The organism is Arthrobacter liuii, from assembly GCF_014639275.1.
Classification (GTDB): Bacteria; Actinomycetota; Actinomycetes; order Actinomycetales; family Micrococcaceae; genus Arthrobacter; species Arthrobacter liuii.
Genome location: NZ_BMFW01000001.1, coordinates 226,786 through 284,456, shown reverse-complemented (window position 1 = coordinate 284,456; position 57,671 = coordinate 226,786). Strand labels below are relative to the sequence as shown.

Sequence of the window (57,671 nt, the reverse complement as noted above, 5' to 3'; positions counted from 1 at the left end):
AAGCGCTGCGCCGCAGCCGGAACCTTTCCTGGATACGTCCGGGGATTCCGACGAGCCCGCGTTCTCCTGGCTGACGCCCACTGGCGGGGATAGGGTCGGCGGGGCAGACCCGAACAGGGAAGAACCCGGCCGGGAAGAACCTGGCCGGAACAAACCCGCGGAAGAGGGCAAGGCCCGGCAGCCCGAAACCAGGGCCGACCGCAAGGCGGCCGAAGCCGCCGTCGGGTCCTCCACGGCGCGAAATCCCGCTGCCGCGTTCTCCACGGCGGGACGTCCCGCCGTCGGGTCGTCCACTGCCGGCGCTTCCGTGGACGAGCCCGGCGCGGCCGGCGCTTCCGTGGACGAGCCCGGCGGCAGCAACGTTTCGCCGGTATTCAACGAACCGCTTCCCACCTCAGCGCTGCACGTCCGTCCCCCTGAAGAGGAAGTGGAGCGCCGCAACGCCCAGCGCGAAAGCGCCGCGAATGCCAAGCCGGTGGCGCCGCGCGTCATGCAGGTCCTCCTGGCCATCGTCTTTCCGGCGACCCTCCTGATCCTGGCCGTGCGTGCCGTGACCAGTCCGATCTTCCTCTGGGTGGAGTACAACCGTCCCGGCTTCCCCGGCGATGGATACGGCTTCAGCACCGACGACAGGATGACGTACGGCTCCTACGCCGTGGACTACCTCAGCAACTGGGCCGGCCCCAGGTATCTGGGCGACCTGGTGCAGCGCGGCGGCGAAAAGCTTTTCAAGGACGGTGAAGTCAGCCACATGGCGGACGTCAAGGTGGTCATCCTGTCCACCTTTGGTGCCGGCGTGCTGCTGCTCCTCCTGGCGCTGATCGCCATCCTGTACCTGCGCAGGCGCAGCACCGGCGGAATCCGGCGCGGCCTCTTCGCCGGGTCCATCATCACGCTGGTCCTGATCCTGGGTCTCGGCACGCTGGCGGCACTGGGCTGGCAGCGGTTCTTCACCGAATTCCACCGGATCTTCTTTGCCGACGGATCCTGGACCTTCAGCTTGGACGACACCCTGATCCGGCTGTTCCCCAGCCAGTTCTGGATGGACGCCGGCATCGTCATCGCCGGCCTGGTGCTCCTGGCATCCATCGTGACGCTGGTGCTTACCTGGCCCACGCGCCGCCGCCGGGGTGTACCGAAGCAGGAGAAGCCGGCTGATGCGGACCAGGAAATGGTCGGTCAGCCGTAGATTTTGGCGATCTCCGCCTCGAATTCCTGAACGACGGCGGACCGCTTAAGTTTCAGGGACGGCGTCAGTTGCCCTGATTCCACGCTGAACTGGACGTCCAGCAGCGTGAACGTGCGCACCGACTCGGCCTTGGAGACCATCTGGTTGGCCACGTCTACGGCCTCCTGGATGGCAGCGCGGACTTGCGGGTCGCCGGCGGCCTCGGCGAGGGGGAGCGGAGGCAGGCCACGTTCGGCCCGCCAGTTGGCGACGCCGTCCGGGTCCAGGGTCAGCAGGGCGGACACGAAGGGCTTGCCGTCGCCCACCACCACGGCGTGGCCCACCAGTTGGTGGATGCGGATCTTCTCCTCCAGCGGCCCGGGGGCAACATTCTTTCCGCCGGCCGTAACCAGCAGGTCCTTCTTCCGGCCCGTGACTGTGAGGAAGCCGTCCTTGTCCAGTTCGCCTAGGTCTCCGGTGCGGAAGAAGCCGTCCACGAACGCTTCGGCGTCCGCTGCCGGGTCGGAGTGGTAGCCCCTGAAAACGCCGATTCCCTTGACCAGGATTTCTCCGTCTTCGGCCACCCGGATGGTGGTGCCCGGAATAGGTATCCCCACCGTTCCTACCTTGGTGCGGGACGGAGTGTTGGCGGTGCACGGCGCGGTGGTCTCCGTCAGCCCGTACCCCTCAAGGACGGGAATGCCCACGCCACGGAAGAAGTGGGCATCCTCGGAAGCCAAGGGACTGGCTCCGGAGACCGTGTATCCCACCTCGCCGCCCAGCGCCTGGCGCAGCCGCGGATAGACCAACCGGTCATATACCGCATGCCGGGCCCGGCTGAGCAGCCCGGGGCCCGGTCCCTCGCCGCGGTTTTGCCGGTCCTGTTCGCGCGAGTACTCGATGGCCGCGGCGGACGCGGCGTCGAAGAGCCTGCCCTTGCCTGCCAGGGCCGCCTTGTGCGCGGCCGCCGCCCGGACCTTTTCGAAGATGCGCGGCACCACCAGCAGGAATGTGGGCCGGAACGTCCCGAGGTCATCGAGCAGCTGTGCCGCGCCGGGGGTGTGTCCCAAAGTTGCCCCGGCGGCGAGGCATACCACCTGGACAGCCCGGGCAAGTACGTGGGCCAGCGGCAGGAACATCAAGGTGCGGGATTGGTCCTTCTGCAGAACTTCGGGCAGGAACGCCACGATGTTCTTGGCCACCAGGGCGAAGTTCCCGTGGGTGATTTCGCACCCCTTGGGCTTTCCCGTGGTGCCTGAGGTGTAAACCAGGGAGGCGATGTCCGCCAGGCCCGCGCGGGTGCGCTGCCGTTCCAGCTCCGTGTCACTGACTCCAGTGCCTGCAGCGGCGAGGCTGGCAAGATCCGGGGCCTCGCCGTCGTAATCCATCCGCACCACGTTGACCAGGCGGTCGCTGAGCGCGGCAGAACCGGCCACTACGCCGCTGACCAGCTGCACCAGGGCACGGTCACCAGCAAACACCCGGCGGACTCCTGCGTCCTGGATGATCCACTCCACCTGGCTTGCGGAGGACGTTTCATAGATGGGCACCGTGACCCCGCCGGCGAACCAGATGGCAAAGTCCACCAGCGTCCACTCGTAGGAGGTTGGCGACATCACGGCCACGGTGTCGCCCGGTTCCAGGCCGCCCGCAATCAGGCCCTTGGCCAGCGCGCTGATGTCCTGGAGGAACTTCTGCACGGGAACGTCCACCCAGCCATTGGGGCCCTTGCGCCGGTACAGGGCGTGGGCCGGGTTGGCGGCGTGCTGCTCCAGCAGCAGGTCAGTCACGTTGCTGTTGGCGTCAAGCTCAACCAGCAGTTCCGTGCTCGCTTCTCTCACAGCAGGTCTCCGTTTCCGCTGCCACGCCGCGGCAGCGGCTCCTTCGGGTCTCTGTTGCCATCCTGCCCTAGATCCAGGATGGCATCCACATTCGGACCTTCCAGTCGACGTACGGGATTACTTCGGCGGCCCAGATCGGGTAGAAAAACGCCGACAGCAGCACGGCCGCCGCAAGGAAGAGGACCACCAGGTACAGCCCGGAGCGGCGGCGCCATGGCGGGTCCGTTGCCCTGCCGAGGACCAGCCCGAGACAGTACACCAGCGCCAGGACCAGGAACGGTTCGAAAGACACCGCGTAGAAGTAGAACATGGTCCGCTCGGGGTACATGAACCATGGCAGGTATCCTGCGCCCACGCCGGCGAGCACGGCACCGGCCCGCCAGTCCCGGCGTCCCACCCACCAGAACAGCAGGACAACCAGCGAGATGCCGGCGCCCCACCAGATCAGCGGGTTTCCGACCGAGAGGATGGCGGAGGTGCACTTTTCCACGTCACAGCCGGGGGTGCCCTGGGGCGGGGATTCATAGAAGAACGACGTCGGCCGCCCCATCACCAGCCAGCTCCAGGCGCTGGCCTGGTAGGGGTGCTCGGAGCTCAGGCCCTGATGGAACTTGTACGCCTCCAGGTGGTAGTGGACAAGGGAACGGACGGAATCGGGGAGCCATCCCCACTCCGCCGACGGGTTGCTTTCGGCCCAATGGCGGAAATACGCGTTGTCCGACAGGAACCACCCTGTCCAGGTGGCGGAATAGATAATCCCCGCCACCGGGACCATGCCGAGGAACGCGGGGATCCCGTCCCTGATCAGGCCGCCGCTGATCCAGCCGCGGATACCGGCCACCCGCCGGGCGTTGAGGTCCCACAGCACCGTGAGGAGGCCAAACCCGGCCAGGAAGAACAGGCCGGACCACTTTGTTCCTACCGCCAGGCCCATGCAGACCCCGGCGGCGACCCGCCACCAGCGCACGCCCAGCCAAGGCCCGGACAGCAGCGCGCCTGCCGGGGGCTGTCCGCCGTTCGCGGCAGCGGCCCGTGCCAGCCGTGCCGCGAGGCGGCGGCGCCCGTCATCGCGGTCCATCAGCAGGGCGCCGAAGGCAGCAAGGATCCAGAATGTGAGGAAGATGTCCAGCAGCGACGTCCGGGACATCACCAGATGGTGGCCGTCGACGGCGAGGAGCAGCCCCGCGGCGCCCGCCAGCGGAAGCGAGCGGAACAGTTTCAGGGCGACCAGGGAGACCAGCAGCACGGTGAGGGTGCCGGTGAGGGCTGCGGCGAAGCGCCAGCCAAACGGATTCTCCGGCCCGAACAGCCACATGCCGGCCGCGATCATCCATTTGCCCACCGGCGGGTGGACCACATATTCGGGTGTGTTCAGCAGGACGTCCGGATTGCCGGCATTGAAGGAATCATTGGCTTTGTCCGGCCAGCTGCGTTCGTAGCCGCTGATCAGGTACGAGTAGGCATCCTTGACGTAGTACGTCTCGTCGAAGACCAGCTTGTGCGGCACCTCGAGGCGGATAAAGCGGAGGAGGCCTGCCGCCACCGCCGTCAGGACCGGGACCAGGACGAACCATAGCCGAAGCGACGGCGGATAGTCCCGCCAGGATATTCCGGTGCCGATGAGCCTGGCCCGCAGTGCCTCGAAGGTGAAAGCGTCATCCGGCCGGCTGATCCAGGGCCGGGCAGCCTTTCTGCCGGGCTCCATGGCAGTGTCGCCGGCACCGGTGGATGCCGCCGGGCTGGGTTTCCCGGCTCCGGCGGGCCGCGTCGAGGTCTGCGTCACGAGCCCCATGCTACCTTTTGCGGCTGGAAGACCCGGCAGCAGTAGTCTTGGTGGGTGGATCCGAACCCCAGCCCCCTTCCCGAGCCCGGCCCTTCGACGGCGGGGCGGATCATCCTTGCCGCCACTCCCATCGGGAACACCGGCGACGCCTCCGCCCGGCTCGTGGAACTGCTGGGCTCGGCGGACATCGTGGCCGCCGAGGACACCCGGCGCCTCCACCGCCTGGTCCAAAGCCTGGGCGTTGCAGTGACCGGACGCATCATCAGCTACCACGAGCACAATGAAGCTACCAGGACGGCTGAGCTCCTTGACCAGGTGCGCGCAGGCAGCACGCTCCTCATGGTGACTGACGCCGGAATGCCGGCGGTATCGGACCCAGGCTTCCGGCTGGTGGAAGGGGCCATCGCGGCGGGGCTTCCCGTCACCGCTGTCCCCGGGCCATCAGCGGTCCTCACGGCACTGGCGCTTTCCGGCCTGCCCACTGACCGTTTCTGCTTCGAAGGATTCCTGCCCCGCAAAGCCGGCGAAAGGGCCTCCCGCCTCGCGGACCTTGCCGGGGAGCGGCGCACCATGGTGTTCTTCGAGGCGCCGCACCGGCTGGAGGCCATGCTGCGCGCGCTGCGCGAGAGGTTCGGCCCCGACCGTCCCATTGCAGTGTGCAGGGAATTGACCAAGACATACGAGGAAGTCATCCGCGGCACCGTCGGCGAACTCCTCCAGTGGGCTGAGGACAATGAGGTCCGCGGCGAAATCGCTGTGGTGCTCGGCGGCGCCCCGGAGCAGGCAGCTGGAACCCCGGAGGACCACGTAGCGGCAGTCAACGAACTGGTGGCCCAGGGCATCAGGCTGAAGGAGGCCGTGGCCGCCGTCGCGGAAGACGTCCGGGTCAGCAAGCGGGAACTGTACTCGGCGGTCCTCGCCGCCCGGTAGCGGCCGCGGCCTGCTTCCGGCTCCTGTGCAGCTGCACAGGGAAGCAGTAATTCCGCAGTGCGAAACGGCGTAGACCGTGGGAGTGCCCCGCAGTAGTCTGGCAGTTAATCAGCCCCATGATCCCGGTCACACCGGCCGCGGCCACGGGCTGCCACAACCCTACTGACGAGGGAGTCATCGTGACTGTCACCGCACAGCCGGCCGTTACCGCCGAGCGCGAAACCCGGCTTTTGGCCTCCGTTCCCACCGGGCTGCTCATCAATGGTGAGTGGCGCGACGCCGCCTCAGGCAAGACGTTCGACGTCGAGGATCCCGCCACCGGGAAGGTGCTGCTGAGCATTGCCGACGCCGGCCCCGAGGATGGCGCCGCCGCGCTGGACGCCGCCGCGGCAGCGCAGGAGTCCTGGGCAAAGGTGCCGCCCCGCGAACGCGGGGAAATCCTCCGCCGGGCCTTCGACCTGGTGACCGAACGGGCTGAAGACTTTGCCCTCCTGATGACCCTGGAGATGGGCAAGCCGTTGGCCGAAGCCCGCGGCGAGGTGACTTACGGCGCCGAGTTCCTGCGCTGGTTCTCAGAGGAGGCCGTACGTGCCTTCGGGCGCTACTCAGTCTCGCCGGACGGCAAGTCCCGCCTCCTGGTGACCAAGAAACCGGTGGGTCCCTGCCTGCTGATCACCCCGTGGAATTTCCCGCTGGCCATGGCCACCCGCAAGATTGCCCCGGCCGTTGCCGCAGGCTGCACCATGGTGCTGAAGTCGGCAAACCTGACGCCCCTGACGTCCCAGCTGTTCGCTGCCGTCATGCAGGAGGCCGGCCTGCCCGCCGGTGTCCTCAACGTCATCCCCACCTCCACGGCCGGAGCCACCACCGGGCCCCTGATCAAGGACTCCCGCCTCCGCAAGCTGTCCTTCACCGGCTCCACCGAAGTTGGACGCCGCCTGCTGGCCGATGCCTCCGAAAACGTGCTCCGGACGTCGATGGAACTGGGCGGCAATGCCCCGTTCCTGGTCTTCGAGGACGCTGACCTCGATGCCGCCGTCACCGGCGCCATGGCAGCCAAGCTGCGGAACATGGGCGAGGCCTGCACCGCTGCCAACCGCTTTATCGTCCACGAGTCCGTCGCCGGGGAATTCGCGGAAAAGTTTGCCGCGAAGATGAAGGGGATGACCACCGCCCGGGGCACCGAACCTGAGTCCAAGGTTGGTCCGCTGATCGACGCCAAGAGCCGGGACAAGGTCCATGAACTGGTTTCCGACGCCGTAGCCGGCGGGGCCAAGGCAGTCCTGGGCGGCGGACCGGTGGAGGGACCAGGTTACTTCTACCAGCCCACCATCCTTTCCGGAGTCGCGGAAGGGACCCGGATCCTGTCCGAGGAAATCTTCGGTCCCGTTGCCCCGATCATCACCTTCAGCAGTGAGGACGAGGCTGTTCGGCTGGCCAACAACACCGAATATGGACTGGTGGCCTATGTCTTCACCAAGGACATCAACCGCGGCATCCGCATGGGCGAACGCCTGGAAACCGGCATGCTGGGCCTGAACGCCGGTGTCATCTCCAACGCCGCGGCCCCGTTTGGTGGCGTGAAGCAGTCGGGCCTGGGACGCGAAGGCGGCCTGGAAGGCATCGAGGAATACCTTTACACGCAGTACATCGGCATCGCCGACCCCTACGCCGGTTAGTCCCGGCGGCTCGCAGCCGCAAGCAACGCACGCGTGCCGGCCGGGACTTCCCCGGCCGGCACGCGTGCGTTCAGCCCCCGCCAGGCGTATGGGCGCCGTCGGCCGCCCCTGAGCTTGAGCGCCCTCCTGCGGCTGGCTGCACCTCTCCCGCAGAGGCCCGCGCCGTTTTCCCGATGGCCCTGCCGGCCGCACTGAGCGGCGTCCTGAGCACCTGGCCCAGCCGGCGGGTGACTGATGGCGGGAGCCAGGCCGCCGTCCAACGCCTGGACAGGGTGGCGTTTGACCGGAGGGCCATTTCCACGGCAGCAACCCCGGCAGCAATGCCTTGCCCCCCGTTGTCCTGCCCGCCCGTGCCGTGGCTGGAAGTGTCGTGGGTCAGGCCGATGCCGGGGGAACCCTTGCCGCCCGGGCGGCCGTACCTATGGCGTTCGAAGGCCGAGGTGAGGAACGCAACTGCCTCATGGGCGTCTTGGTCCATGCCGCCGGGCTCGCCCAGCAGCGACGTCCGGAACCTGGCTGCATATGCCCGCGGCGTCTCGCTGTCTTCGGCGGGGACGCCGTAATCGGTGCCAAGGTCCCTGATTTCGCTCCAGGCCAGCGGGACGGCCTGGTCCGGGCGCTTTGGCCGCAGCCGCCGTGACCTGGTGCCCGCGCGGACCAGGTGCGGCGTAGCTGCCAGGAGCGCCAGCCCCACCACTCCGGCCGTCCCCAGGAGCCAGGGCATCAGCTGCACGCCGTTGCCGGAGCTGTTGCTGTCCGCGCCAGGGACAGCCGGGGCAGTTGCGCCGGGGGAGGGGGCGGGAACCGGGGCGCTGTCGGGAATGAGTCCGTCGTTGTTGCCCAGGGAATCCGTGACGGACGGGGCTGCCGACTCCGCGGCGTAATCAGGGACCACGCCCCGGGACGGCGTCGGTTCGAAGGGCACCCAGCCAAGGCCCTGGAAGTACAGTTCAGGCCAGGCGTGGGCATCACGCGCATCTGCCTCGTATTCCGGGAGGGCGCCCTGGCCGGCCACCGTGACGGTGGCACCGGTCAGCCTGCCGGGAGCGTAACCCACGGCGATCCTGCTTGGAATTCCTTCCAGCCTGGCCATCACCGCCATGGCTGAGGCGTAATGGATGCAGTAGCCGCTCTTCTTCTCCAAAAAGTCAGCCAGGACGGAGAGTCCGTTGCCGTCGTAGCCGCCCTGCACCGGAGACTGCAGCGAGTAGGTGAACTCGGACGAACGCAGGTACTTCTGGATGGCCATGGCCTTCAGGTACGGTGTCCCCGCGGCTCCAGCCACCGTCTGGGCAGTGGTTTTGACGATGTCCGGGACGTTGCCTGGAATCCGGGCGAAGACGTCGGGGATGCCCCGCACGGGCCCTGACGACTGGGCCAGGAGCGCGGCGGAAAGCTTGGGCACCGCCGAGGTCACCAGGTACTCCTGCCGGCGCGTGGTGGTTTCCGTGCCCTTGATGCTCAGCGTGGCCGGATCCCAGGTCCACTGGCCGCCCAGGCCGCGGATGGTTTCCGGCGCGTAGGGGACCGGCAGGTAGGGGCTGGTGAAGGACCCAGCGTCAATGGCGGTGACCAGCCGCACCTGCTCGTCCGCGAGGACGGGATAGCCGGGGTCGATCCGGCCATCCAATGGCACCCGCGAGCCGGTGCGGTCGTCAGGTCCCCAGGAATCGCCGTCGAAATTGTCCACCGTCACTGAGCGCAGGTAGAGGGGGGCGGCCGAATTGGTGGCGTAGGTGATCCTGCCGCTCCCGTCAGGCGTGCGCAGGCTGTTCCCCAAGGTGATCATGGGGTTCAGGCCGGTGGAGGCACTCCACGGGTTAAGCCGTGAACCCTGGGGGAAAGTGCCGTGGTCGAAGCCGGGAATGGCCAGGGGCAGCACCAGGGTGGCCACCAGGGCCACGGCCCCGGTCAGCGCGGCGCGGCGCACCATGCCCGGGCTGCGGGCAGTGCCGCCCTGCAACCTGCCGTCAGGGGCAAACCACTGGCTGCAGGCGAGGATCAGGAGGTATCCCGCTACAGTGACAACGAAACTCCACACCCCCGCACTTTGCGGTTTGATCATGGCCGGAACCATCAGCAGGGCCAGCAACCCCGTGCCGGAGGGGGCCGGCATGGCCAGCGGCACTGCCAGGGCGTCGACAAGTATCACCGCCAGGCCAAGCACGGCGCAGACCACCATGACGATCCCGGCGTTTGGCGCAACGGGCGCCGTCTCCGCCAGGACGGTCTCGCTTGCCCGCCGGACCAGCCGGTCCAGGTCAGGCAGGGTGGCACCGGTGGGGACCACCCAGAGGACGCTGGAACTGCGGAAGAAGGTCAGTGTCAGGACCCCGACCAGTGCCACGAATCCTCCTGCGGTGACCAGCAGGGGCTGGGCGCGGACGGAACGGAGTGCGGCCAGCGTGAACCCCACCACCAGCACGGTGGTCATGGCCGGCCAGTACCAGTTCCAGCCGCGGAGGACGCCGTTCAGCGACAGGGCAGCTCCGCAGACCGCCACCGTGATGGCTGCCGCCATGGCCCACGGGTAGGCGCCGGCACCCGCGCGGCCGGCCGGCTTTTCCGGTCGGGCCGCCTCGTGCCCCTCACCCGTGCGCCGGACCGGGGCCATCGTCACTTGGCCACCCCCGCTCCCCGGCGGAACTCCAATGCCGGGGCCGACGGCAGGGCGGGGTCCTGGTCGAATTGGCTCCAGGCAGTTGCAACCTGTGCCGTCGGTGCCACGGCCACCGCCCGCCAGCCGCCCTGCCGCAGCACGTCCAGGACATCCTGGTACTCCGTCGGCCGTTCCACCGCCACTACGGCGAATGCATTGGTGGCGAACGCGGCAGCCGGTGCCAGGGCCGCGGCCTCCTCGGCCGTGATGCGGCCCAGCATGGCGATCAAGGGACCCCGCATCCGGTGCGCGGACAGCTTGTCCATCAGGTGGTCATTGAACGCCGGAGGCCCCTGGTCGCTGCCTGCCGGCGTCAGCGATGCCGCAACGCCCCGGGGCGCGCCGTTCCCGCCGGCAGTGTCCCGAAGGGAAGCGTTCCGACGCGCGGCGTCCCGAGCCATGCCGTCCCGCCGCGGGTGCGCGGGCCCGGACAGATGGATGGCGGCCAGGCTTTCGCCAATGGACTGCAGGCCCAATGTCCCGCTGTACACCTCGGCCGCCGGTTCCGGGGACGAGGGAGAGTGAAGGAATGCCGGGGCGCCTCCGGTATCCAGCAACCGAAGGCTGTAATTGCGTTCAGCAAGGTGTGCGCTGACGGACACCACTGCAACAACAGACCACTCGAAGGTGTCGCTGGTAGCCAGCGAGTGCCCGTCCTGGCCGGTCAGCCCCGCCGTGGCTGTTCCAGGGCCGCCAGCGAACGCGCCGGAACGGTGGTCCAGGATGATGGTCGCTTCCGGCGTCGTGACGGATTCCTCCTGCCGGACCATCAGGGCCCCGTGCCTGGCCGTAGCGGCCCAGTGGACCCTTCGCATCGGGTCTCCGTGGCGGTATTCACGGGTCATGACATCGTCATCGCTCGGGTTCGCCCGGACGCGGGTGGCAGTGACGCCGTCATTGCCCCGCGCCCCGGCCAGCCCGGTGGCAGGCAGGACGACGGCGGCAGGCGTCACGGTGAGGAGGTCGCCGTCGTCAATTGCCTGGCGGTGCAGCGAGAGACCGAAGGGGTCGGTGAACTCGGCCGTGACAGGCCCGATCCTGAACTGCCCACGATGCCTGGACGTGAGGTGGTATTCGTAGCGGCTTGTGCCGCCGGCTGTGGAACGGGATGGAAACCGGAAAGCCGGTGCCTGGCCGAACCGCGCGGGCAGCCGCTCCTCCATGACCACCCGGCCGCTGCCCGGGCCCGTCCTTGCCACCGCAAGGTGCACCACGGCCGGGGCCGAGGTTTCCACGGGCGACGGGTTGAATTCGCGGTACACCCGGAACCTGGGCTTGACCAAACGGATACCCGCAAGGGATACAAGCGGCAGCACCACCAGCAGCAGGGCCAGCGTCAGAAGGTCCCGGCGCCCCATGACCTGGGCCGCGGCCAGCGCAAAGGCGCCAGCCGCGAGCATGCCCCATCCGCGCCTGGTGAACAGGTGCCGCGGAAGCTTGTCCATCAGGGCCATGGCCCGCCGCCTAGCGGTTCCTGCTGCCGGTGGCGGCCGCGGCCCGGCTGGGCTGCCCGGGGGGCGCCTGCGGCACAGGCAACCGGGACAGGATGCCACGCAGGACGCTGTTCGGGGTCTCACCGGCGCCGACGGCCTTCCGGTCAAGGATGATGCGGTGGGCCAGGACGGCTTCGGCCAAGTCTCCCACGTCGTCTGGCAGGACAAAATCGCGCCCGTCCAGCGCCGCCGTGGCCTTGGCCGCCCGCAACAGCTGCAGCATGGAGCGGGGGCTCGCACCCAGCCGGAGCAGCGCGCTCTCCCTGGTGGCCCTGCCCACTGACACCGTGTATTCCTTCACTGACTGGGAGACGTAGACCTGTTGGACAGTGGTGGTCATCGCCGCAACTTCGGACGCGGTGACCACAGGGGAGACGTTGGCCAGCGGCGAGACCGCCTGGTGGGTCTCGAGCATTTCAATCTCCGACTCCTTGTCCGGGTAGCCCATGGAGATCCGGGCCATGAAGCGGTCCCGCTGGGCCTCCGGCAGGGGATACGTTCCCTCCATTTCGATGGGGTTCTGGGTGGCGACCACCATGAACGGCTCATCGAGCTTGTAGGAGGTGCCGTCCACCGTGACCTGGTGCTCCTCCATGCATTCCAGGAGGGCGGATTGGGTCTTGGCGGATGCGCGGTTGATTTCATCGCCGATGACGATGTTTGCGAACACTGCGCCGGGCCGGAATTCGAACAGCCTTGAGGCCTGGTTGTAGATGGACACGCCGGTCACGTCGGAGGGCAGCAGGTCGGGCGTGAACTGTATGCGGTTCACGGTGCAGTCAATGGTCCGCGCGAGGGTCTTTGCCAGCAGGGTTTTTCCGACGCCGGGCACGTCCTCCACCAGCAGGTGGCCCTGGGCGAGGAGGACGGTGAGAGCCAGCTTGGCGGCGTCCGACTTGCCGTCGATGACGGTATTAACGGTAGTCAGGATGCGCTGGGCCGCGGCGTGGAAGGGCCCGGAATCCATAGCCGCCGGACGGTGCCCGTTCAGGTGGCTGACGGAATCGGCGACGCCGGCCAGGTTGAGGTTCGGTGCGCTTCCATTGTTGGCAGTGCGTCGGTGGGGTTCCATCGGCAACCTTTCAGCCCGGGTTCACCTGGACGGGACAGCAACCCTGCCTTCGCCCGTCGGTGGGCGTGCGCGTGTATTCGTTCCAGATTACTAACACAACTGCCGTGCCTGACAGAGAGTTCCGGCAAATATGGGGGCGCCTTGGGCCGTTAGGCTGAGTGGATGTGCAATTCGTCGATTCCCGCCGCCTACCGGGTGCCTGCCGCGGACGGGACCCCGGATCCGGAGGCTGCCCGCAGGAGGGATTTCCCGCCCGCACCGGAGCCCCTGCCCGTACCCGTCATGGACAACCACACGCACCTGGACTTCCCGGAAGGAAATGGGCCCGTGGGGATCAAGGCTGCGCTCGACGCGGCAGCGGCCGTGGGCGTCCAGGGTGCCGTGCAGGTGGGTTGCGACCTGGAGTCCTCACGGTTCACTGTGGAAGCGGTTGACCACGACGAACGCCTCCTTGGAGCCGTGGCGCTGCATCCCAACGATGCTCCACACTATGCCGCCCGCGGCGAACTGGAGGCTGCCCTCACCGAGATCCAACGCCTGGCCGCCCATCCCCGGATCCGGGCCATCGGCGAAACCGGCCTGGACTTCTACCGCACGGAAGGTGAGGGGCTGCGCCACCAGGAGTACTCGTTCCGGCGCCACATCGACATCGCCAAGCGCCTGGACCTGACCCTGCAGATCCATGACCGGGACGCGCACAGCGACGTGGTGCGGGTGCTCCGGGAAGAAGGCGCCCCGGAAAGGGTGGTGTTCCACTGCTTCTCGGGTGGCGAGGACCTGGCCAGGACCTGCAACGAACAGGGCTGGTGGATGTCTTTCGCCGGCACCTTGACGTTCAAGAACGCCGCCAACCTCCGCGCCGCGCTCGCCGTGGCGGACCCGCAGCTCATCATGGTGGAAACGGACGCCCCGTTCCTGACGCCCCACCCGCACAGGGGGCGTCCGAATGCGAGCTACATGGTCCCGTATACCGTGCGGGCCATGGCGGAATTGACAGGCTCCGACCTGGCCGGGCTGTGCACGACGATCAGCGAAAATACGGTGCGGGCGTACGGATCCTGGGACTGATTTAGCAACGCTGCACCATCGACGTCAGCATACTTGGTATGCAAAAATGTTGGCTGCTTTATAACGCTACGGTTACAGTGGGAACCTATTAGCCGGGGTCGGGGAAGGCCAACGGGTAATTTCACTCCATCTGCAGCCGGCCCGGCCCGTCCAAGATCCGGCCTTGCCGCTGCGCGGAGTGTGGCGGCGCATCGATGCCCGGACTCTCTTTCTTGAAGTTGCTCCGGGCATTTTATTGCGCGTTCCCCGTGCCCGGAGAGACCGAGAGTTACGGGCAATCGTGATCAAGTTCTTCACATCGGACGGCAAGTTCAGCTTTATTAAGGTTGGCGCGCAGCTGCTGGTGCTTTGCGGCCTGGTCGCGGGCCTCGTAGCCTTCGTCGGCAATAACAAAACAATTACGCTCAACGTGGATGGCAAAGCGTCGTCCGTGCAGTCCTTTGGTGGAACAGTGGCACAGGTGGTCAAGAGCGCCAACCTGGAACTGCAGCCCGGCGACCGCGTTTCGCCCTCCCTCGATGCGACCGTGCAGAACGGGACCGTCATCAACATCAACCAGGCCAAAGAAGTCAAGGTCAGCCTGGACGGGGCCGAAAAGACGGTGAACACCACCGCCCAGGATGTCGAGGACCTGGTGACCGAACTCGGTGTGGCCAGTGCGTCGTCCGTTTCGGCTCCCAAGGATGCCACCCTCGCGCTGGCCGGTTCCTACGTCTCCATCTCCACACCCAAAACCGTCAGCATCGTGGCTGACGGCAAGGTGAACACCACCACCACCACGGCCCCCACTGTCGGCAAGGTCCTCGAGGATTCCGGCGTCGCCATCGGCGCAAATGACCGCACCTCACAGCCGGCCAATGCGAATGTGGTGAGCAACATGGTCATTAAGGTTTCCAGGGTGGATACCAGCCAGACCGCAGTCACCAGCGAGGATGTGCCCTTCGAGACAGTCACTGCGGAAAGCGCTGACATGCTCAAAGGCGAGAAGCAAGTGACCCAGGCCGGAACCGCCGGAAAGCTTGAGCGCACCTTCAAGCTGGTACTCGTGGACGGACGGGAAGCCTCCCGCACGCTGGTGTCCGAGAACGTGGCTGTCCAGCCAGTCACCGAGAAGGTCACTGTGGGCACCAAGGCCAAGCCGGCAGCCCAGGCTGCGCCGGCCGCACCCGCCGCGGCGGGCGCGAATACCGGCGCGGCAGCACCGGCCATGATGAACGAAGCCATGTGGGACAAGATTGCCCAGTGCGAGTCCACCGGAAACTGGAGCATCAACAGCGGCAACGGCTACTACGGCGGACTTCAGTTCGACATCCGTACGTGGATCGGGGCCGGCGGCGGCGCCTATGCTCCGAACGCCAGCCTGGCCACCAAAGCGCAGCAGATCGACATCGCAAACCGCGTTTACGCCCAGCGCGGCCTGTCGCCCTGGGGCTGCGGCTGGGCTGCAAGCAGCTGATCCACCAGACATAAACGCGCGGCAAACAGCGTGGCCGGGCCCGGGTACATCGGGCCCGGCCACAGCCGTTAACGCGGCAGGGTGAAAGTGCTGCGCGGGATAGGATACCTAGGTGACTGAACCGATCCCCGCCGTGCCCGCACCGTTGTTCGGCGCCTCCGACATACGCCGGATGGCAGCGGAAATCGGGGTCAGGCCCACCAAGACCTTGGGCCAGAACTTTGTTATCGATGGCAACACCATCCGCCGGATTGTCGCCGCCGCAGGCGTGGGTCCGGACGAAACGGTCCTCGAGGTCGGTCCGGGACTGGGGTCCCTCACTTTGGGGCTGCTCGACGCGGCAGCGGCCGTTGTGGCCGTCGAAATAGATCCAGTCCTTGCCGCAAAGCTCCCGGAAACCGTCAAGGAATGGCGGCCGGCCGCAGCCAGCGCGTTCCACTTGGTGCAGGCAGATGCCATGAAGGTCACCGAGCTGCCGGTGGAACCGACGGCCCTCGTGGCCAACCTGCCCTACAACGTGGCGGTTCCCGTGGTGCTGCACCTCCTGCAGCATTTCCCCAGCCTGCGGCATGGCCTGGTGATGGTCCAGGACGAGGTTGCTGACCGGTTGGCAGCCGGCCCGGGATCCAAGACCTACGGCGTGCCCTCCGTCAAAGCCGCGTGGTACAGCCAGATGCGCAAGGCGGGCGTGATCGGGATGAACGTTTTCTGGCCCGCACCGAAAATCCATTCCGGGCTGGTGGCCTTCACCCGCCGCGAGCCGCCGGCCACCACTGCCACCCGCGAACAGGTGTTCGCCGCAGTGGATGCCGCCTTCGCGCAGCGGCGAAAGACCCTGCGGGCCGCGCTTGCCGGCTGGGCCGGGGGGGCCCCGGAAGCGGAGCGCTGCCTGCTCGCAGCCGGCGTCGACCCCACTGCACGCGGCGAGGTCATCGACATCGCGGCGTTCGCCAGGATCGCTGAAGCCAGGGAAAACCGCCCGTGAGCGCGGCAGGCCGGTTCGCCGCCAGGACAGTGCGCGTGAAGGCGCCCGGCAAGGTCAACGTGTCCCTTGCGGTGGGCCCGCTGCGGCCGGACGGCTACCACTCCGTCGCCAGTGTCTACCTCGCAGTGTCCCTGTATGAGGAAGTGGCTGCCACCAGCACTGCTGCCCCCGGGATTTCGATCAGCCTCAGCCCCGAAAGCACCCTGGACCTCGACGCCGTCGACATTCCCCTGGACAGCAACAACCTGGCCTACAAGGCGGCCGCCATCATGGCAGACGTCTCTGAACATGCCACGGGCGTGCACCTGGAAATCACCAAGCGGGTTCCGGTGGCCGGCGGGATGGGCGGCGGATCAGCCGACGCCGCTGCCACGCTCCTCGCGTGCGATGCACTCTGGAACAGCGGGCTGTCCCGGGAGGAACTGGCGCACCTGGCGTCGGAACTGGGTGCGGACGTCCCCTTCTCGCTCCTGGGCGGGACCGCCGTCGGCCTGGGCCTGGGCGATGAACTGTCCCCGGCCCTGGCGAAGGCACAGACCCACTGGGTGCTGGTGGTGGCCGACTATGGCCTGTCCACCCCGGAGGTGTACCGGACGCTGGACCGGCTGCGGGGCGCCGAGGGAATCGAATCGGGTGAACCTACCGGTGTTGACCCCCGGATCCTGGCGGCGCTGCGGGGCGGCGACGCCGAGTCCCTGAGCAGGGTGCTGGTCAACGACCTGCAGCGGGCTTCCATTGAATTGTCGCCGGCGCTGCGCGATACGCTGGGAATCGGCGAATCACATGGCGCCATCGCAGGCATTGTTTCCGGTTCCGGCCCCACCGTCGCTTTGCTGGCTGACGACTCCATAGCCGCGGAGGCGCTGGCGGAGGACATGCAGCGCTACGGCCACACAGCCCTTGCCGTCCACGGCCCGGTCCCCGGGGCGCGGATCATCTCCGACACCCTCCTTTAATACCCGCAGCTCCACCACCCCCATCCGGCAGCAGAAAGCAGTTCCCTTTGGCACACCTTCTTGGCGGCGAGAACCTCACGGTTTCCTACGCAACCCGCACCGTCCTGGACGGCATCACCCTGGGACTGGAAGAGGGGGACCGGATCGGAATGGTGGGCCGCAACGGCGACGGCAAGTCCACCCTGATGCGGCTCCTGGCCCTCCGCTCCACCCCGGACTCCGGCCGCGTCACCAAGCGCGGCGACGTCAACGTGGGATACCTGGACCAAAGCGACGTGCTCGACGGCGACCTGACGGTGGGTGCCGCGATCGTGGGGGACCAGGCCGACCACGAATGGGCGCGGAACCCGCAGATCCGCGAGATCATGGGCGGCCTGGTGTCCGACGTCGACTGGCATGCCAACGTGCACGCCCTCTCCGGCGGCCAGAAGCGGCGCGTGGCCCTCGCCAAACTGCTCATCGAGGACCACGACGTCATCATGCTGGACGAGCCCACCAACCACCTCGACGTCGAGGGCGTGGCCTGGCTTGCCCGGCACCTGAAGACGCGCTGGCGCGCCAACCAGGGCGCCTTCCTCGTGGTCACCCACGACCGCTGGTTCCTGGACGAAGTCTGCAACAAGACCTGGGAGGTTCACGACGGGATCGTGGACCCCTTCGAAGGCGGGTACGCCGCTTATGTCCTGGCCCGCGCGGAACGCGACCGGATGGCTTCCGTTGTGGAAGGCAAGCGACAGCAGCTGGTCAAGAAGGAACTCGCCTGGCTCCGCCGGGGCGCCCCTGCCCGGACCGCCAAGCCGAAGTTCCGCATTGAGGCCGCCAACGCGCTCATCGCCGACGTTCCCGCTCCGCGCGACTCCATGGCCCTGAGCAAAATGGCCACCGCGCGCCAGGGCAAGGACGTCCTGGACCTTGAGAACGTGTCCCTGAACTTCCAGGGCGACGACGGCCGGAAGCTTTTCGACAACATCACCCTCCGGCTGGCCCCGGGGGAGCGCCTGGGCCTGGTGGGTGTCAACGGCGCCGGCAAGACCACCCTGCTGAAGCTGCTCAACGGCGAGGTCACCCCCGACGCCGGCAAACTGAAGCGGGGCAAGACGGTGGTCACCGCAGTCCTCACCCAGGAAGTCAAGGAGCTTGACGACGTCGCGGACCTGCGCGTGATCGAGGTCATTGAGCGGGAAAAGCGTTCCTTCAACGTGGGCGGCAAGGAGTTCACGGCGGGTCAGCTGGTGGAGCAGCTCGGGTTCACCAACCAGAAGCAGTGGACACCGGTGAAGGACCTGTCCGGCGGTGAGCGGCGCCGGCTGCAGCTCCTCCGGCTGCTGGTGGGCGAACCAAACGTGCTGATGCTCGACGAGCCCACCAACGACCTCGACACCGACACCCTCGCCGCCGTCGAGGATGTCCTGGACGGCTGGCCCGGCACGCTGGTAGTGGTCAGCCACGACCGTTACCTGCTGGAACGCGTCACGGACCACCAGATGGCCCTGCTAGGCGACGGAAAGCTCCGCGGCCTGCCCGGCGGCGTGGACCAGTACCTTGAGCTGCGCGAGGCCGCCCTGGCCGGGTCAACCGTGACCGGCGGCGGCAACCCGGTTACCAGCGCAGGCCAGGCCCAGGCGACAACACCGGCGGGTGGCCCCTCCGAAGCCGAAAAGCGGGAAGCCCGCAAGGCCCTCAACCGGATCGAGCGGCAGATCAAGAAGCTCGACCAGCAAGAGAAGAAACTCCACGACGACATGGTCAAGAGCACGGAGAAATCCGACTTCGACGCCCTCGCCGAACAGAACAGGCAGCTCAAGGACCTGGCCGACGAAAAGGACACCCTCGAACTCGAGTGGCTGGAAGCCTCAGAGCTCCTGGGCGACTAGGTCACTTTGGGTGCCGGACATCGGACCTTCCGCGTCGCTTAGGCACGTCGCAATGGGGCACCTGCGGTCGCTGTGCGTCAAAGCGACGAAGGAGCAGCACGCAGAGGACAGGTGCCCCGCTCACGAAGGTGACCACTTACCCTTCGACGTGCAGCTCGGGGTCCTTTTTGAGGCCGGTCAGGCCGTTCCAGGCAAGGTTGACCAGGTGCGCGGCGACGGTGTGCTTGTCGGGCTGGCGGCTGTCCTGCCACCATTGGCCGGTCATGGCCACCATGCCCACGAGCATTTGGGCGTACATGGCGCCGTCCTCCCCGCTGAGGCCGCGGCGGGAGAATTCGTCGGAGAGGATGTGTTCCACGCGGGCGGTGACGTGGGACAGCAAGGTGGAGAAGGCGCCCTCGGGCTGGGACGGGGGAGCGTCGCGCATCAGGATCCGGAAGCCCTGGGTGCGTTCCTCGATGTAGGTGAGCAGCGCCAGTGCTGCGCGTTCCACGAGGACGCGGGGCTTGGCTTCCTCGGTAAGGGCTGCGTTGATTGCGTCCAGCAGGATGTGGAACTCGCAGTCCACCACTTCGGTGTACAGGCCTTCCTTGGAACCAAAGTGCTCGTAGATGACCGGCTTTGACACGCCGGCGCAGGCGGCGATCTCCTCGATGGTGGTCCCGTCCAGTCCACGGACGGCGAAAAGTCCGCGGCCGACGTCGATCAGCTGGCTTCGGCGCTGCAGGCCAGTCATCCGCATTCGCGGAAGGTTGTTGCTCACCTCCCCATCATGCCTCACGGCCGGCGGCGTGATTCCGCGGGACCGGAGGGAAGGAACGCCCCGTGTCGCGCGGGGTGCTGAACCCGTGGCAAAATAGGGACTTGTGCCCGGACCTTGCGTCTTTTGGCACGGTCCGCTCTGGTGTAACGGCAGCACCCCGGCCTTTGGAGCCGTGGAGTATAGGTTCGAATCCTATGGGCGGAACTGCTGCGCGAGGAGCGATCATGAGGATGGCACCCGGTGCCCGGCGGCCTGGCCCGCCGGCAGCCGCAACGTGCCAGCACAACCAAGCAAGGAGAGCCCGTACGTGATCCCCGAGAATGCCGGCCCGGCCGCTGTAATCGTTCTGGCAGCAGGCGCCGGCACGCGGATGAAGTCGCGTACACCGAAGATCCTCCACGAGATCGGTGGCCTGTCCATGGTGGGCCATGCCCTCCGTGCCGCACGCAGCGTCAATCCGCAGAGGCTTGCCATTGTGGTGCGCCACGAACGGGATCTGGTGGAGGATCACGTGTCGGCCCTCGATCCGCAGGCCGTCATCGTTGACCAGGACGACGTCCCCGGCACCGGTCGCGCCGTTGAAGCCGCACTCCAGGCACTGGATGCAGAACTGGGCTTGGCTGGCACGGTGGTGGTCACCTACGGCGACGTACCCCTGCTGTCCGGGGAACTGCTGACAGAACTGGTCGCTACCCATGAGCGCGAACGCAACGCGGTCACCGTCCTCACGGCCGTCCTTGAAGACGCCACCGGTTACGGACGCATCCTCCGCGCCGAAGACGGCACGGTCACGGGCATCCGTGAGCACAAGGACTCCTCCGGGGCCGAACGGCTCATCCGGGAGGTCAACTCCGGGATCTACGCCTTTGACGCCGCTGTCCTGCGCGACGCCCTGGCGCACGTCACCACTGACAACTCGCAGGGCGAAAAGTACCTCACCGACGTGCTGGGACTGGCACGCCAGGCAGGCGGCCGGGTAGCGGCCGTCGTCACCGCGGACCGCTGGCAGGTGGAGGGGGCCAACGACCGCGTCCAGCTGGCCGCCCTCGGCGCCGAGCTGAACCGCCGCACGGTAGAAGCCTGGATGCGTGCCGGGGTGACAGTGGTTGATCCGTCCACCACCTGGATCGACTCGACCGTTACCCTGGACGAGGACGTCCGACTGCTGCCGAACACCCAACTGCACGGCGCCACCGCTGTGGCCAGGGACGCCGTCGTTGGCCCTGACACCACCCTGGCCGACGTCACCGTAGGCGAGGGCGCCACGGTGATCCGCACGCACGGTTCCGGCTCGGTGATCGGCCCGCGCGCCGCCGTCGGCCCCTTCACGTACCTCCGCCCGGGGACAGTGCTGGGTGAGAAGGGCAAGATCGGTGCCTTCTACGAAACCAAGAACGTCACCATCGGCCGCGGCTCCAAGCTGTCCCACCTGGGCTACGCCGGCGACGCCGAAATCGGCGAAGACACCAACATTGGCTGTGGCAACATCACGGCCAATTACGACGGCGAGAAGAAGCACCGCACGGTGATCGGCTCGGGCGTCCGTACAGGCTCCAACACCGTCTTTGTTGCCCCGGTCACCGTGGGGGACGGCGCGTACAGCGGCGCCGGCGCGGTGATCCGCAAGGACGTACCGGCCGGCGCGCTCGCGCTGAGCGTCGCCGCACAGCGCAACGCCGAAGGCTGGGTCCCCGCGCACCGTCCGGGAACCCGCTCCGCTGAATTGGCCCAGGCAGCCACCAACGACTCCTCAAGTACCCCGGCATCTACAGAAGAGGGCAAGTAACAATGAGCGAAATTACGGCGCATGGCGAGAAGAAGCTGGTGCTCGCCTCCGGGCGGGCCCATCCGGAGCTGGCCCGGGAAATCGCCAAGGAGCTCGGCACCGAACTGCTGCCGCTGGATGCCTACGACTTCGCAAACGGCGAGATCTATGTCCGGGCCGGCGAAAGTGTCCGCGGCACTGACGCCTTCGTGATCCAGGCCCACCCTGCCCCGCTGAACAACCACCTCATGGAACAGCTGATCATGATCGATTCCCTGAAGCGGGCCTCCGCCAAGCGGATCACCGTGGTTTCACCGTTCTACCCGTATGCCCGGCAGGACAAGAAGGGCCGGGGCCGCGAGCCCATCTCCGCCCGGTTGGTGGCAGACCTCTACAAGACCGCCGGCGCGGACCGCATCATGAGCGTGGACCTGCACACCTCCCAGATCCAGGGCTTCTTCGACGGCCCGGTTGACCACCTCATGGCCATCCCGCTGCTTGCCGACTACATCCGGACCCGTGTGGGCTCGGACAACATCACTGTCGTGTCGCCGGACACCGGCCGCGTCCGCGTTGCTGAGCAGTGGGCCGAACGATTGGGCGGGGCACCCCTTGCCTTCGTGCACAAGAGCCGTGACCTCACCGTTCCCAACCAGGCGGTCTCCAAGACCGTGGTGGGCCAGATCGAGGGCCGCACCTGCGTCCTGATCGACGACATGATCGATACCGGTGGGACCATTTCAGGTGCCGTCACCGTCCTGAAGAACGCCGGGGCCAAGGACGTCATCATTGCGGCCACCCACGCCGTGTTCTCCGATCCCGCCGCGCGGCGGCTCTCGGAGTCCGGCGCACGCGAAGTGGTGGTCACCAACACGCTGCCGCTGAATTCGTCCCAGCGCTTCCCGCAGCTGACGGTGCTGTCGATCGCACCGTTGATTGCCAGGGCCATCAGGGAAGTGTTCGACGACGGTTCGGTCACCAGCCTCTTCGACGGCAAGGCCTAACGGGCCGTGCCCGCCGGGCGCGTTTTCGGGAAACGCGCCCGGCGCTGGTAAGCTTTTCCCGATACCTTGGCGAGGGAGGGCATAGCCTCCGTTATCGACTGGGTCTGCAGGTCCCTTCACAGGAACCGCCTTCTTGAAGGGCCGCCTCCGGGCCGCCCGGCGTTGAAGGTCACACCAGACCTCCGCCCTTGCTGAACACCGTTTAGTCTTCAAGGAGTTTTCCATGTCTGAGCAGAAGCTCGCAGCAGAACTGCGCACCGAATTCGGCAAGGGCTACGCCCGCCGCGCACGGATGGCCAACCTGATCCCCGCCGTCATCTATGGCCACGGCGCAGAGCCCATCCACGTCACCCTCCCGGCCAAGGCCACCACCCTCGCAGTCCGCACCGCCAACGCCCTGCTGTCCCTGGACATTAACGGCGAAGGCCACCTGGCCCTGGTCAAGGACATCCAGCGCGATCCCGTAAAGCAGATCATCGAGCACATCGACCTCCTGACCGTCCGCCAGGGCGAGAAGGTCACGGTTGACGTTCCGGTCCACCTTGAAGGCGAAACCGCCCCCGGCACCGTCCACAACCTGGAACTGACGGTTGTGTCCCTCGAGGCCGAGGCAACCCACCTGCCCACCGCCGTCGAGGTCAACATCGAAGGCCGCGCCGCCGGCGAGCACATCCACGCCTCCGACCTGGTCCTGCCCAAGGGCACCGTCCTCCTGACCGATGCCGAGGCACTCGTGGTGAACATCTCCGAGGCCGTCGAAATCGCCGAGGAAACTGAAACCGAAGCTGCCGCCGAGGGCGCAGCAGAGGAAGCTCCTGCAGCAGAAGAAGCCGCAGCAGAGTAACCACTCTGCAGTTTCTGACCGTGGCCGGACCCCAAGGGTCCGGCCACTGCCATGTCCGCGAGCCGGCATCCATCTCCGCCCAAACCGCCCCCATAGGATTGACTCCATGACAGATACCTGGCTGATCGTTGGCCTTGGCAACCCCGGCGCGCAGTACCAAGGCAACAGGCACAACGTGGGCCAGATGGTGCTCGATGAACTCGCGGGCCGCATCGGCGCCGGATTCAAGACCCACAAGGCGCGCGCCCAGGTCCTCGAAGGCCGGCTGGGTATCGGTGGGCCCCGGGTGGTCCTGGCCAAGCCGATGAGCTACATGAATGTCTCAGGCGGACCCGTCTCCTCCCTCGCCAACTTCTTCGGCATCCCCGCAGACCATGTGGTGGCCGTCCATGACGAGATCGATATCCCCTTCAACACGGTCAAACTCAAGCTCGGCGGGGGAGAAGGCGGCCATAACGGGCTGCGGGATATCTCCAAGGCGCTCAGCACCAAGGACTATCTGAGGGTGCGCGTGGGGGTAGGGAGGCCACCCGGCAGGATGGACACCGCCGATTACGTGCTGCGCGATTTCGGCACCGCAGAGCAGAAGGAACTGCCCTTCCTGCTGGACGATGCCGCTGATGCCGTCGAGTCCCTGCTTCGCGACGGGCTCACCGCCGCCCAGCAGCGGTTCCACCCGGCCAAATCGGGATCAAACCCGCCGGAATCGTAAAAGTTCCCTTCGGCCCTATTTCCTTGTCTGTGGCACAGGGTACTCTACTTCCTATGTGGGGGAGCAAAGGGGCTACATCCCGCTATTGCAGGATGTAGGGGATAAGTCATGTCAATCGAGCCACTCAGCTGGGGACGTGGGTCAACACCGCAAGGTGACGGGCTGCCCACGTTATCTGTCGCGGCGACGGACGGTCAGCAATGGTCCATGCCTGCACGAAGCGCCACCCTCGACGCCGTCCGTACGTCACTCACCAGCGAAAACTCGCTCGGAGTTGTCATTACCGGCCCCCGGGGCGTGGGTAAGTCCTCCTTGGCGCGTGCAGCAGTGGCCGGCCTGGGCCCTGACATCTGGTCACTGCAGCTCCGGAGCGGCCCTTCCGGTTCCACCGTCCCCTACGGCTGCCTTTCGTTCCTCCTGGCCCGGCTTCCGCAGGCCTACATGGGCTCGCCCACAGCCATCCTGCGGGGCATCACCTCGCTGATCCGCAGCGACGCCGCGGGCAGGCCCTGTGTCATTACTCTGGACACCTCTGCCAGCATCGACGACATGAGTGCCGGCGTGCTGCTCAATGTCCTCCTGACTGGCACGGCAAAAATAGTTGCTGTCGCCCCCAATTCCAGCGATCTGCCGGCGGACTTCCATTGGCTGCTGACGGACCGGAAGCTTACGGAGGTGCGGCTCAGCAACCTCAACGAGCTGCAAACCCGGCAAGTCCTGCTCTCCCTGCTGGGACACCGGGTCGCTTCTTCCCTGGTCAGCACCTACCACCAGATGGTGGGTGGAAATCCCTTGCTGCTCAAAGCCCTCGTCACCGAACAGCAGCTTTCCGGAAACCTGGTCCTGTCCGACTCCGTCTGGACGCTGCGGGACAAGGTGGTCCTCGACGGCGCGGCCAGCCTCGATGACATCGTCCGGTCCCGCTGGTCACGGGAAACACCCCAGACCCGGGACGTCATCGAGATGCTTTCCTGTGCCCGGCGCGTGGAGCTGTCCAGCCTTACCTCGATCTACGGTGCGGACGTGGTTGCGGACATGGAGGACGGCGGGCTGCTGGAGATCGACGACTCGGAGCACCGCTGGGTGTCGCTGCGTGAGAAATACATCGGGGACGTCGTCAGGACCTGGCTGAGCATTTCCCGGCGGCGGGAGCTTCGCAGCGTGTTGCTGCGCGGCCAGGAGCCGGATCCGGCGGCCATGACGGTGGAAGAACTGATGTCTTTTGCCGCCTGGACCCACGAGTGCGAGGCCGAGCTGAGCCCGGCCCTGGCACTTGCCGCCGCCCAGGCCGCAGTCCAGCTCTTCGACCCCCGTTTCGCGTTGACCTACGCGGACATGCTGCGGCGGGCCGACGCTGAGTGGGCGCCGGCACAGCGGCAAAAGGCCTCCGCGTACCTTCAGCTGGACCTGCCCGTCCAGGCCCTCACCGCCCTGCACGACCTCTCGCAGCCGGAACTTGAGGCCCTGGATCCCGAGGAATACGCCCAGGTGGTCGCCGCCAAGGCGCGGGTCATGCTCCACATTCCGGAGCAGGCCGGCAAAGTACGGCAACTGCTCGCGTCCGCCCGGGAACGCCTGGATAACACGGCTCAACACCCTTCGTGGCCTGATCCCGTCGCGGTGGCAGTGAACCGCATCTCGTTGAGCGAATTCGAATACCAGGCCCATGCCGGCGATTATGCCGCCATGATCCCGGCGCTGGAGCGGGCGGCCGATCCCGCTGCCAACCCGGACACCGGGTTCCGGCTCCGGTCCGCAATCATCCTCATGGGCGCCCTTGCCGTGACCGGGCGCGAAATGGAAGCGCTCGGCCTCATGCGGCAACTCGGCGGGCAACTCACCGACGCCTCGCACATCGTGGGCCTCCGTGAGCGCTACGCCGGGGAGGCCTACTTCGTGTCGCTGATGGCCGGGCAGTGGCGGCGCTGCATCGACCTCCTCAGCCCCTTCAACGCCGGGCAGCTGCACCGCCTTCCGTACCGCAGCGCGGCCACCGAACTCGCGGCCGGCGTGGCGTTGACCTTTTCCGGCCGCGGCGAAGCCGCCCTGGAGCCTTTGATCTCCGCCACTGCGCAGCTGGAGCTGCAGCCCGTCCAGGCTGCGCTGCGCACCGCCTATGCGGCCACAGCCTTGGCGTATGCGCAGACCGGCAACGCCGCGTTTGCCCGCAAGTACCTCACGAAGCTGCAGAGGACGTCCGGCAGGGCCGGGTTCGCCACCGAGAGCATCATCGAATTTTGCACCCTTGTGGCCGGACGCTGGCTGGGCGACTCGGAGGCAGTGGCAGGCCTGAAGCACGGGGTGCGCCGGAACCTGGAAGCGGGCCGGCACACTGTTGCCGGCCTCTACCTGCTCGCGGCAACCGTGAACGGCAGCGACGCTGACTTCCGTCTCTTGGAGGAGATCGCCGGCCGCCGCCAAGGCCCGCTCGCCGAAGTCTCGCGGCTGATCGCCGTCGGCAGCAGGACCAAGGATGCCAAGGCCCTGCTTGCCGGCGGCGAACTCGCGGCCACGCTGGAACTCGATGCCGTTGAAGCCCGGTGCATGGCATTGGCTGTGGACTTCGCCCGCCAGGACGGGGACGCCCTGTCGGCCAGGACGGCGCAGGCACGCCTGGACATCCTGGCCGCCACTGTGGCGAACCTTCCCATCGTGCCCAGCAGCGGGAGCCCGCTGCTGACCAGCCGGGAACGGCAGATTGCCCGGATGGCGGGCCGTGGCGCCTCGAACCGTGACATCGCCATGGAAATGGGAGTGTCGGTCCGCACCGTCGAAGGCCACCTGTACCAGGTCTTCACTAAGCTTGGCGTGACTTCAAGGGGTGATCTGACTGGACTCGTCTAATGGCCACAAGCCGGCGCCTTCGCACCGGCTGTTGACCGGTCGCCGGGAGCCGGTGGACCGCATCTGCAACATGCTCCGGAACGGAACCCACCAGGCCGTCTTCATCATGGCCGGCCCGGGCATTGGAAAGTCGGCCGTGACGGACGCCGTGACGGAGCGCCTTGCGGGAAGCATGAACATGTTGCGCATCCACGCAAGCTCGGCCCTGGCCGGCGTGCCGTTCGGAGTGCTCACCCCCTATACGGGAGAGCTCACTGCCGAGGAGTCCGTCTCGCCCGTTTCCGTGCTCCGTTCGATGTGGTCATACTTCGAGAAATTGAAGGCGGGCAACGGGGCCGCAGTCCTGCTTGCAGTGGACGACGCCCACCACCTGGATGACGCCTCCGCCGGCGTGCTGGCAGAGGTCATTTCGGCGGGTTGGGCAACAGTGGTGGCGGCCGCCCGGCCCCGGCCAGGCCTGCCGCAAGCGCTCGACCAGCTCTGGTATGACGGCCTTGCCGAACGCGTGGACCTGCGGCCCCTCAACCGTGAACAGATTGAAGAGGTCCTGGCCCACGTCCTTGACGGGACCGCCCCGGGGGCCACCGTGGACGCCATTTGGCACGCATCGGGCGGGAATCCGCGGATCCTGGACGCCGTGCTGCATGACTCCGCCGAATCCGGGGTCCTCGCCAAGCGCAACGGAATCTGGATGCTCGTGGACTCCCTGCCCGCGGACGGGGCACGGCTCGCAGCGGTGGTTGCCAAAGACCATCTCCGGCGGGGGCCGGAGGAGCAGGAAGCCCTGAAGCTCATTGCCCTTGCCGGGCCGGTGGGCAGGAAGGTGATCGAAGACATCAGCGGTGCAGCAGTGGTCCGCTCCCTGCTGGACCAGCAGATGATCGTCGAAACCCCGGGCATTCCAGCTGAGCTTTCCATTTGGAACGCGCTCTTTGCCGGCGCCATCAGGAACACCGTTTCGGTCTCACGCAGCCTCCAGCTGCTGGAGAAGGTCCAGGCCCACCAGGACCCCACCCTGCTGCAGGGGGAGGGCCGGCTGCGGGCCGTGGAGTGGGCCCTCGAGTGCGGCGTCCGGGTGGGCGATGACGAGATGATGGCGGCTGCCAAGGAGGCCCTGCGGAGGTTCCGCAACCGCAGTGCACGGTCAATTGCCGCCCGCATCCACGCGCCCGCGCTGGTTCCCCTGGCCCAGGCCATCCAAGCGCGGGCGCTGTACAACGAAGGCGCCTATCCGGAGGCTGCTGCCCTCCTGGATGGATGCTGGCTCCCGCTGGCCCAAGACCCTCAGGGGCCAGCCGTCCTGCTTCTCCGGGTCTCGGCACACCAGGCCGTTGGCCATTCCCTTGGAGTGGTGGCGGAGGACGTCGAAAAGCACGGAGGGCTTTCAAGCGGTGATGACAGGAGCTGGCAGGAAGAGCTCGTCCACCTGCTCCAGCTCGGCGCCGCAGTGGATTTCCAGGCGCTGGACCGCGCCGTGGATGTGATGCGGAAGGGGCGCCCGGCAGGCGCCGGAGGAGAACCGCTCCGCGCCCTGGCTGAGGGTCTCCTGGCCCACGCCCTCGCCTCTGCGGGACGGCCCGTCCAAGGATTGAAGGTCGCCCTGCTGGCAGCCTCGGAACTTCCGCCGCTGGAAGGCAGCCTCTATTTCTTCCCCGAGTTCGTGCTGGGGCGGCTTGTCTCCGACTACCTGGCCATGGGCGAATGGGAATCGGCCGAGCGGGAGATCAACCATTACGCCGCCGGACATGCGCCGGGTGCAGCCACCTTCAACGGGAGCCTGCAGCTGCTTCACGGTTACTCGCTGCTGCGGCAGGGGAGAATGGAGCGCGCTTACCAGGTCCTGCTGCCCTCCGTGGAAGCGCTGAGGCTCAACGATCCGCTGCAGCTGTACAGGTTTGGCACCGCACTTGGTTTCTACGCAGCAGCCAGGCTTGGCGACGCAGAACAGGCAAAACGCCTGGAACAGGATCACAAGGACGCCTACGCCGGATGGCCCGCACATGACCTCCTTGCCGAAGCCTACGTGGCGGCGGCCGCTGAATACCTTGCCCGTGACGGCAAGGGCATGGCTGCGCTGCAAACATTGATGACCACCACCGAGGCTTCCGCCCGGACCGGGAACCTCCTTGAAGTCCTTGCCATTTGCTGGGACCTCGGGGACCCCTCAGTGGTCCCCATGGTGCAGACGGCGGCCCGGGGGGTGGAGGGCCGGTGGGCAGAAGCGCTGCTCGCCCTGGCCACCGCATGGGAAAAGGCCGACGGCGACTCGCTCATGGCAACGGCTGCCTCGCTGGAGGAGGCAGGCTTTGTCAACCTGGCCCGTGAGGCCTACGCCCGTGCCAGCACCGTACTCGAGCAGGCAGGGGAACGCCGGCGTTCCCGGCAGGCCGTTGCCCTGCGCGAGAAGTGCGACCACGAACTGGGTGAGCGCTTCCGTGAAGGACGCTTCATCGCGGCGGCGCCCACCGTACGCCTCACCCGGCGGGAACAGGACATCGTCGAACTGGCCGTACAGGGACTGACCGACCGCGAGATCGCACAGCGGTTGATGGTTTCCGTCCGGACGGTGGAAGGCCACCTGTACCGCACCTACGTCAAGCTCGGGGTCCGCAGCCGTGACGAACTGGAGTCGGCCCTGCCAAAGTAGGTCCCGGGCCTGCACCCAGCCCCTGGCGCCTCACTTATGCCGGTCCCGTGGTGGGACCGCTGCTGGCCCCCGCCCGTCCACCAGCTGCCGGTCCGGCGTCGGGTCCCTTCTGGCTGCCACCCTGCCACCTGATGCCGGCGTCGCACCGCCGGCCCTGCCGGGCGAGTGGGGTTCAATCTGCTTCCCGCCAGCTTGCCGGGTAGGAGCGACCCGCCCCGGTAGTACGCCGGCGAAGATTCGAGTACACCCTACTCGTGTACGGGAGGGCACCACGGGATTTACTTAAGGAGGCAAAGCGACGAGGCAGACGGGACGCCGCGGAGCATCGAACAGGACATTGAGGCCCTCTCAACTTCCGGTCCCTGGACCGGGCAAAGACGGGGCCGGCGACGTCAGAGTCTTCTGAGACCGAGACTCTCCCCCCAGCCGTCGCCGGCCCTCTGCTCCCTCGGCTGAAGCCCGGGGCAGCGGTGGCGGCTGCCCCTTCCGGGCGGCCGCCACCGCGGTGTGTGGGACAATTGGGTGTCAGACATTGGCAGCCCAAGGAGTTCGTTTTGGCCGTAATATCGACGCCAGCCACACTGGAACGCGCCGTACCTGTCCTGGACAACGCCGAGGTACTACGCATCCGCAACGACTTCCCGGTCCTCAACCAACTGGTCAACGGGCAGCCGCTGGTCTACCTCGACTCCGGGGCCACATCGCAGAACCCCATGAGCGTCATCGAAGCTGAGCAGGAATTCTACGAGCAGCGCAACGCCGCAGTGCACCGGGGCGCCCACCATCTGGCCGTGGAGGCCACCGAAGTCTTCGAAGATGCCAGGCAAACCATTGCCGGTTTCATCGGCGCGGACTACGCAGAAACCGTCTGGACGTCGAACGCCACGGAGGGACTGAACCTTATTTCCTATGCGCTGTCCAACGCCGCGCTGTGGGCCGCCCAAGGGCGGGGCGGCCAGGAGCTCAGGGGACTGGCACTGAAGCCGGGCGACGAGATCGTGGTGACCGAAATGGAACACCACGCCAACCTGATTCCCTGGCAGGAACTGGCTTTCCGCACGGGGGCGACGCTTCGCTACATCCCCATCGAAGATGACGGCAGCCTCCGCATGGACCAGGCAGCAGCGATCATCGGCCCGCGCACCAAGGTCCTTGCCTTCACCCACGCTTCCAATGTCCTGGGGATCATCAACCCGGTAACGGAACTGGCAGCCCTGGGCCATGCCGCGGGCGCCCTGGTTGTCCTGGACGCCTGCCAGTCCGCTCCGCACCTGCCCTTGGACGTGAAGGAACTTGACGTTGACTTCGCGGTCTTCTCCGGCCACAAAATGCTCGCCCCCACAGGGATCGGCGTGCTCTACGGGCGGCAGGAGCTCCTGGACATCCTGCCGCCGTTCCTGACCGGCGGATCGATGATCACCACCGTCACCATGGAACGGGCGGAGTACCTTCCGGCGCCCCAGCGCTTCGAGGCCGGCACCCAGCGCATCTCCCAGGCAGTAGCCATGGCCGCCGCTGCGAACTACCTCACGGAAACCGGCCTGGACCGCATCCACGCATGGGAGGCCGCCCTGGGCCAACGGATGGTGGCGGGGCTGGAATCCATTCCCGGGGTGCGCGTCCTGGGCCCGGCGGCCGGCAAGGAACGGATCGGCCTCGCCGCGTTCGACGTCGAAGGCGTCCACGCCCACGACGTGGGCCAGTTCCTGGATTCCCAGGGAATCGCCGTCCGTGTTGGGCACCACTGCGCCCAGCCGCTGCACCGGAGGCTGGGACTGACCGCCACGACCCGTGCCAGCGCCTACCTCTACAACACCACCGACGACGTGGACCGCTTCCTTCAAGCCGTGGCCGGCGTCCGGGCCTACTTCCGCGCCTAGCGGAAAAGACGAAAGTTGACACCATGAGCCTTGACCAGCTGTACCAGCAGATCATCCTGGACCATTCCAAGGCCCGCCACGGCAGCGGGCTCGCCGCTACGGAGGCGCCCGCGGGCACATCCACGGGCCAGTCGCACCAGCTCAACCCCGTATGCGGAGACGAAGTGACGCTGCGGCTCGCGGTCCACGACGGCAAGGTGGCCCAGGTCGCCTGGGACGGAGCCGGCTGCTCGATCTCCATGGCCTCCGCATCGGTCCTCACCGACCTGGCCCAGGGCATGACCGTGGCCGAACTGCATGAAGTAATCGACAGCTTCCGCGAGGTGCTGCGCTCGCGGGGCAAGGTCCATGCTGATCCTGAGCTGCTGGGTGATGCCGCTGCGTTCGAGGGAGTGGCGCGCTACGCAGCCCGGGTCAAATGCGCCATGATCTCCTGGGTAGCGGCTGAGGACGCCCTCAACCAGGCGGCCTGAGCCCAACAGAAAACAGCCCCGGGCCTTCCTTCATCAGGAAGACCCGGGGCTGTTTCGTGTAAGAACGGCTGGTTCAGCCCAGCAGGCCCAGGACGCCGATCACTGCAGTTGCGAGGCCGAGCACCATGGAGATGCTCACCAGCACCACATGGACCGTCAGGAACTTTGTTGCCTTGCCGGCTCCATCACGGGCACGGGGGTCCTTCATCACCCGGCGCAGGAACTGCGGCCAGACCACCAGCGACCAGACGCCCGCGACGATCAGGACCAGCGCGGCGAAGACGGGAAGCTGCATGGGCTAGTGGCTTTCCAGCCAGGCCTGCGCCTGTGCGGCCTGCAGGTTCAGTGCCTTGGCCACCATGGGCTCGGCGGCGTCGGCGATCTTGCCGCCCAGGAACGGAACGGATGACTTCACAGCGCCTTCAAGCTCCACGCGGGTTCCGCCGTCCTCGGCCACCAGCCGCTGGACGGCGGTGACGTCAACCGGGGCGCCGGCGATCTTCAGCGAAATGTTGCTCTGGCGTGAGCCGTCCGCGCCGGGTGCGTCCCAGTTTTCGACCTGGGTCACCTTGAGGTGGTCGCCCACGAACTTCCGGGCGATTTCGGGCAGCCGCGTGGTGGGGAGGGTGCGCACGGAGGTGGTGTTGAAGGCCCCGGCGACGTCGCCGTCCACGGTGAAGGACTCCAGGCTGCCGCCCACCAGTTGGCTGACATGGCGCTGGAAATCCTCGTTAACCAGCACAGCGGCAACGCTGTCAACGGAGTGCGGAAGGGTGGTGGTTGCGCTCAGCGCCATGGGTCCTCCTGGGACGTGGGAAATGGTTTAAGCCTCCAACATCCTACGGGGTGGCGGCCGCAGCCTCCGCATTGGCCAGTCTTTGCGCCGCTGCGGTGATGTTGCGGGCCATGGCCGGGAAAATCAGGCTGTGGAACGGAAGCACGGCGAGCCAGTACAGCCGGCCGCTCAGGCCCTTGGGGAAGAAAATGGCGCGCTGCCGGTAGCGGCTGCCCCCGCCGTCGGGCTCCACGGAAAGCTCCAGCCAGGCACGTCCCGGTGCACGCATTTCGGCCCGCAGCCGCAGCAGCCTGCCGTGCTCGATCCGCTCCACGCGCCACCAGTCCACCACCTCGCCAACGGCCAGGGTGTGCGGGTGCCGGCGCCCCCGCAGCAGCCCTGCGCCGCCGGTCAGTTTGTCCAGCCAGCCACGGACCTGCCAGGCCACGGGCAGCGAATACCAGCCGTTGCGTCCTCCGATGCCCTCGATGACCGTCCAGACTTTTGCCGGGTCCACGTTGCCGTGGAACGTCCGTTCGTCGATGTAGACCTTGTGGCCTGCCCAGTCGGGATCGCTGGGGAGCGGATCGGAGGCGGCGCCGGCATTCGCCCAGGTGGTTTCCACCTGGCCGTCCCGCTCCTTGCCCAGCGCCAGGGCCACCGCCGTCCGGTACGGGGTCAGGCCGCCGTCGGGCTGTGGAATGTACTGGTCGATCGCGTGCTCGTTGGACACTGCGTCGTGCTGCAGCGACTGGACCAGCGGCATGGCCATGGAGAGGGGAATGGGGGTGGTCAGGGCAACCCACATGCCAGCCAGCTTGGGCGCCGGTACCGGCAGCGCCAGCACCGGCCTATATGGCAGTCCTGCCTCCGCGGCGTACTCCTGCATCATGCCTGCATACGTCAGTACCTGCCGGCAGCCGATGTCGAAGGTCCGGTTGATGCTGGCCTCCAGCGACGCGGCCGACACGAGGTAATACAGCACATCGCGCACGGCGATTGCCTCGATCCGGTTGCGCACCCAACTGGGTGCCGGCATCAGCGGCAGCGTCTCGGCGAGGTGGCGGATCATCTCGAAGGACGCCGAGCCTGAGCCGATCACCACGCCCGCCTGGAAAACGATGGCATCCACCGGGCCGTCCAGGAAGACCTTGCCCACGGCCTCCCGGGACCGCATGTGGGTGGAGAGCTCCACGTCCTGCGGGTGCAGCCCGCCCAGATAGACGATCCGGCGTACCCCGGCCGCCGCAGCGGCATCCGCGGCGGTCCTGGCCATCGCCTTTTCCTTCGCTTCGAATCCCGCCCCCGCAGCCATGGAATGCACCAAATAGTAGAAGACGTCGACGTCGGCAAGGGCTGCGCGGAGGGCGTCGCCGTTGTCGAGGCTGCTTTCCACCACGCCCACTTTGTCCCGCCACGGCACGCCGGCAATCTTGTCGGGGGAGCGGACCAGCACCTTCACGGTGTGGCCTGCTTCCAGCAGCTTGGGCACCAGCCGCCCGCCGATGTAGCCGGTGGCCCCGGTGACGAGGACGGTCTGCGGCGTTGGCTGGGCACTCATTGCGGTCATGCTGGCTCCTGTTCGTCCTGGCACCTGTTTGTCCTTGGCGGTTCGGAGCGGCCGCCTTTCTGGACGGCTGAGGCAACCTGGCCGACCGGCTGCCGGCACCCGGCCTGCCGCTCCGATCGAATATGGCCCGGCCCTGCCAGCCTAGGCCTGCGGACGCCGCGCTGCCATGTCGTTCCTGCGCGGTAGGCTGGGGGTACCCGGGATTCGCAGCGAATTTCGGGTTTTCGCGTTGCCTGCTTGCCTTCGATGAACCCCACAGGAGCTTCTGCCATGAGTCTTCCCGGCCAGTCCGACGCCGGCACATCCAGCAAAGGCACATCCCGCGCCGGTAAATCCAGCACGGCCGCGTCGCTGGACGGACTGCGCCGCGCGCTGGCGCCGGACCAGACCTTCGCGCGCGTCCGCGCCGAGGCCGCCCGTGGCTTCGACGTCCGGGGGCAGGATTACCAGATCAGTGCTCCCGCCGGCCTGCGTCCCGTCCTGCTGGCGGAAATGGCGGACGGGCTCGCGGCCGCGCTTGCAGGACAGGACGGCGCAGGGCCTGGCGTGGTGCTGGCTGTGACGGCAACCGGCCGCGAGGCCGAAGACCTGTCAGCAGCCCTGCGCGCCTACCTTCCCGCGGATTCGGTGGCCGAGTTTCCCAGCTGGGAGACGCTCCCGCACGAGCGGCTTTCCCCGCGATCGGACACCGTAGGCCGCCGGCTGTCCGTGCTGCGCCGCCTCGCCCATCCGGAAAGTTCGACGGCGGGCCGGCTTCGGGTCGTCGTCGCGCCCGTTCGCGCCGTGGTCCAGCCGGTGGTGGCCGGTTTGGGCGACCTGGTTCCGGTCACGCTGAAGGTAGGCCAGGACGTCCCGTTTTCCAGCGTCGTGAAGAGCCTCGCCGATGCCGCCTATGCACGCGTGGACATGGTCACACACCGCGGCGAGTTTGCCGTACGCGGCGGCATCATCGACGTCTTCCCGCCCACGGAGGACCATCCCATCAGGGTGGAGTTCTTCGGGGACGAGGTGGACCAGATGCGCTGGTTTGCCGTGGCCGACCAGCGCTCGCTGTCCGCGCCCGGAATCCACCACCCGACGGAGCTGCACGCCCCGCCGTGCCGCGAAATCCTCATCACCCCCTCCGTGATGTCCCGCGCAGCCACCCTGAAGGCCCAGCTTCCCGCCGCGGCGGACATGCTGGAAAAGATCGCCGGCGGCATCGCGGTGGAGGGCATGGAGTCCCTGGCGCCGGTGCTGGTGGACGCGATGGTTCCGTTCGTGGACCAGCTGCCCGCGGACTCCATCGCCGTGGTGATTGAACCGGAGAAGGTCCGCACCCGCGCCCACGACCTCGCCGCCACCAACGAGGAATTCCTTGAGGCGGCCTGGTCCACTGCGTCCGACGGCGGATCGGCGCCTTTGGACCTCAGCTCGCAGGCGTCCGCCGCGCTTCACTCGGCGAGCTTCCGCTCGCTGGCCGAAACCCGTGGGTCCGCCCTGGCACACGGCGTCTCCTGGTGGTCCATCACCTCCCTGGCGCAGGACACAGAACTGCTGCCCGAGATCGACGTCCTGAACCTGCACGCCCGGGAACCCCGCGGATACCAGGGCGACGTTGCCGAGATGATGGACTTCATCGGTTCACATGTCCGCGACCAGTGGCGGATCGTGGTGGCCACCGAAGGCCCCGGCCCTGCCCAGCGCCTGGCGGAACTCTTCCACGAAAACGACATCCCCTGCGCCCGCGTGGACAGCCTGGACCACGAGCCCCAGGCGGGCATCATCGAGGTGACCACTGCCGCCGTCGGCCGCGGTTTTGTGCTGGACGGCCTCAAACTTGGCCTGCTCACCGAAGCGGACCTGCTGGGGCGCACCTCCGCCGGGTCCACCAAGGACATGCGGCGCATGCCCTCCAAACGGCGCAACGCCGTCGACCCCCTGCAACTGGTGGCCGGGGACCATGTGGTCCACGAACAGCACGGCATCGGCCGGTTCGTGGAACTGATCCAGCGCAAGGTGGCCGGTGGCGGTGACGGGGTGCGCGAATACCTGGTCCTGGAGTATGCGCCGGCCAAGCGCGGCGCGCCCGGGGACCGGCTGTTCGTGCCCACGGACCAGTTGGACCAGGTGACCCGCTACGTGGGCGGCGACACCCCGGTCCTGAGCAAGATGGGCGGCGCGGACTGGGCCAGCACCAAGTCCAAGGCGCGCAAGGCCGTCAAGGAGATCGCCGGCGAGCTGATCCGGCTGTACTCGGCCCGGATAGCCTCCCGCGGCCACGCGTTCGGTCCCGATACTCCGTGGCAGCGTGAACTGGAGGAGGCCTTCCCGTATGTGGAGACCCCCGACCAGCTGACCACCATCAACGAGGTCAAGGCGGACATGGAGCGGGAGATTCCCATGGACCGGCTGGTGTCCGGCGACGTTGGCTACGGCAAGACCGAAATCGCGGTGCGCGCTGCCTTCAAAGCCGTGCAGGACGGCAAGCAGGTGGCCGTGCTGGTACCCACCACGCTGCTGGCCCAGCAGCACTACGAAACCTTCACCGAACGGTTCTCTGGCTTCCCGCTGCGGGTGAAGCCGCTGTCCCGGTTCCAGTCGGCCAAGGAGTCGAAGGAAACCTCGGACGGCGTCAAGAGCGGTGCCGTGGACGTGGTGATCGGCACGCACAGGCTGCTGTCCAAGGACTTCGAATTCAAGGACCTCGGCCTGGTCATCGTGGACGAGGAACAGCGCTTCGGCGTGGAGCACAAGGAAGCGCTCAAGAAAATGCGCACCAACGTGGACGTCCTGGCCATGAGCGCCACCCCGATTCCCCGCACCCTGGAGATGTCCCTCACGGGGATCCGGGAAACCTCCACCCTGGCCACCCCGCCGGAGGAGCGCCACCCGGTGCTGACCTACGTGGGCCCGTACACGGACAAGCAGACCTCCGCCGCCATCCGCCGTGAGCTGATGCGCGAGGGACAGGTCTTCCTGGTCCACAACCGCGTGTCCACCATCGAGCGGACCGCCGCGAAGATCCGCGAACTGGTGCCCGAGGCGAGGGTGGAGGTGGCGCACGGAAAAATGTCCGAGAGCCGCCTGGAGCAGATCATTGTTGACTTCTGGGAACGGCGCTTCGACGTGCTGGTGTGCACCACCATCATCGAGACCGGCCTGGACATCTCCAACGCCAATACCCTGATCGTGGACGGGGCGGACAAATACGGCCTGTCCCAGCTGCACCAGCTCCGCGGCCGTGTGGGCCGTGGCCGTGAACGCGCCTACGCCTACTTCCTCTACCCATCGGAAAAGCCGCTGGGCGAGGTGGCACTGGAACGGCTCAAGGCCGTGGCCGCGCATAACGAACTCGGCGCAGGCATGCAGCTGGCCATGAAGGACCTCGAAATCCGCGGTGCCGGCAACCTGCTGGGCGGCGAACAGTCCGGCCACATCCAGGGCGTGGGCTTCGACCTGTACATCCGCCTTGTGGGTGAAGCCGTGGCGGACTTCCGGGGCGAGGCAGAAGAGAAGGCGGCGGAGATGAAGATCGAACTGCCGGTCAACGCCCACCTGCCGCACGACTACGTGCCCGGCGAGCGGCTGCGCCTGGAGGCCTACCGGAAGCTTGCCGCCGCCCTCACCAACGAGGCCATCGACGAAGTCCAGGCCGAACTCGTGGACCGCTACGGCGACCTGCCGCTTCCGGCGCAGAACCTGGTGGCAGTGGCCCGGTTCCGCGTTGGCGCGCGCGAAGCCGGCCTGTCCGATGTGGCACTCCAGGGCAACTTCATCAAGTTCTCCCCGGCCACCCTGCCGGAGTCCAAAATCATGCGCTTGAACCGGATGTACCCGGGCTCGCAGTCCAAGCCTGCCCTGGACGCCGTCCTCATCCCCAAGCCCAAGACAGCGCGGATCGGCGGCAGGGACCTGCAGGACGCGGAGATCCTGGAGTGGGCCAACGGCGTGATCCGGAACATCTTCTCCGACGCGCCACTGGTGGTGAGTTAGCACTTGATGGGAGGACACCACGCCGCGTCGGGAGCCGCGGCGTGGGTAGCTGTCGCGTCCACCAGCCCCTACACGCTGGGCTGGTACCCGCTGGATCCCACCGGCATCCTTATCGGCGGCATGGCGACGGCGGGGACGGCGCTGGTGTGCGACTGGGACCACCGGTCAAGCACTGTGGCCCACTCGCTGCCGCCGCTGTCCAACGTGATCGCGCGCGGCATTGAAAACGCCAGCGGCGGCCACCGGCAGGGGACACACTCCGTGCTCGGTGCTGCGTTCTTTGTGCTGCTGGCGACCCTGGCCGGGCAGGTTCAGGTGCAGACGCAGTGGGGGCTGTTGTCCGTGGGTGCCGGGCTGCTGTGCATGTTCATGATCAACATAGCGGCCAAGGCGTTGAAGCTTTTTCCGAAGTCGGGCTTCATCTCGAACTGGATCGTCGCGCTGGCCATGGCGGGCCTTGTCACGGTGTATGCGCCGGAGCAGTGGACGTGGCTGCCCACATCGATGCTGATCGGGGTGGCGGTGCACATCGTGGGCGACCTCATCACCACCGGGGGAGTGCCGCTGCTGTGGCCGCTGGTGGTCCGGCCGCCGAAGATGCTGCGCAGGATGCCCCTGCTGCGGAACGTCTGGCGCGCCAACGGGGCGCTCTCCGTACCCCTTTTGGGGCGTGCCGGTTCCAAGCGGGAGTGGCTGGTGCTGATCCCAGTGAGTGCCTACGCCATGGTGGGCCTGTCAATGGCGGGATGGGCGATCGCCCAGCACCACTGGGCCCGCGTGGCGGCTGCCGCGGGCGCCTGGATCAGGCTCTGGTTCTAGCAACTGGGGCAGTGAAGTTCCAGCAGACAGCAACGGACCCCGGACATTGTCCGGGGTCCGTTCGCTTTTGCTGCTGTTCAGCCGGGGGTCAGTGCTCGCCTGCGGAGTCGGAGCGGCCCAGGATGGTCTGCGGAATCCAGAACGCCAGCGCGAACAGGACCAGGCAGACGGCCATGGGCCACGGGTTTCCCAGGCTGAGGAAGGACAGCGAGTAGATGGCGCCCAGGAACAGGGCGAAGCAGATCACGAACAGGACCACGCTGGTGGCGAGGTTGTTTTCGTTCTGCGGGGTCCGGACGGATTCCTGGTTCGACGCCGTGTCCCGGCTGGACGCGTTGATCTGGCTGGACATGTGTTCCTCCTCGGCCCCGCGGGGCTTGGTCTGTGCCGGCTTCCGGTTCCGTCAGTAAGCGGCTGAACCCTGTTCACCCTTGACAATGGCAATCCCGGAGCTGGCACCAATTCGTGTTGCACCTGCTGCAATCATAGCCTGCGCGTCAGCCAGGGACCGTACGCCGCCGGAGGCCTTGACCCCCAGGTCCGGGCCCACGATCCTGCGCATCAGGGCCACGTCTTCAACGGTGGCGCCGCCGCCGTTGAAGCCCGTAGAGGTCTTCACGAAGTCCGCCCCGGCCTCCACGGCCGCCTGGCAGGCCAGCACCTTCTGCCCATCCGTCAGGAGGGCTGTTTCGATGATGACTTTCAGGATGGCTCCCCCCGCGTGCACGGTCTCCGCGACGGCAGCGATGTCCTCCGTCACGGCCCCCTTGTCGCCGGCCCGCGCAGCGGCAATGTTGATCACCATGTCCACTTCATCCGCGCCGTCCAGCACGGCGCCGCGGGCTTCGAACGACTTCACGTCCGTGGGCGTGGCTCCCAGGGGGAAACCGACCACGGAGCAGGCCAGGACGCCGGAACCCTTGAGCGCGGTATTGACGGTCTTGACCCAGAGGGGGTTGACGCAGACCGACTTGAACCCGTACTCCGCTGCCTCGGCGCACACCCTCAGCACGTCCGCTTCAGAGGCTTCGGGCTTGAGCAGCGTGTGGTCGATGTAGGAGGCGATGTTCGCGGGCCCGGCCGCACCAGTGTTCCCTGCGTGAACGGTGGCTTCGTTGCTCATGATGGTCCTCTCGAAGGGCTTCTTAGGCCCGGCGTTGACTCGGTTTCGGGAACCATCTTGTCACAGCGGAGTGCCCTCGCCGGCGGGCACCGCCAGGGCGCCACCGCACCGCAGCAGGCCTCCACGCAGCAAACCCCCACGCAGGCAGGACGCCGGCAGCGAGGCATGCCGCTTAGGCCGCCGCCTGAAGGGCCGGCGCTGCGGATGCCTCGGTCAGCAGCTGGGTGGCGCAGGCGCCTGCCGCCGAAGCGGCCGCCACCAGCAAGCCCAGCCGTACGCCGTCGAACGCCGCTGCATCCCCAATCGCCCAGATCCCCGGGACGGAGCTGCGGTAGTCCCGGCTGATCACGATGCCACCCCCGGCTGCGGTCTGCAGGCCGGCGCTGGCTGCCAAGCCGTCGCGGGAGACCCGTTCCTCGGCCAGGACAACCAGGTCTCCGGTCATGCTGCTGCCGTCCTCGAAGACCACGGCGGACGCGGCCTGCCGGGAGGCGGATCCGCCCGACACGACGGCGGGGATGATGGCGGCCGGCCGGGCGGTGGTGCGGATGGGCCGGACGCCCTTGGCCCGCAGGACTGCCTCGGCCTGTCCGGCCGCCGCGCCTGTGCCTACCAGGATCCCCACCGGGCGCCGCCCCAGCTCCCGGGCCACTTTTTGTATGCCCTTCGCGACGCGGGGTGCGTCGTCGATGGTGGCGTAGCTCAGGCACTGTCCAGCACCGTCCACCGGGCTTGCGACGGGGGCCGATCCGGTGGCGATAACCAGCTGGTCGTAGGCGAATTCCATGCCGTCCGCCGTTGCCACGGTCCGGTTGACGGCGTCGATGTGGCTGGCAGGCTGGCCGAAGCGGACGGAGACCTGGGGCAGCATGGCCAGCTCCAGCAGTTCCGTAGGGGTGTCATCCCGGTTGCTCAGTACGGTGATGGTGCCGGTGAACCGGGCGCGGTCCAGCTGCGCCACAAGGGCCTGGGCAGCGGGGCCGGCGCCGGCAATGACGATGCGGGTTGCGGCGGAGGTGGACGGTGTGGGTGCCGGAGCGGACATGTGCTGGCCCTTTCGCTGGCGGCCGGTAAGCGGCCGGACTTCGTGATGGAACCCAGCGTAGGCTCGCGTTTTTTCCGGCGTGTTTCCCCGCAGTTGCTGTTCAACGGGCCCTTGTTCGCCAGTATTTACCGGCCGGTAACACAACCCGTGACGCACCTCTCATCCATCCGCCAGCCGACACATTGACCGCGTTTGGGCTGGTCAGATGCGGATGCGGTAGCCCCGCTTGACCACCGTCTCAATGAGCTTGCCGTCCGGCAGCGATGAGCGCAGCCTGCTCACGGTCATATCGAGCGCGTGCACGGAACCCCGAAGTTCCAGCAGGTCAGACAGCGATTCGCGGGACAGGACCGCGCCGCCGGCACCGAGCAGGGCGCGCAGCAGCAGCAGCGGAGCGGGCGCCAGCTCCACCTGCTGTCCGTCGATCCGCAGGCTGCGGCCGCGGAGCTCGATGTTCCCTGACCGGGTATCCAGCCGGCGCACATGGTTCAGTGCCAGATGCTCGCACACCAGCCGGATGAGGGCCCCCATCCGGAACCGCTCCGGGACCAGCGGGGTCACGCCCGCATCCAGGAGGGGCTGCGCCGTTACGGGACCCACCACGGCCGTGGTGACGTTCAGTTTCAGGCTCTCCACCAGCTGCTTGTAGAGGCCCATCTCATGGGCGGTGCTCCACATCGCGTCCACCGCGGGGGCGCTCGTGAAGGTCAGGACGTCAAGGTTCCCGCTGCAGGCGGCGTCGATCAGCCGCGGAAGCTTGTCCTCGCCGTCGGGCTTGACCCAGCGGTACGGCGTCACGGTCAGGACAGTGGCGCCCGACATCCGCAGGCGCTCGATCTGGCGGACGTCCGTGTAGCCGTGCAGCTGCATAGCCACCGTCTTGCCCCGGACGCCTTCGGTCAGCAGCATGTCCACCAGCGTGGCGGTGGTTTCGTCGCTGCTGATGCCGACGTCGGCGAGGCCGGCCGCGCGGACGGCACCGCGGGCTTTGGGTCCCCGCACGAACATACGGCAGTTCCCCAGTGTTTCCAGCAGTTCATCGCCGATCCCGAAGGAGTCCGCGGCCTCGCACCAGCGGCGCATGCCGTAGGCGGTGGTGGCGATGCACAGGTCCGGCTTGGCGGCGATGACGGCGTGCGTGTCCTCGATGAGGCGCATGTCCTCCTGGACGGGGGCGATCTTCAGCGCGGGTGCGTGCAGCACTTCGGCGCCGCGGCGTTCGAGCGCCTCAATCAGGTCACGGGAACGCCGGTCAGAGGTGACTCCGATGCGGAACCCCTCCAGGGGCGCCTCCGCGGCGTCGGTGGCTTCTTCAGCCTGCGTGGGATCGGCCGGTGCAAGTGCGGTCATGGGGGTCAATCCTTTCATGATCCCAGCAGCGATGCCGCCAGCCTGTCCAGGTCGGCGGCGGCTCCGGCATGGCACTGGTTGGCTTCGGCCACCCGTACCACCTCGCCGATCACCAGCACCGCCGGGTTGCTGCAGCCGGCAGCGGCGGAGGTGATGGTGCCCAGGTCTGCGATGGTGGTGCGCTGGCCTGGCCGGTAGCCCCGCTCCACCACGGCCATGGGCATGTCGGCGCGCATCCCGGCGCGGCGCAGCCCTGCCGCGAGCTGGTGGAGGGTGCCGATGCCCATGAGCACCACGATGGTGCCGCCCAGCCCGGCCAGGTGCTGGTGTTCCTTTTCGGTGAGCGGGGCGTGCCCGGAAACCACCGTGAACATGCGGCTGACTTCACGGTGGGTGACCGGAATTCCCGCGGCGGCCGGCACCGAGATGGCGCTGGTGACGCCGGAGATGACGTGCACTTTGACGCCGGCTGCCACGCACGCGGCGACTTCCTCCCCGCCGCGGCCAAAGACATACGGGTCCCCGCCCTTGAGGCGGACCACGTTGTTGCCGGCCAGCGCACTCTCCACCATCAGCTTCTCGATTTCCGACTGGCTGACCTTGTGGTGCCCCGGCTTCTTTCCGACGTCCACGAGTTCCGCGGATGTCAACAGCGGCAGCTCCTGGTACGGGGCCAGCCGGTCGTAGAACACCACGTCTGCGTCGCGGAGCGCCTTGACGGCCGCCACGGTGAGCAGGTCGCTGGTGCCGGGGCCGCCGCCCACCAGGGTGACGTGGCCGGCGGGGCCGCCCGCGGGCTCGGCAGCGACGGGGAGGCCGGTCTTCCGGCAGCGGTCAAGGAAAGCGTCCCAGCCGGACTGTCCGTCCTCGACGGCGGCAACAAGGAACAGCCGCTCCGGCAGGTGGACGAACCGGGCTTCGCCGGGGCTGCCAAGGCGGTGCACGACGGCGCCCGCGGCTTCATACCGCCGCAGCGCCTGCCGCGCGGCTGCAGGGGCGCCGGCCACTAGGACGTTCCGGCCGGTGAGGTCGATACTGAGCTGCATGGCTACGCCTCGTTCCCGTCGCGCGGTCGGATGGGGATGGAAGCGCCGATCAGGACCCTGCCTTTTTCCTCCGCCGTGGCCGGCCGCATCTGGCCGCGCTCGTCGGGGACGAAGGTGATGGAGTCGTCCTTCTGGTCGGGAGCGTTGACAAAGGAACGGAACCGGCGCAGGCGCTCGGGATCCTTCAGGGTGTCCGCCCATTCGTCCACGTAGGTGTCAACGTGCCTGGACATGGCCGCTTCGAGTTCCTCGGCGATGCCCAGGATGTCCTTGACCACCACATCCTCGACGTGCTTGATCCCGCCGTCGAGTTCCTCCTGCCACCGGGCCGTGCGCTGGAGGCGGTCGGCGGTGCGGATGTAGTACATGAAGTAGCGGTCGATGTACTTGATCAGCGTCTCGTCGTCCAGGTCCTTGGCCAGCAACTGGGCGTGGGCCGGGGTTGCGCCGCCGTTGCCGCCGACGTACAGGTTCCAGCCGTCGGCAGTGGCGATCACGCCCACGTCCTTACCACGGGCTTCGGCGCATTCCCGGGCGCAACCGGAAACGCCCATCTTGAGCTTGTGCGGGCTGCGCAGGCCGCGGTAGCGCAGTTCCAGCTGGATGGCCATGGCCACCGAATCCTGGACGCCGAACCGGCACCACGTGGACCCGACGCAGGACTTCACCGTACGCAGGCTCTTGCCGTACGCCTGGCCGGACTCGAAACCGGCGTCCACCAGTTCCTTCCAGATCTCCGGGAGCTGCTCCAGCCGGGCGCCGAACATATCGATGCGCTGGCCCCCGGTGATCTTCGTGTAGAGGTTGTACTTCTCGGCCACTGCCGCGATGACGCCCAGCTTCCTGGGTGTGATCTCGCCGCCGGCGATGCGCGGAACCACCGAGTAGGTGCCGTCTTTCTGCATGTTGGCCAGGGCGCGGTCGTTGGTGTCCTGAAGGGTGCCACGGCCGGCGTCCAGCACGTACGCGCTGTTCTGGCTGGCCAGGATGTTGGCGATGGTGGGCTTGCAGATGTCGCAGCCGGCGCCGGTGCCGTACTTGGCCATGATCTCCTCGAAGGAGGTCAGTTCCAGGACGCGGATGGCGTCGAACAGTTCCTGGCGGGACAGTTCAATGTGCTCGCACAGGGCCTTGGAGACCTCGACGCCGGACTTGGTCAGCTCGGTTTCCAGCAGCTTCTTCAGCATGGGCACGCAGGAACCGCACTGGGTTCCGGCGCGGGTGCAGCCCTTCAACTCACCCAGCTCCTGGACCGGGGCGTTGCCCTCGCAGGCGCCGCAGCCGTTGATGGCGTCTCGGATGGAGCCGGCGGTGACATTGTTGCAGGAGCACAGGGTGGCGTCGTCCGGAAGCTCGGTTTCCGGGGCCTCGCCGCCGCCCGCCGCGCTGAGGAACGCACCGGGCTCGGCGGGAAGTTCGCGGCCCAGGAGCGGCCGCAGGCTCATATAGGGGGACGCGTCGCCCACGAAGATGCCGCCCAGGAGGGTCTTGGCATCGTCGGTGGTGACGATCTTCTGGTACACGCCGCGGGCGGGGTCGGCATAGACAATTTCCAGGGCGCGCTCGGTACGGGCGAAGGCGTCACCGAAGCTGGCCACGTCCACGCCGGACAGCTTCAGCTTGGTGGCAGTATCGAACCCCGGGAAGGTGGCGTCGCCGCCGTGCAGCCGGTCGGCCACGATCTCGGCCATGGTGTTGGCGGGAGCCACCAGGCCCAGGCACATGCCGCCAAAGTTGGCCACTTCACCGATGGCCCAGATGCCCTGCACCTCGGTGGCGCAGTAGTCGTTGATGACCACGCCGCCGCGCTGGCCCAGGCTGAAGAGCTGATCTTCACCCTCGGCGGCACGGAAGAGCTCGTCGCGGGGCTTGACGCCGATCGCGACAATCACCAGGTCGGCCGGGATGACGCGTTCGTCCGCCATGAGCACCCCGGTGACCTGGCCGTCGTCGTCCGTCAAAATCCCGGCGGGGAACACGCCGCCGTGGACTTCGAAGCCCTTGGCCTCGATGAGCCGGCCCAAGGCCTGGCCGGCGCCCTCGTCCAGCTGCGTGTTCATGAGCCAGGGAGCGCCGTTGATGACCACGGGGGTGGCACCGAGCTGCGCGGTGCCCGCGGCCGATTCGAGGCCCAGGAGCCCGCCGCCGATAGTGACGGCATTGACTTTGCGGCCAAGTTTCCCGGTGAGGTCGGCGATGGCCTTGTTGATGGCCCACACATCCTCAAGGGTGCGGTAGACGTGGGCGTGCTGTGCACCGGGGATGGGCAGGCGCGTGGCGTCCGAACCCGTGGCAACCACCAGTTCGTCGTATTCGTAGGCGTGTCCGGCCGCCGTTTCAACCGTCTTTGCCCCTGCGTTGATCTTCACCACGCGTTCACCGGTCTTTAGCACCAGCGAGCCGTGGTCCCACATCGAGGCGGTTCCAAGGGTGAGGTCCACACCGCTGTCGGTGAGGGCCTTGGAGAGCGCCACCCTGTCATAGGGGAGGTGGGCTTCTTCCGTGAGGACCGTGACATGCCAGCCGTCGAGGCCGCGGGCATGCATGGCGTCAGCAAAACGGTGGGCCGCGGGGCCGCCGCCGGCGACGACAATGCGGCGCGGAGTCTCTGTGCTTGAAGTCTGTTCGGTCACGGTGGGCCTTTCGCATGGGCCGCAGACGGTGCTCTGCAGCTTGTGCGTCCAGCCTAGGGAAGGGCAGTTTCGCCTCAGTTTCCCAATTGTTTCGTCAACTTAACTTCTGCATCACGAACGCGTTTCCGGTCGCGTTAGGTCTCTTTTACGCGCCGGACACATTCACCGCACCCCGTTGAAACACCCGGATCCTAGCGTGGGACACGGCAGCAAAAGCAGCCACTGCAAGGACAACAGGCACAGGGAAAGGAGCCGGACAATGACGGCAACACTGGAACTTGGGGCGCTCGCCGCCGAATCAGACAGCGCCGGATTCGGAGCCGGCTGGCACCGTGTCTGCCCGGTAGACGACCTTGAACCCGCCTGGGGCGAGGCCGCCTTGGTCGCAGGCCGCCAGGTGGCGCTGTTCCGTACCGGCCCGGAGGAAGTCTTCGCGGTGGCGCACCAGGATCCTGCCACCGGAGCACACGTCATGGCCCGCGGCATCCTGGGTTCCAAGGGGATGCGTCCCACCATCGCCTCGCCGCTGCACAAAGAGGTCTACGACCTTGAAACCGGTGAATGCTTCGCCACCACGGGCCTGCGGCTGGAAGCGTTCAGCACCCGCGTCATCGACGGTTTCGTTGAGGTGGAGCTCTAGCATTTCGACACACTTAAAGGGGCCCGGGGCCTTAAAGCTCCGGCGCCCCTTTCGGGCTTAACCTCCTGGCAGTTAGAGCCCCAGTGCTTCGCTGACGTCGTGCAGGACCTCATCCAGCGAGGCCCTGGCGGCCTGGCGTGCAGCGGGCAGCTCCGCGGCGGATCCCGCGTGGTGTATGACCTCCAGGTAGCACTTGAGTTTGGGCTCGGTGCCGCTGGGCCTGATGATCACGCGGGTCAGGTTGCGGGTGATGTAGAGCAGGCCCTCGGTGGGCGGCAGCTGCGCGCTGCCGTCGGCCAGGTCCGTGAAGACCTCTACGGCTGACTGCCCGAACGACTCCGGCGGCGAAACCCGGAGGCGGTTCATCATGGCGTCCAGGAGCCCCAGGTCCGCAACCCTGATGCTCAGTTGGTCGCTGGCGTGCAGGCCGTGCTGAAGGTAGAGCTCATCCAGCGTGTCGAAGACCGTCTTGCCCGCCGCTTTGGCGGTGGCCGCGAGTTCGGCGATCAGGACCGCGGCCGAAATCCCGTCCTTGTCCTTCACAAGGTCCGGCGCCACGCAGTACCCCAGCGCCTCCTCGTAGCCGTAGACCAGGCCCGGAACCCGGGAAATCCACTTGAACCCGGTCAGGGTCTCCTTATGGGCGAAGCCGGCGGCGGCGGCGATGCGGGCCAGCAGCCGTGAGGAAACAATCGAATTGGCGAAGACGCCCTGGCCATCCGCCACAGCACCGGCAGGGCCGTCTTCTGCCAGCCGTGCCACTATGTGCGCGCCCAGCAGGGATCCCACCTCGTCGCCGCGGAGCATCCGCCAGGCACCGGTGTCGGGGTCTTTCGCGGCCACGGCTGCCCTGTCAGCGTCGGGGTCGTTGGCGATCACGAGGTCGGCGTCCAGCCGGGCTGCCGCTTCCAGCGCAAGGTCCAGGGCCCCGGGTTCCTCCGGGTTGGGGAAACTCACGGTGGGGAAATCGGGGTCCGGTTCAGCCTGTTCGGCCACCACGGTGACATCCGTGAAACCTGCAGCTTTCAACACGTCCAGCGCGGTGCCGCCGCCCACGCCGTGCAGCGGGGTCAGGACAATCCGCAGGTCGCGTGCGGGAAAGCGCTCCGGCATGGCGAGTGCCGCCGCCGCCCGCTCATAGTCGGCCGCCAGCGAGCCGTCCAGGACGGTCCAGCCGCTCTCTGCCAGCGCGATCGATTCCTGCGGCCCCACGGCGCTGATCCGGGCGGCGATTTCCGCGTCGTAGGGCGCCACGATCTGGGCACCGTCGCCGTCCGCCGCTACGGCATGCCGGCCCAGATACACCTTGTACCCGTTGTCCTGCGGCGGGTTGTGGCTGGCGGTGACCATGACGCCGCCGTCGCAGTCCAGGGCCCGGACGGCGTACGCCAGCAGGGGAGTGGGGAGGGCCGCCGGCAGCAGGAAGGTCTCGATGCCGGCCGCGGTGAAGATGGCAGCCGTTTCGGCCGCGAAGACATCGGAGTTGCGCCGGGCGTCGTAGCCGACGACGGCACGCACCGGGGTGCCGGCGGACGCCTTGGCCACGGCGTCAACCAGGAAGGCCGCGAGTCCCGCTGCGGCGCGGCGGACCACCACCCGGTTCATCCGGTTAGGCCCGGGGCCCAGGGCTGCGCGCAGACCTGCCGTGCCGAACTGCAGGGTTCCGCGGAAGCTGTCTTCCAGTTCCTGCCGGGCCGCGGGATCGCCATTCCCCACAAGGCGGACAAGCTCGAGGAGCGACGCCTTCGTTGCGGCATCCGGGTCTTGGGCAGCCCATTCGCGGGCTTCAGTGAGCAGGCGAAGTTCGGCATCGGAAGACGTCATGGGCATAACGCTATCGTCATTGCCCATCCACATGATGCACCCCGGGCGCCTGGCGGGCTAGAGCCGGCCGATGATGCCCGCCAGCAGCCTGGAGATGCGCGGGCCCGCTGCCTGGCCGGATTCGATAACCTCCTGGTGGCTGAGCGGTTGGGGGCTGATGCCCGCTGCAAGGTTGGTGACCAGCGAAATGCCGAACACTTCCATGCCCGCGTGCCGCCCCGCGATGGCCTCCAGCGCCGTCGACATGCCGACGAGGTCTGCGCCGATCCGCTTGGCGTACTGCACCTCCGCCGGCGTCTCATAGTGGGGGCCGGGGAACTGTGCGTAGACGCCCTCGTCCAGGGTGGAGTCCACGTCGCGGGCCAGTTTGCGGATCCGCGGCGAGTACAGGTCTGTCAGGTCCACGAAGGTGGCGCCTTCCAGCGGGGAGGCGGCGGTGAGGTTGATGTGGTCCCGGATCAGTACCGGTGTGCCGGGGGCCCAGTCCTCATTGAGCCCGCCGCAGCCGTTGGTGAGGACCAGCGTGCTGCACCCCGCGGCCGCGGCGGTCCGGATGCCGTGCACTACGGCGCGGACGCCCTTGCCCTCGTAGTAGTGGGTGCGGGCGCCCAGGACCAGTGCCCGCTTTCCCGCCTTTGTCAGTACGGACCGGATGGTGCCCACGTGGCCCTCCACGGCGGGGGCGTGGAAGCCCGGGACCTCCTCGGCGGACAGGGTGGCAGTGGTCTCGCCGATCAGGTCGGCGGCCCCGCCCCACCCGGAACCGAGGACCAGGGCGGTGTCATGATGGTCCACCCCTGTCTCTTCGGCAATGTAGTCCGCCGCGGCGCGGGCGGCAGCGAACGGGTCCGTGTTCAGGAAGTCTGTTGTACTCACCAGTACAAGTTATCCTCCCGCCCGTGTTGCCCCCGTCACCGTGGCCCGGAGGGCGCCCCGTTTTCTTGGTGGTCCAGCGGAAATGCGCGAGAATGGATGACTGTGACTACGCATCCAGATTTCAGTTCCCCCCGGATCGCAATCCTGGGAGGTGGTCCCGGTGGATACGAAGCTGCCATGGTGGCCGCCTCGCTGGGGGCGACGGTCACCATCATTGAACGTGCCGGCCTGGGCGGATCCGCGGTGCTGACCGATGTGGTCCCCTCCAAGACACTCATTGCCACGGCTGACCTGATGACCCGCGTGGCCGAGGCCGGCGAGCTGGGAGTGAAGTTCGACGTCGACGGCGGCGACTTCTTACCGGTGATGCGCGCCGACCTCAAGCACATCAACGACCGCCTCCTCAACCTGGCCCGCAACCAGTCCCAGGACATCCGCGACGGCCTGGACAAGCTGGGCGTGCGGATCATCGCCGGCTCCGGGCGCCTCCTGGACAGCCACACCATCGAGGTCCTTACCGTGGACGGCATCGAAACCATAGAAGCCGACACCATCCTGCTGGCCGTTGGCGCGCACCCCCGCGAGCTGGAGACTGCCCGCCCGGACGGCCAACGGATCCTGAACTGGACCCAGATCTACAACCTTGACGAGCTGCCGGAGGAACTGATCGTCGTCGGCTCCGGCGTAACGGGCGCTGAATTTGCCTCCGCCTACAACGGCCTGGGCTCCAAAGTCACCCTGGTCTCCAGCCGCGACCGCGTGCTGCCGGGCTCCGACGTTGACGCCGCAGTGGTCCTGGAGGAAGTCTTCGAACGCCGAGGCGTCCGGGTCCTGTCACGCTCCCGCGCCCAGACCGTGGAACGCACTAACGACGGCGTCGTGGTGACGCTCGCCGACGGCTCGAAGGTGACCGGCAGCCACTGCCTGCTGTGCCTGGGCTCCATCCCGAACACCGCAGGACTCGGCCTTGAGGAGGCAGGGGTGGCCGTCAGCGACAGCGGCCACATCAAGGTGGACGGCGTCTCCCGCACCACCGCACCGAACATCTACGCCGCCGGCGACTGCACCGGCGTCCTGCCCCTGGCCTCCGTGGCCGCCATGCAGGGCCGCATTGCGGTGGCGCACTTCATGGGCGATGGCGTGACCCCGCTCAAGCTCCACCAGGTGGCGTCCAACATCTTCACCTCGCCCGAAATCGCAAACGTCGGCGTGTCCGAGGCCGAGATCGAGTCCGGCAAGTACCAGGCCGACGTCATCAAGCTGTCCCTGCGCAGCAACGCCCGGGCCAAGATGCGCAACGCCAAGGACGGGTTCGTGAAGATCTTCGCGCGGAAGGGCTCCGGTACCGTGATCGGCGGCGTGGTGGTCGGACCCAACGCTTCCGAGCTGATCTTCCCGATCTCCATCGCCGTCAAGCAGAAACTGCACGTGGACGACGTCGCCAGCACCTTCACGGTCTACCCGTCGCTGACCGGATCCATCTCCGAGGCTGCCCGCCGCCTGCACGTGCACATGTAGTACTTCCTGCAGACGTGGCCCGGCACCGCTGGAAGCCGCGGCAGGTCCAATCGGTACTTAGGACTCTGGAGCGCGGCGCCGGGCGGCCCGACACTGAGGCCATGATTGCCGTGCACACCCTGGGCCGCCGTTTCCAACGACCCTTGGCTGCGAAATTAATGGTGGCGGCCGTGCTTGCCCTGCTCCTCGCTGCGTGCTCCCAGCCGACCGGCCCGGGCGCGCCGCCGTCAACGTCAGCGCCCCGTCCAGCGCGGGCGGCACGGGCAACAAGACGGGCACGGGCAGCCCAGCCTGCGAGCTCATCACCCCGCAGATCGCCGCAAGGGTAGAGCCCGGGCTGGTGGCGGTGGGCCAGAACACGCCTGCAAGGCCGCCGGGAAGCAAGGCCTATCTGTGCACCTATGCAGGCAAGTCCCCTGAGCGGGGCATGACGGCACTGTCCGTCGCGCTCACGTCGCCCGCGTCCGCCGCCGACGTCGACAAAGCGAAGGGGACATCCGGCTGCTCGCCGGTCACCGGAATCGGCGACTTCGCCTGCCTGCAGTGGACGGGATACTTCCGCGGCGAGGCGGGCGGTGCGTCCGCCAACGTCGTCCTGCACGCCGTCAGCGGGAACGAAATCCTGGAGATGCCGTACGTCACCGGCCCGCCCATGGATGGAGGCACTGTGCCCGACGGCGACGCCATGTCCCGGGCGCTGTCGCAGGCTGCCGTCGACGCAGGCTGGGGCAACGGAACACAGCTGAATGTTCCCGCAGCGCCGGCGGTGGGGCCGCCGGCCACGACCAACATGCCGTCTGCGCCCTGCTGAGTCCGGCCCAGGTCAAGCGGGCCTTCGGGGCGACCACCGAACCGCAGCTCCTCCCGGGCGAGGTCAGCTGCCGCTACACGTTCGGGCAGTTGGGCACGCCCGGTCCGGACTCCATGATCTTCTCGATCGAAGTCCTCAAGACCTCAGGCTCGCCACTCGGTGCCCCGGCCATGCGCGGTGAGCCGGTCCAGGGCATCGGGGACAGGGCAACGTTCTCGATGAGTACCGAACCCGCCGGTCCGAAGTCGCTCCGGCCCGCCGGGGACGTGCCCGTCACCATCCTGTCCGTCCAGGCGGTCAGGGGGCAGAACTTGGCGACGTTCGTTGCGCAGGTACTGATTTCCCCGTCCGGACCGTCAGCCGGTCAGACAAAGGATCAACTCATCAGCCTCGTTCGCGGCGTCAACTTCTGACCCCGGCCAGCCTCCGGGGCCGGAGACCGCCCGGCCCCGGAGCGGGCACCCCGGTCCTAGAACGGATACGGGGCGATGTTCGGACGCAAGGTGAGCCACTGAATCTCGGTGAAGGACTCCATGTTGGCGTGGTGGCCGCCAATGCGCGAGCCGTTGCCGGAGTTTTTCGTTCCGCCGAAGGGGGAGTTCGCCTCATCGGAGACCGTCTGTTCGTTGATGTGGACTTTCCCTGAGTCGAGCCTGTCCGCGATGGCCATGGCAAGGCCGACGTCGCCGAGGATGCCGATGGACAGGCCGTATTCGTTGTCGTTGGCCAGCGAAACGGCTTCATCCACGGTGGAGAACTTCATTACCGGGGCCACGGGGCCGAAGATTTCGTCCTTCCACGCGGGGCTGTCCGTGTCCAGGTCCACCAGCACGGCGGGTTGGTAGAACCGGCCGTCGTGGGTGCCGCCGGCGGCGAGCCGGGCGCCGGCCCGCACCGCGTCCTGGACAATCCCGTCCACCCGGTGGAGCTGGCGCTCGTCGATCACCGGACCCAGTGCAACGGTGCCGCCCTTCGGATCACCCACCGGCAGGTGTCCGGCCTTTTCGGACAGGGCGGCGACGTAGTCGTCGTAGATGTCTTCATGCACGATGTGGCGCCCGGCAGCCATGCAGATCTGGCCCTGGTGCATGAACGAGCCGAACGCCGCCGCGGAGGCCGCCTTGGCCAGGTCGGCGCCCGGCAGCACGATAAGCGCGTTGTTGCCGCCCAGTTCAAGATGGGCACGCTTGAGCAGCCGGCCGGCCGTCTCACCGATCTTCCGGCCGGCCGCCGTCGAGCCCGTGAAGGCGATCACCCGGACCTCGGGGGCTTCGACGAGGGCAGCACCGATCTCCGCGCCCCCGGGCAGCAGCGAGAGCAGTTCGGGCGGAAGTCCTGCCTCCTCGAAGATGCGCATCACCGTCACGCCGCCGCAGACCGTGGTCCGGGGATCCGGCTTGAGCATCACGGCATTGCCGAGTGCAAGGGCTGGCGCGACGGCGCGGATGGAGAGGATCAGCGGGAAGTTGAACGGGGCAATGACGGACACGACGCCGACCGGCCGGCGCCGGGCAAAGGACCAGCGGTTTTCGTTCGAGGTCAGGACGTCCCCGGCAGGGAGCGAAGGCAGCGCAGACGCGTCATAGCATTCGTTGGCGGCGATATGCGTTTCCAGTCCGGCCTTGGGCGGAATACCGCCGGATTCACGGACAATCCAGTCCTGGATCTCCGCTGCGTGCTCCTCCCAGAGCTGCCCGGCCCGGCGCAGTACGGCGGCACGGTCCTCCGGGTTGCAGGCGGCCCATTCCTTTTGCGCCTTCGCGGCGGCGGTTGCCGCCTCGCGGACATCCGCTACTGAGGCCACGCCGTAGCTGCCCAGCTGCTCACCGGTGGCCGGTTCGATGCTGCCGGCGGTCCCGCCGCGCCCTTCGCGCCAGCCGTTGAGGTAAATCTTGCCCTCCCAAAGGGCGGAGTCGAGCAGGGACATGCGGGTGCGTCCTTTCATCGTGCCACGCGGCAGGCGTCCAGCGCGGGGAGTGGCCGGGCTGGTCAGTCCCGTCCATCACATTCTGCGTGGGCGCTGCAGTCAAGGGCCCCGGGGCAATTGGCCACGGCCGTCGGGTTTCCTGACCGAGCTTGCGAGGTTAGGGCAAGGCTGGGGAGAAATGCCTCTCGATGAGCCCCTTGATGTCCTCGTGGCAGCCGCCGCAGCCGGTACCCGCACGGGTGGCCTTGGAGACATCCGCCACGGTGGAGCAGCCACCGGCCACGGCAGCCGTGATGGCCGCGCCCTTGACCCCGGCGCACCGGCAGACGGTGCCGGCGGGGTCGGACGAACCGGCCCCTGGCAGCTGGTCCGGCCCGTCCAGGCGCAGGAGCAGCGACCGGTCGGCCGGCAGTTCGGCGCTGCGTTCATAGAGTCCCACGAGTTCTGCCGCCGTGCGGGGCATGCCGACTGCCACCAGGCCTTCGAGTACACCGCCGCGGGTGGTCATCTTGACGTACCGGCCATGCTCCGGATCAGCCCACTGGGCGATCTGCAGCGGGGGCCGGCCGTTGACCGCCCCGGCCGTGAGGGCTTCCTCGTCCCACGGATCGGCGGAGTTGTCCCCGGCTACGGCCATGTTCAGGCCCCGGGCCTTCAGGACTACGACGCCGGGTTGTTCCGGCGGGAAGGCGGGCAGCAGTTCGGCGTCCCCGGCCAGGTCCGAGGCCAGCAGGGTGAGATAGCCCGCCAGCCATTCGGCCTGCCGCCATCCCGGACCAACCAACCCGGACGGGCCTTTGGCGTTGCGGCACGCGGCGCAGCCCGGATCCGGGCAGCGGACTTCGGCGCAGTCGCCGATGGCAAAGATGTGTGGCTCGTGGTGCGCCCGCAGCCTGTGGTCCACCAGGATGCCGGTCCCGGTGGACAGCCCGCAGCCTTCGGCCAACTCTGTCCGGGGACGGACCCCGCACGAGATGACAAGGAGGTCGCCGTCAATCGCCTGCCCGTCCTCAAGCAGCAAAGCCGAGAAGCCGCCGTCGGGCGCGTTGTGCTCTACCCCTGTGGAGCGGGCGTTGCCGGCCATCCGGACGCCACAGCGGCGCAGGCTGGCAGCCAGGACTGTTCCGCCGCCGCGGTCGATGTTGCGGCCCAAGGGGTGCGGCCCGTTGTGGACCACCGTGACCGTGGCACCTTCCTCCGCGGCGGCCAGCGCCGTTTCCAGGCCCAATACGCCGCCGCCCAGGACCACCACGCGCTTGCCGCCGTCCACCGCCCGCCGCAGTACGTCGGCGTCGCGAAGGTCGCGCAGCGCTGTGACACCGGCCGGAAGCACCGGCGAGGCGGGATCCGGGTTGATGCCTGTGAGGTTCGGAATGACGGGCCGGGACCCGGTGGCGAACACCAGTCGGTCGTAATGCACGCGTGTTCCGTCGGAGAGCAGGACCTGCTGCCGGGCACGGTCCACGCGCTTGACCCGCACGCCCAGGTGGACGTCCACGCCCGCGGCAACCAGGTCGGCGGCGTCGGCAAGGGCCAGTGCCCCGGCGGTGGTCCGGCCAACGCCGAGGTCGGCCACGAGGACGCGGTTGTAGGCGGCCTCCGCCTCCTCACCCACTACGGCGAGCCGGACCTGCCCGCTGCGGACGGCGGGCAGGAGCTCGTCCACCAGCCTTGCGGCCACGGGACCGAATCCCACAATGACAATCTGCTCGCTCATGAAGCCTCCGTCGTTTCAAGCATGCGGGCGGAATCGGGGGCGGCCACGGGCCGGACCCACACGGTGTTGAACTTGAACTCAGGCATCCCGGAGACCGGATCCGTGGCGGCTTCGGTCAGCCGGTTGGCACTCTCGGACCCGGGAAAGTGGAAGGGCAGGAAAACCGTCTCGGCGCGGATGCCGGTGCTCAACTCCGCACGGCACACCACTTCGCCGCGCCTGTTGGCCACCGAGACCAATGATCCGGCGGTGATGCCCAGGGCTTCCGCCGCCGCAGGGTGGATCTGCACTTTGGCCTCGGGCTGGGCGGCGAGGAGGTCGGGGACCCGGCGCGTCTGCGCTCCGGACTGGTAGTGCTCCAGGAGGCGGCCGGTGATGAGTGTCATGGGTTTGCCGGCAGGGTGGGCACTTCCGGCTGCGTCGCCTTCGGACGTACGACGGCGGCGCGGCACCACCGGGACCATCAGCGCCTGGCCGTCGGGGTGCGCAAAGCCGTCCCGGAACAGCCGGGGCGTTCCGCTGCTGCCGGCAGGATAGGGCCAGTAGGCGGCTTCGCCACGGTCCAGCATGGCGTAGTCGATGCCGGAGTAGTCGGCCAGCCCGCCGGCGGAGGCGAGCCGCAGTTCCTCGAAGACCGTTTCGGGATCCTCGCTGTAGGTGGAGGGGGCGTCCAGCCGCTCGGCGAGGCGGGCCATGATCCACAGCTCACTGCGGGCACCGGCGGGCGGGGAGATGGCGCGGCGGCGGCGCAGGACGCGTCCCTCCAGGTTCGTCAGGGTGCCGTCCTCCTCTGCCCACTGGAGCACGGGAAGGATAAGGTCCGCCTCCGCAGCGGTCTCGGACATGAAGAAGTCGCAGACCACCAGGAAGTCCAGGCTGCGCAGCCCCTCGATCACGGCGTTGGCGTCAGGTGCCGCCACCGCAATGTTGGAGGCATGCACGAAAAGGCACCTCACGCCGTCGGGCTTTCCCAGCGACTTCAGCAGCTGCACGGCGGGCAGGCCGGGGCCGGGGATCAGGTCCTCGGCGACGCCCCAGACGGCGGCGACGTGCGCGCGGGCGGCGGGGTCGGTGATCTTGCGGTAGCCGGGGAGCTGGTCCGCCTTCTGGCCGTGTTCACGGCCGCCCTGGCCGTTGCCCTGGCCGGTAAGGGTGCCGTAGCCGCTGCGGGCCGAGCCCGGCAGGCCCAGGAGGAGGCTGAGGTTGATGGCCGCGGTGGCGGTGTCGGTGCCGTCCACGTGCTGCTCCACGCCGCGTCCGGTGAGGATGTAGCTGCCGCCTTCCCGGGCCCCGGCGGCGAGCATGCGGGCGGTTTCCCTGACGAGCTCCGCGGGGACGCCGGTGATGGACTGGACGCGTTCGGGCCAGAAGGCGTTGACGCTGCGGACCACGGCGCTGTAGCCGGAGGTGCGCTCCTGGACGTAGGCGGTGTCAACAAGGTTCTCGTGGATCACCACGTGCGAGATGCCCAGCAGCAGCGCCAGGTCGGTGCCGGGAAGGGGCTGCAGGTGCAGGCCTCCGCCGTCTGCGGTGAAAGCAGCCGTTGCGGAACGGCGCGGATCCACCACAACCAGCCCGCCGGCGTCGCGGGCTCCCTTGAGGTGCTGGACGAACGGCGGCATGGTTTCAGCCACGTTGGAGCCCAGCATCAGGATGGTGCTGGCGGTATCCAGGGCTTCGAGCGGGAACGGCAGGCCGCGGTCCACGCCGAAGGCGCGCATCCCGGCCGCGGCCGCTGAGGACATGCAGAACCGGCCGTTGTAGTCGATCCGGGACGTACCCAGGGCCAGGCGGGCGAACTTGCCCAGCTGGTAGGCCTTCTCGTTGGTGAGGCCACCGCCGCCGAAAACGCCGACGGCGTCCGCGCCGTACCGGGCACGGGCGTCCTTCACTGCCTGGACGGCGAGGTCCAGGGCGTGGTCCCAGCCGATGGGCCGGTGGACGCCGTCGGCACCCTTCAACAGGGGTTCGGTGATCCTGCCCGCGTGGTTCAGGAGGGTGGCCGAGGTCCAGCCCTTGCGGCAGAGCCCGCCCCGGTTGGTGGGGAAGTCCCGGCCCTGGACAGCAAGGGGTGTTTCCAGGGCCGGGGATGCGGAAGGCTTTGGTTCTTGAAGTGCCGGCACGGG

The 57,671-nt window shown here is 67.7% G+C and carries 42 protein-coding genes and 1 tRNA gene (2 of these 43 only partly in view); 23 read left to right on the top strand and 20 right to left on the bottom strand.

Features of this window, described 5'->3' with window-relative positions; genetic code table 11:
- A protein-coding gene (locus tag IEW19_RS01265) for a TIGR01906 family membrane protein (protein WP_188569864.1) crosses the window boundary here: on the top strand, positions 1-1,189 show its 3' portion. The gene continues 29 nt to the left of window position 1, outside the view; 1,189 of the gene's 1,218 nt are visible here — the last part of the coding sequence; its start codon lies beyond the left edge, outside the window; the stop codon is at positions 1,187-1,189.
- Here the strand turns inward: IEW19_RS01265 and IEW19_RS01260 are convergent.
- Positions 1,180-3,009, bottom strand: a complete 1,830-nt coding sequence (locus IEW19_RS01260) for an AMP-dependent synthetase/ligase (RefSeq protein WP_188569863.1) — start codon at positions 3,007-3,009, stop codon at positions 1,180-1,182. The genes IEW19_RS01265 and IEW19_RS01260 overlap by 10 nt on opposite strands.
- A 67-nt stretch (positions 3,010-3,076) precedes the next feature.
- On the bottom strand, positions 3,077-4,801 hold the full coding sequence (locus IEW19_RS01255; RefSeq protein WP_188569862.1) for a dolichyl-phosphate-mannose--protein mannosyltransferase: 1,725 nt from the start codon (positions 4,799-4,801) through the stop codon (positions 3,077-3,079).
- 45 nt (positions 4,802-4,846) lie between these two features.
- Between IEW19_RS01255 and rsmI the strand changes: the two genes are divergently transcribed.
- Both rsmI and IEW19_RS01245 read left to right on the top strand, forming a co-directional pair.
- Entirely contained in the window at positions 4,847-5,722 is an 876-nt protein-coding gene (gene rsmI / locus IEW19_RS01250; protein WP_188569861.1) for a 16S rRNA (cytidine(1402)-2'-O)-methyltransferase, read from the top strand.
- A 179-nt stretch (positions 5,723-5,901) separates the two neighbouring features.
- On the top strand, positions 5,902-7,401 hold the full coding sequence (locus IEW19_RS01245) for an NAD-dependent succinate-semialdehyde dehydrogenase (protein WP_188569860.1): 1,500 nt from the start codon (positions 5,902-5,904) through the stop codon (positions 7,399-7,401).
- A 70-nt stretch (positions 7,402-7,471) separates the two neighbouring features.
- On the opposite strand, the gene IEW19_RS01240 is transcribed toward IEW19_RS01245, so the two are convergent.
- The 3 genes from IEW19_RS01240 to IEW19_RS01230 are packed head-to-tail and all read right to left on the bottom strand — an operon-like array spanning position 7,472 to position 12,625.
- The gene (locus tag IEW19_RS01240) at positions 7,472-10,021 is read right to left on the bottom strand and encodes a transglutaminase TgpA family protein (RefSeq protein WP_188569859.1); all 2,550 of its coding nucleotides are present in this window, start codon (positions 10,019-10,021) and stop codon (positions 7,472-7,474) included.
- Positions 10,018-11,514, bottom strand: coding sequence for a DUF58 domain-containing protein (locus IEW19_RS01235; RefSeq protein ID WP_188569858.1), 1,497 nt, complete (start codon positions 11,512-11,514; stop codon positions 10,018-10,020). The genes IEW19_RS01240 and IEW19_RS01235 overlap by 4 nt, the downstream gene beginning before the upstream one ends.
- Before the next feature lie 10 nt (positions 11,515-11,524).
- Positions 11,525-12,625, bottom strand: coding sequence for an AAA family ATPase (locus IEW19_RS01230; RefSeq protein WP_188569857.1), 1,101 nt, complete (start codon positions 12,623-12,625; stop codon positions 11,525-11,527).
- A gap of 162 nt (positions 12,626-12,787) precedes the next feature.
- Here IEW19_RS01230 and IEW19_RS01225 point away from each other — a divergent pair, with 162 nt between their 5' ends.
- The 5 genes from IEW19_RS01225 (at position 12,788) to IEW19_RS01205 (ending at position 18,964) form a co-directional block, all read left to right on the top strand.
- The gene (locus tag IEW19_RS01225; RefSeq protein ID WP_188569856.1) at positions 12,788-13,693 is read left to right on the top strand and encodes a TatD family hydrolase; all 906 of its coding nucleotides are present in this window, start codon (positions 12,788-12,790) and stop codon (positions 13,691-13,693) included.
- 280 nt (positions 13,694-13,973) lie between these two features.
- Positions 13,974-15,149 carry a resuscitation-promoting factor gene (locus IEW19_RS01220; protein ID WP_188569855.1) on the top strand — a complete coding sequence of 392 codons (1,176 nt, stop codon included), beginning with the start codon at positions 13,974-13,976 and terminating at the stop codon, positions 15,147-15,149.
- A 112-nt stretch (positions 15,150-15,261) separates the two neighbouring features.
- On the top strand, positions 15,262-16,134 hold the full coding sequence (gene rsmA / locus IEW19_RS01215; protein ID WP_188569854.1) for a 16S rRNA (adenine(1518)-N(6)/adenine(1519)-N(6))-dimethyltransferase RsmA: 873 nt from the start codon (positions 15,262-15,264) through the stop codon (positions 16,132-16,134).
- Positions 16,131-17,090 carry a 4-(cytidine 5'-diphospho)-2-C-methyl-D-erythritol kinase gene (locus IEW19_RS01210; RefSeq protein WP_188569853.1) on the top strand — a complete coding sequence of 320 codons (960 nt, stop codon included), beginning with the start codon at positions 16,131-16,133 and terminating at the stop codon, positions 17,088-17,090. The genes rsmA and IEW19_RS01210 overlap by 4 nt, the downstream gene beginning before the upstream one ends.
- Before the next feature lie 47 nt (positions 17,091-17,137).
- Positions 17,138-18,964: an ABC-F family ATP-binding cassette domain-containing protein gene (locus tag IEW19_RS01205; protein WP_188569852.1), complete on the top strand. Its 1,827-nt coding sequence runs from the start codon at positions 17,138-17,140 to the stop codon at positions 18,962-18,964.
- Positions 18,965-19,100: 136 nt separating this feature from the next.
- Here the strand turns inward: IEW19_RS01205 and IEW19_RS01200 are convergent, their stop codons facing one another.
- On the bottom strand, positions 19,101-19,727 hold the full coding sequence (locus IEW19_RS01200) for a TetR/AcrR family transcriptional regulator (protein WP_188569851.1): 627 nt from the start codon (positions 19,725-19,727) through the stop codon (positions 19,101-19,103).
- 132 nt (positions 19,728-19,859) lie between these two features.
- Here IEW19_RS01200 and IEW19_RS01195 point away from each other — a divergent pair.
- From IEW19_RS01195 to sufU, 9 genes are all read left to right on the top strand, one after another.
- Positions 19,860-19,931, top strand: a tRNA-Gln gene (locus IEW19_RS01195).
- A 103-nt stretch (positions 19,932-20,034) separates the two neighbouring features.
- Complete coding sequence (gene glmU, locus IEW19_RS01190) at positions 20,035-21,513, top strand: bifunctional UDP-N-acetylglucosamine diphosphorylase/glucosamine-1-phosphate N-acetyltransferase GlmU (protein ID WP_188569850.1); 1,479 nt, start codon at positions 20,035-20,037, stop codon at positions 21,511-21,513.
- Between the two features lie 2 nt (positions 21,514-21,515).
- Positions 21,516-22,496 (top strand): ribose-phosphate diphosphokinase, encoded by a 981-nt coding sequence (locus IEW19_RS01185; protein ID WP_188569849.1) that lies wholly within the window; start codon positions 21,516-21,518, stop codon positions 22,494-22,496.
- A gap of 223 nt (positions 22,497-22,719) precedes the next feature.
- The gene (locus IEW19_RS01180) at positions 22,720-23,340 is read left to right on the top strand and encodes a 50S ribosomal protein L25/general stress protein Ctc (protein WP_188569848.1); all 621 of its coding nucleotides are present in this window, start codon (positions 22,720-22,722) and stop codon (positions 23,338-23,340) included.
- 106 nt (positions 23,341-23,446) lie between these two features.
- Positions 23,447-24,052 carry an aminoacyl-tRNA hydrolase gene (pth, locus tag IEW19_RS01175; RefSeq protein WP_188569847.1) on the top strand — a complete coding sequence of 202 codons (606 nt, stop codon included), beginning with the start codon at positions 23,447-23,449 and terminating at the stop codon, positions 24,050-24,052.
- A 207-nt stretch (positions 24,053-24,259) separates the two neighbouring features.
- Entirely contained in the window at positions 24,260-26,896 is a 2,637-nt protein-coding gene (locus IEW19_RS01170; protein WP_229748243.1) for a helix-turn-helix transcriptional regulator, read from the top strand.
- A gap of 31 nt (positions 26,897-26,927) precedes the next feature.
- Positions 26,928-29,543 (top strand): helix-turn-helix domain-containing protein, encoded by a 2,616-nt coding sequence (locus tag IEW19_RS01165; protein WP_229748242.1) that lies wholly within the window; start codon positions 26,928-26,930, stop codon positions 29,541-29,543.
- A gap of 554 nt (positions 29,544-30,097) precedes the next feature.
- Positions 30,098-31,423: a SufS family cysteine desulfurase gene (locus IEW19_RS01160; protein ID WP_188569845.1), complete on the top strand. Its 1,326-nt coding sequence runs from the start codon at positions 30,098-30,100 to the stop codon at positions 31,421-31,423.
- 23 nt (positions 31,424-31,446) lie between these two features.
- A complete protein-coding gene (gene sufU, locus IEW19_RS01155; RefSeq protein WP_188569844.1) occupies positions 31,447-31,896 on the top strand; it encodes a Fe-S cluster assembly sulfur transfer protein SufU in 450 nt (149 codons plus the stop codon).
- 73 nt (positions 31,897-31,969) lie between these two features.
- Here the strand turns inward: sufU and IEW19_RS01150 are convergent, their stop codons facing one another.
- From IEW19_RS01150 to IEW19_RS01140, 3 genes are read right to left on the bottom strand one after another with little or no spacing between them, the layout of a single operon-like run.
- Complete coding sequence (locus IEW19_RS01150; protein ID WP_188569843.1) at positions 31,970-32,191, bottom strand: SCO4848 family membrane protein; 222 nt, start codon at positions 32,189-32,191, stop codon at positions 31,970-31,972.
- A 3-nt stretch (positions 32,192-32,194) separates the two neighbouring features.
- Positions 32,195-32,692: a DUF2505 domain-containing protein gene (locus tag IEW19_RS01145; RefSeq protein ID WP_188569842.1), complete on the bottom strand. Its 498-nt coding sequence runs from the start codon at positions 32,690-32,692 to the stop codon at positions 32,195-32,197.
- Positions 32,693-32,735: 43 nt separating this feature from the next.
- Positions 32,736-34,241: an SDR family oxidoreductase gene (locus IEW19_RS01140; RefSeq protein ID WP_188569841.1), complete on the bottom strand. Its 1,506-nt coding sequence runs from the start codon at positions 34,239-34,241 to the stop codon at positions 32,736-32,738.
- A gap of 270 nt (positions 34,242-34,511) precedes the next feature.
- Here IEW19_RS01140 and mfd point away from each other — a divergent pair, with 270 nt between their 5' ends.
- Positions 34,512-38,216, top strand: coding sequence for a transcription-repair coupling factor (gene mfd / locus IEW19_RS01135; RefSeq protein WP_229748241.1), 3,705 nt, complete (start codon positions 34,512-34,514; stop codon positions 38,214-38,216).
- A 6-nt stretch (positions 38,217-38,222) separates the two neighbouring features.
- On the top strand, positions 38,223-39,035 hold the full coding sequence (locus IEW19_RS01130; protein ID WP_188569840.1) for a metal-dependent hydrolase: 813 nt from the start codon (positions 38,223-38,225) through the stop codon (positions 39,033-39,035).
- Positions 39,036-39,123: 88 nt separating this feature from the next.
- Here IEW19_RS01130 and IEW19_RS01125 read toward each other — a convergent pair whose 3' ends face one another.
- The 6 genes from IEW19_RS01125 to nirB all read right to left on the bottom strand — a co-directional run bounded on the left by IEW19_RS01125 (position 39,124) and on the right by nirB (position 46,232).
- Positions 39,124-39,387: a hypothetical protein gene (locus IEW19_RS01125; RefSeq protein ID WP_188569839.1), complete on the bottom strand. Its 264-nt coding sequence runs from the start codon at positions 39,385-39,387 to the stop codon at positions 39,124-39,126.
- A gap of 51 nt (positions 39,388-39,438) precedes the next feature.
- Positions 39,439-40,158 (bottom strand): deoxyribose-phosphate aldolase, encoded by a 720-nt coding sequence (deoC, locus tag IEW19_RS01120; RefSeq protein ID WP_188569838.1) that lies wholly within the window; start codon positions 40,156-40,158, stop codon positions 39,439-39,441.
- 172 nt (positions 40,159-40,330) lie between these two features.
- Positions 40,331-41,203, bottom strand: a complete 873-nt coding sequence (locus IEW19_RS01115) for an FAD-dependent oxidoreductase (protein WP_188569837.1) — start codon at positions 41,201-41,203, stop codon at positions 40,331-40,333.
- A gap of 201 nt (positions 41,204-41,404) precedes the next feature.
- On the bottom strand, positions 41,405-42,553 hold the full coding sequence (locus IEW19_RS01110) for a uroporphyrinogen-III synthase (RefSeq protein WP_188569836.1): 1,149 nt from the start codon (positions 42,551-42,553) through the stop codon (positions 41,405-41,407).
- Positions 42,554-42,567: 14 nt separating this feature from the next.
- A complete protein-coding gene (gene cobA / locus IEW19_RS01105) occupies positions 42,568-43,599 on the bottom strand; it encodes a uroporphyrinogen-III C-methyltransferase (protein ID WP_188569835.1) in 1,032 nt (343 codons plus the stop codon).
- Positions 43,600-43,601: 2 nt separating this feature from the next.
- Positions 43,602-46,232: a nitrite reductase large subunit NirB gene (gene nirB / locus IEW19_RS01100; RefSeq protein ID WP_188569834.1), complete on the bottom strand. Its 2,631-nt coding sequence runs from the start codon at positions 46,230-46,232 to the stop codon at positions 43,602-43,604.
- Positions 46,233-46,491: 259 nt separating this feature from the next.
- On the opposite strand from nirB, the gene nirD reads away from it, so the two are divergent.
- The gene (nirD, locus tag IEW19_RS01095; RefSeq protein ID WP_188569833.1) at positions 46,492-46,872 is read left to right on the top strand and encodes a nitrite reductase small subunit NirD; all 381 of its coding nucleotides are present in this window, start codon (positions 46,492-46,494) and stop codon (positions 46,870-46,872) included.
- Between the two features lie 72 nt (positions 46,873-46,944).
- Here the strand turns inward: nirD and IEW19_RS01090 are convergent, their stop codons facing one another.
- Both IEW19_RS01090 and IEW19_RS01085 read right to left on the bottom strand, forming a co-directional pair.
- The gene (locus IEW19_RS01090; protein ID WP_188569832.1) at positions 46,945-48,696 is read right to left on the bottom strand and encodes a phospho-sugar mutase; all 1,752 of its coding nucleotides are present in this window, start codon (positions 48,694-48,696) and stop codon (positions 46,945-46,947) included.
- Between the two features lie 57 nt (positions 48,697-48,753).
- Positions 48,754-49,572, bottom strand: coding sequence for a purine-nucleoside phosphorylase (locus tag IEW19_RS01085; RefSeq protein WP_188569831.1), 819 nt, complete (start codon positions 49,570-49,572; stop codon positions 48,754-48,756).
- Between the two features lie 102 nt (positions 49,573-49,674).
- Here IEW19_RS01085 and IEW19_RS01080 point away from each other — a divergent pair, with 102 nt between their 5' ends.
- The 3 genes from IEW19_RS01080 to IEW19_RS23285 all read left to right on the top strand — a co-directional run bounded on the left by IEW19_RS01080 (position 49,675) and on the right by IEW19_RS23285 (position 52,314).
- The gene (locus tag IEW19_RS01080; protein ID WP_188569830.1) at positions 49,675-51,090 is read left to right on the top strand and encodes an NAD(P)H-quinone dehydrogenase; all 1,416 of its coding nucleotides are present in this window, start codon (positions 49,675-49,677) and stop codon (positions 51,088-51,090) included.
- Positions 51,091-51,283: 193 nt separating this feature from the next.
- Positions 51,284-51,901, top strand: coding sequence for a hypothetical protein (locus tag IEW19_RS23290; RefSeq protein WP_229748240.1), 618 nt, complete (start codon positions 51,284-51,286; stop codon positions 51,899-51,901).
- Positions 51,902-51,990: 89 nt separating this feature from the next.
- The gene (locus IEW19_RS23285; RefSeq protein ID WP_229748239.1) at positions 51,991-52,314 is read left to right on the top strand and encodes a hypothetical protein; all 324 of its coding nucleotides are present in this window, start codon (positions 51,991-51,993) and stop codon (positions 52,312-52,314) included.
- 56 nt (positions 52,315-52,370) lie between these two features.
- On the opposite strand, the gene IEW19_RS01070 is transcribed toward IEW19_RS23285, so the two are convergent.
- From IEW19_RS01070 to IEW19_RS01060, 3 genes are all read right to left on the bottom strand, one after another.
- The gene (locus IEW19_RS01070) at positions 52,371-53,828 is read right to left on the bottom strand and encodes a benzaldehyde dehydrogenase (RefSeq protein WP_188569829.1); all 1,458 of its coding nucleotides are present in this window, start codon (positions 53,826-53,828) and stop codon (positions 52,371-52,373) included.
- Between the two features lie 157 nt (positions 53,829-53,985).
- On the bottom strand, positions 53,986-55,545 hold the full coding sequence (locus IEW19_RS01065) for an FAD-dependent oxidoreductase (RefSeq protein ID WP_188569828.1): 1,560 nt from the start codon (positions 55,543-55,545) through the stop codon (positions 53,986-53,988).
- Positions 55,542-57,671, bottom strand: partial view of a molybdopterin oxidoreductase family protein gene (locus IEW19_RS01060; protein WP_188569827.1) — the 3' portion only. 105 nt of this gene lie beyond the right edge of the window; 2,130 of the gene's 2,235 nt are visible here — the last part of the coding sequence; its start codon lies off the right edge, out of view — the gene reads right to left on this strand; the stop codon is at positions 55,542-55,544. The genes IEW19_RS01065 and IEW19_RS01060 overlap by 4 nt, the downstream gene beginning before the upstream one ends.

What these genes read in the sequence shown, in the direction of transcription:
- IEW19_RS01255 (WP_188569862.1), bottom strand. Translation starts at nt 4,801, where the DNA reads ATGGGGCTCGTGACGCAGACCTCGACGCGGCCCGCCGGAGCCGGGAAA.
- IEW19_RS01235 (WP_188569858.1), bottom strand. Translation starts at nt 11,514, where the DNA reads ATGGCCCTGATGGACAAGCTTCCGCGGCACCTGTTCACCAGGCGCGGA.
- IEW19_RS01230 (WP_188569857.1), bottom strand. Translation starts at nt 12,625, where the DNA reads ATGGAACCCCACCGACGCACTGCCAACAATGGAAGCGCACCGAACCTC.
- IEW19_RS01225 (WP_188569856.1), top strand. Translation starts at nt 12,788, where the DNA reads ATGTGCAATTCGTCGATTCCCGCCGCCTACCGGGTGCCTGCCGCGGAC.
- IEW19_RS01185 (WP_188569849.1), top strand. Translation starts at nt 21,516, where the DNA reads ATGAGCGAAATTACGGCGCATGGCGAGAAGAAGCTGGTGCTCGCCTCC.
- IEW19_RS01180 (WP_188569848.1), top strand. Translation starts at nt 22,720, where the DNA reads ATGTCTGAGCAGAAGCTCGCAGCAGAACTGCGCACCGAATTCGGCAAG.
- pth (WP_188569847.1), top strand. Translation starts at nt 23,447, where the DNA reads ATGACAGATACCTGGCTGATCGTTGGCCTTGGCAACCCCGGCGCGCAG.
- IEW19_RS01170 (WP_229748243.1), top strand. Translation starts at nt 24,260, where the DNA reads ATGCCTGCACGAAGCGCCACCCTCGACGCCGTCCGTACGTCACTCACC.
- sufU (WP_188569844.1), top strand. Translation starts at nt 31,447, where the DNA reads ATGAGCCTTGACCAGCTGTACCAGCAGATCATCCTGGACCATTCCAAG.
- IEW19_RS01150 (WP_188569843.1), bottom strand. Translation starts at nt 32,191, where the DNA reads ATGCAGCTTCCCGTCTTCGCCGCGCTGGTCCTGATCGTCGCGGGCGTC.
- IEW19_RS01145 (WP_188569842.1), bottom strand. Translation starts at nt 32,692, where the DNA reads ATGGCGCTGAGCGCAACCACCACCCTTCCGCACTCCGTTGACAGCGTT.
- IEW19_RS01140 (WP_188569841.1), bottom strand. Translation starts at nt 34,241, where the DNA reads ATGACCGCAATGAGTGCCCAGCCAACGCCGCAGACCGTCCTCGTCACC.
- mfd (WP_229748241.1), top strand. Translation starts at nt 34,512, where the DNA reads ATGAGTCTTCCCGGCCAGTCCGACGCCGGCACATCCAGCAAAGGCACA.
- IEW19_RS01130 (WP_188569840.1), top strand. Translation starts at nt 38,223, where the DNA reads ATGGGAGGACACCACGCCGCGTCGGGAGCCGCGGCGTGGGTAGCTGTC.
- IEW19_RS01125 (WP_188569839.1), bottom strand. Translation starts at nt 39,387, where the DNA reads ATGTCCAGCCAGATCAACGCGTCCAGCCGGGACACGGCGTCGAACCAG.
- deoC (WP_188569838.1), bottom strand. Translation starts at nt 40,158, where the DNA reads ATGAGCAACGAAGCCACCGTTCACGCAGGGAACACTGGTGCGGCCGGG.
- IEW19_RS01115 (WP_188569837.1), bottom strand. Translation starts at nt 41,203, where the DNA reads ATGTCCGCTCCGGCACCCACACCGTCCACCTCCGCCGCAACCCGCATC.
- IEW19_RS01110 (WP_188569836.1), bottom strand. Translation starts at nt 42,553, where the DNA reads ATGACCGCACTTGCACCGGCCGATCCCACGCAGGCTGAAGAAGCCACC.
- cobA (WP_188569835.1), bottom strand. Translation starts at nt 43,599, where the DNA reads ATGCAGCTCAGTATCGACCTCACCGGCCGGAACGTCCTAGTGGCCGGC.
- nirD (WP_188569833.1), top strand. Translation starts at nt 46,492, where the DNA reads ATGACGGCAACACTGGAACTTGGGGCGCTCGCCGCCGAATCAGACAGC.
- IEW19_RS01090 (WP_188569832.1), bottom strand. Translation starts at nt 48,696, where the DNA reads ATGACGTCTTCCGATGCCGAACTTCGCCTGCTCACTGAAGCCCGCGAA.
- IEW19_RS01070 (WP_188569829.1), bottom strand. Translation starts at nt 53,828, where the DNA reads ATGTCCCTGCTCGACTCCGCCCTTTGGGAGGGCAAGATTTACCTCAAC.
- IEW19_RS01065 (WP_188569828.1), bottom strand. Translation starts at nt 55,545, where the DNA reads ATGAGCGAGCAGATTGTCATTGTGGGATTCGGTCCCGTGGCCGCAAGG.